The following is a 56,466-nucleotide window of genomic DNA, read 5'->3' as shown; positions in this document are numbered from 1 at the left end:
ACTGCCTCTCGCTCCCTGTCTTTCAACGTGCCGCCGTCTTCATCCGCGCCGGCACCGCATCCGCCGCCACCGGCGTACGATTCGCCAGCCCCAGCACCACCTGCCAGGCAAACGACACCGCGCCGACGATAAACACCACATCGCCGAAGGTGCGCACCCAGCGCAGGGTCTGCAGGATGGGCTGCTGCATGAAAGCCTCGCTGCGCGCATACCAGGTGCCATGCTCGACGCTGGCCAGGAACTGGATGATGCCGATCGGCAGCAGGCTGGTGCCGATCATCAGCACCAGGCCGAGGTTCAGTCCCCAGAAGGCGGTCTTCATCAGCGTTGGGCTGAGCCGGTAGGCCGGACGCACGTAGCGCAGCACCAGCAGCGTGAAGCCCAGCGCCAGGAACCCGTACACCCCGAACAGCGCGGCATGGGCGTGCACTGGCGTGGTGTTCTGCCCCTGGATGTAGTACAGCGCGATCGGCGGGTTGATCATGAAGCCGAACACCCCGGCGCCCAGCATGTTCCAGAACGCCACCGCGACAAAGCACATCAGCGGCCACTTCAGGTCTGCCATCCATGGCGCGCGCCGCTTCAGGCTCCAGTTCTCCCAGGCCTCATGGCCCAGCACGATCAGCGGCACCACTTCCAGCGCGCTGAAGGCGGCGCCCACTGCCATCACGGGCGTGGTGGTGCCGGCAAAGTACAGGTGGTGGAAGGTGCCGGGAATCCCGCCCAGCATGAACAGCGAGGCCGAGGCCAGGCTGGCGGCCGTTGCCATCGGGCGCGACACCAGGCCCAGCGTGGAGAAGATGAAGGCCAGCGCGGTGGTGGCAAAGACTTCGAAGAACCCTTCCACCCACAGGTGCACCACCCACCAGCGCCAGTACTCCATCACCGTCAGGCTGGTGCGCTCGCCGTAGGCCAGGCCCGCGCCGTAGAACAGGCCGATTGCCACTACCGACGAGGTCAGCAGCGCCAGCAGGTTGCGGTCGGTGCCGCGCGCGCGCAGCGCCGGCAGGATGCCGCGCATCATCAGCACCAGCCAGATCAGAATGCCGGCGAACTTGCCGATCTGCCACAGGCGGCCCAGGTCGACATACTCATAGCCCTGGTGGCCCAGCCAGAAGTTCAGGTGGGCCGGCAGCTTCTGCGCGATCGCCAGGTAGTTGCCGGTGAACGAGCCCACCACCACGACCACCAGTGCCCAGAACAGGATGTCCACGCCCAGGCGCTGGTACTTCGGGTCCTTGCCGCCGTTGATCAGCGGCGCGAGGAACAGGCCCGCGGCCAGGAAGCCGGTGGCGATCCAGAACAGCGCGCTCTGGATATGCCAGGTGCGCACCAGTGCGTACGGGAACCACTGCGACACATCGATGCCGTAGAACTTCTGGCCCTCGACGGTGTAGTGCGCGGTAAAGCCGCCCAGCAACACCTGGAATACGAACAGCGCGACCACCAGGAACAGGTACTTGCCGAGCGCGCGCTGCGACGGCGTCAGCGCCACGGCCAGCAGCGGGTCGCGCGCCGGCGCCTGCGGCGGCGCTTCTTCCTTGCCGCGCAGGAAGGCCCACGCCCACACCAGGAAGCCGACACCAGCCAGCAGCACCACCACGCTGATCACCGACCACACCACATTCTCGCTGGTGGGCTGGTTGCCGATCAGCGGCTCGTGCGGCCAGTTGTTGGTATAGGTGGCCTCATGCCCCGGGCGCGCGGTCGAAGCGGCCCACGCGGTCCAGAAGAAGAACTGTGTCAGTTGCTCGCGCCGTTCGGCGCTAGGCAGCGTGTTCTCCTTCATCGCATAGTGCTCGCGCGTGGTGTGCAGCGCCGGCGCGTCGGAGAAGAGCTGGTCGTAGTAGGCCGCGGTATTGGCGATGGCCTGCGCGCGGCGCTTGGACACGGTCAGCACGTTGGTGTCCGGATCCGTGGCATTGCCGCGATATTCGGTGCGCAGCTGTTCGCGCAGCGCGCCTTGCTCCGGCGCGGTGAGCTTGGCGAAAGGACGGCCGTAGGCGTCCTGTGCGGCCAGGTCCAGCCACGCAGTCAGCTCGCGGTGCAGCCAGTCGGCGGTCCAGTCCGGCGCCTGGTAGGCGCCATGGCCCCAGATCGAGCCGAGCTGCATGCCGCCCACGGACTGCCATGCGGTCTGGCCGTCGAGGATGTCGTCGCCGCTGAAGAGCGTGCGCCCGTCGCCCACGACAACCTTGGCCGGAATTGGCGGGGCCTGCCGGTACACCTCGACGCCGTAGTAGCCGAGCAGGGAGAACGTGACCGCCAGCACGGCGATCAGCAGGAACCAGAGTCTGCGGTAGGAACCCATGATGCGAAGTCGTTGGTTATGGTGGCGGGAGAGCTCAGGCGTGCGTCGAGCAACCGCAGCCAGTGGCTTGCGCGGCGGCGGGCGCCGTGGCGATCTCGAACAGCACGTTGTTTTCCAGGTGGATGTGTTCCATCAGGTCTTCGCGCAGCGTGCGCAGGCCCAGGTAGAGCGCGCGCCAGGTATTGCAGGCCGCGCGCGGCAGCGTGATGTCGTTGGTCAGCGCCGCCAGCCGCTGCAAGGCCACGCCGTGGTCGTCATGCTCGGCCCGCATCACCGTGATCGGCCGGCCCGCGGCAGCATGCAGGCCGCGCGACAACATCGGGAACAGCACCTGCTCTTCCTTCTGCATATGCGTTTCCAGCTCGCCCAGCATCTCGCTCAGGTGATCGGCCAGGCCAAGCGGGCAATCGGGCCGGTCACCGTGCACCTGCTCGACGCGCCGCGCCAGGCGGATCAGCTCGGGCAACTGCTCGCGATGGCGCGCATGGAAGCGCGTGAGGATATGGTCGATCAGCTCGGCCGGCACCGCCGTGTTCCAGTCCTGCGCCGACGGCCCTTCGTCCTGCAGCGCGCGCAGTTGGGCGTCGATGGTGCCGACGGCAACCGCATCGAGACCCTTTTGCTGCGCGGCGTCGCGCAGGGTCTGCTTGCCCCCGCAGCAGAAGTCCAGCCCGTAGTCGTGGAAGATCCGGGTGGCACCAGGGATCAGGCGGGCCAGTTGGCCAAGCGAGTGGTCCTGCAAAGTCATGATGGTTGCTCCATGTGTAAGTTATGCCTGCACGACTTACGCGAGGAGCGTGCCTGAAAAAAATCTATCCGGATCAATGGGTTGAAACAACTGACGGTAACTAATACCCTATACTTCTCGCGGTACTTATCACCCTGACGGTATTTTTAACCATGCTACCGAGCGCGATGTATCCCGAGTTGCTGGCCGACCTTGTCACCGACCTGCCGCATGCGGTGCGCCTGCAGCGGCTGGTCAGCATGCTGCGCACGCATTTCCGCTGTGGCGCGGTGGCGCTGCTGCGGCTGGAAGAAGACCACCTGCGCCCGGTTGCGGTCGATGGCCTGGTGCGCGATGCGCTGGGCCGGCGCTTTGCGGTCGGCCTGCACCCGCGCCTGGCCGCGATCCTGGCGCGGCGCGGGGTGACCTGCTTCCATCACGACAGCATGCTGCCCGACCCATACGACGGCCTGATCGACGAGCACGTCGGCGAGCCGCTGCCGGTGCACGACTGCATGGGCACCAGCCTGGCCGTGGACGGCCAGCCCTGGGGCGCGCTGACGCTGGATGCGCTGGCGATCGGCACCTTCGATGCCGCGGCCCAGGCCGAGCTGCAGCGGCTGACGGTGATCGTGGAAGCGGCCATCCGCACCACCCGGCTGGAAGGCGAGATCCGCGCACTGCAGCTGGCACGCGGCACGCCCGAGGCCGACGAAGGCACGGCCCAGCATGGCGACATCGGCGGCGAGATCATCGGCCAGAGCGAGGCCATCGCCAACCTGCTGCATGAGCTCGAAGTGGTGGCCGATACCGACCTGCCGGTGCTGCTGCTGGGCGAAACCGGCGTGGGCAAGGAGCTGTTCGCGCACCGGCTGCACCGCCAGTCGCGCCGGCGCGCGCAGCCGCTGGTGCATGTCAACTGCGCGGCGCTGCCGGAGTCGCTGGCTGAAAGCGAGCTGTTCGGCCACGCGCGCGGCGCGTTCTCGGGCGCGACCGGCGAGCGCCCGGGACGCTTCGAGGCCGCCGACGGCGGCACCCTCTTCCTCGATGAAGTCGGCGAACTGCCGCTGGCGATCCAGGCCAAGCTGCTGCGCACGCTGCAGAACGGCGAGATCCAGCGGCTGGGCTCGGACCGCCCGCGCCGCGTCAACGTGCGCGTGATTGCCGCGACCAACCGCAACCTGCGCGAGCATGTGCGCGACGGCTCCTTCCGCGCCGACCTGTACCACCGCCTGTCGGTCTACCCGATCCCGATCCCGCCGCTGCGCGAGCGCGGCAACGACGTGCTGCTGCTGGCCGGGCGCTTCCTGGAGCTGAACCGCGCGCGCCTGGGGCTGCGCAGCCTGCGGCTGTCAGGCGGTGCGCAGGCTGCGCTGCGCAGCTACCGCTGGCCCGGCAACGTGCGCGAGCTGGAACACGTGATCAGCCGCGCGGCGCTGCGTGCCGTCAGCCGCGGCGCGGGCCGCAATGACATCGTGACGCTGGAGCCTGAACTGCTCGACCTCGACGGACTGGAAGTGCCCGCGGCACACCATGCCGGCGCCGGCATGGCCAGCGCGTTCGCCGCCCCGGCGCTTGCCGCAGGCATCACCCTGCGCGACGCGGTCGAGCAAACCCAGCGCGCCTGCATCGAACAGGCATTGAAGGACCAGGGCGGCAATTGGGCGCAGGCAGCGCGCCAGCTGGGTATCGATGCCAGCAACCTGCATAAGCTGGCCAGGCGGCTGGGGTGCAAGTAATTGACACACTAGGGTGCCAGGATGCCGGCATGGCGATGCGCGCCGTTACCGCATAAGCTAGTCCGGGTGTGCCGCCGCCCGTATCGCGGTATCGCCGTGTGCAGCAACTGCCGCCCCGCTGCGCGCACGCCCCACCACCGGAGATCCCCGTGATGATGACCGCAACGCAAGTCTTCTGGCCGCTCGGCTTCTGGCCGTTTCCCACCTTCTTCTCCGGCGCGCACCAGGTCGAGGCCATGCAGGCCGACTTGGCGGACAACTGGCGCCGCATGGCCGAGCTCAACCTGGAGTTCGCCCGCACCATGTATGAAGAATTGCAGTTCGATGCCATGGGCTCGATCCTCGCGCCGCAGCCAGAGGCCTTCTACGCGCGCGAGATTGCCTGCGAGCTGCCGCTGATCGGCGGCCCGCTGCACTATGCGTCGGCCATGCTGGAACTGTACGCGCGGACCCAGCAGAAGTGGATCGATGGCTGGGGCCACCTGCTGACGCGGGGCCTGATGCCTGACTGGCAAGGCATGCAAAAGGACGTCACCGACGTCCCCTTCTGGCTGGTCCGCGAAACCCCGCGGCCGGCATGACCCGGCCGCCCCCGCCTTGCGCCGTCGCGGCGATCATCCCGATCGGTTCGCCCGGCGCCAGGTAGTGGCGCGCGCGCGCCCCTTGCCTGCCACCTGTTGCATCGGCGCACCCACTGCCAAGCCAGCCGCGCAGCCCGGTATCATGCTGGCTGACGAGATCGCGGATCGCCGGAACCAACGCCCGGGTCTCGGGACGCGCTCCGCCTTCAATGCCCTCATATTCCCTGGTTCTCCTGCTTACCGTCGCCGTGGTCGCCTGCATCGGCATGGCCATCGCCACCTGGCCGCGGCGCGACGATCCGACCGTCCAGGCGTTCCTGGTGCTGGCATTCGGCGCGGCGACCTGGAGCGGCGGCCGCCTGCTCGAGATCAGCTCCACGGACCTGGAAGGGCGCATCCTGTGGGCCAAGATCCAGTACCTCGGGATCGTCGCCGTGCCGATCGGCTGGCTGGTGGCGATGGTGCACCTGAGCCGCCCGCGCTATGTGGTGCCCTGGTCCAGGCTGTGGCTGCCCGTGCTGGTGGCGGTGGTCACTGTGGTGATGGTCTTCACCAACGAGCGCCACCGGCTGATCTGGCCGCGCATCACGCTGATGCCTCCCGGGGTATTGCCGGGCGCGGTGTTCGACCACGGCATCGGCTATGCCGCGGTGGCGGCCTGGTCGTACCTGCTGCTGGGGGTGAGCCTGTATTTCCTGGTGACGGCTGAAGTGCCCAATGGGGCCTTGTCGCGGCGGGGCCGCGCCATCCTGGCGTCGGGCCTGGCCCTGCCCCTGGTTGCCAATGTCGCCTACCTCAACCGCTGGACCGGGCCGCTGGGCGGGGACCTGACGCCGGCGACGTTCTCGCTGATGGCGGTGCTGGTCTGGTTCTGCGCGCTGCGCACGCACCTTGACGATATCGGCCACTACGCCCGCCTGCGGGTGTTCGATGCCCTCAGCGAGGGCTGCGTGATCGTCGACAGCCACGGCGTCATCGTCGAATTCAACCCGGCCGCCGCGCAGCTTTGGCCGGCCCTGCGCCGCGGCGACCCCCTGCCCTCCGGCTGGGAAGCCGCGCTGCAGCACTCGCCTGCCGACACTGCCAAGCTCGCAGCCACGCCCTTCGTGCCGCCGGGCGCGCCCTTCGAGCTCACTGTGGAAGGGGTTGCCCGCCTGGACGGCAGGCAGATCGGCAGCCTGCTGTTTTTGCGCGACATCAGCCGCTTCCAGTCGCGCGAGCTGGCCCTGACCGCACGGCTCGGCCAGACCGAGGAACAGTTGTGGCAGGTGCAGGCCGACCTGGACATCGACGCCCTGACCGGCATCCGCAACCGGCGCTACTTCCAGCGCGAGTCGATCGCGGCCGTGACCCGGGCGTGCGAGCGCAACCAGGCGCTGGGCCTGCTGATCCTGGATGTGGACCAGTTCAAGCAATACAACGACCTGCATGGCCACGTGGCCGGCGACGACTGCCTGCGGCAGATTGCCGGCGCCCTGGCCCGCACGCTGTCCGGCGAGCAGTTCTGCGCCCGTCTGGGCGGCGAGGAATTCGCGGCGGTGCTGCCCGGCGCCACGCGTGAAGAGACCCGTGACGTGGCGCGCCGCATGGTGGCCGTTGTGCGCGATCTCGGCATCGCGCACAACGGCACGCCGGTGCAGCCGGTGGTCACCATCAGCGTGGGCGCGGTCTGGACCGTGCCGGAAGCGCCGCGGCTGGAGCCGCTGCTGCACCGCGCCGACAGCGCGATGTACCGGGCCAAGCGCGCGGGACGCAACCGCTTCATGCTGGACGGCGACGCCTGAGCGGTACGGCTACGACGCCGCACCTGCCCGCCCCACGGTGGCGCCGTGCAAGGCCACCAGCCGCGCCGCCGCCTGGCTGACCCATGCGGGCCGCGGCGCGGCGTCGAGCCAGTACTTGACCTCCAGGCCCAGCGCGGTATCGCCGCTGATCACCAGCCGGCGCTGGAAGAACAGCGTGTCGGTATCGGCCTCGCCGCCCAGCAGGCGCAGGTAGTCGACCGCGCAGGCGCGCAGCGTCAGCTCAGGCTCGGCGTCCGCTGCCGCGGCACGAAAGCGCCCGCCTTCGCAGCGGAACGGCACGGCCAGCCCAAGGTCCTGCACCGTCAGCAGGAAGGCGTGTCCGTCCAGTGCGGCCGGTGGCTCCAGCCATCCCGCCCGGCGCGCCAGCTCCAGCGCCGCCACCAGCGGCAGCGCCCTGGCACGGGCGGGCATGCGCCGGTGCACGCCCGCGATCAGCTTGTGCAGCGCGCTCATGCCCGGGCCTCCCAGGCGATGCCCGCGCTGCCGTGCCAGTAGCCGTTGCAGGGCTGGGCGCCGGCCGGGGTGATGCCGCTGCCAGCGGGTGCCTGTTCACCAGCACGAATCGCCGCGAGCTGTTGCACCACCTGCAGCGTGCCGGATGAGTGCGGACTCACACGCAGCATCCCCACGCCCATGCGCGCCATCGCCAACGCCTCTGCGCACAGGTCCAGGCAGGTGGCGCTCTGCGTCTGCACGCCGTTGAGCGTGAAGAACGCCTGCCCCTCGCCGGTGGCGGCCACCAGGCCGTCGGGATAATCCATGCAGCGGAACTCGCAACTGTCCTTGCGCAGGCGATGGTGGCGCGCCGTAAAGCAGCGCGCCGAGAACGCCAGCGGCAGCCGGCCCCAGACAAAGGCTTCCAGGCGCATGCCGGTGGGACGCGCCGCTGCCAGCGCGGCCAGCGTTCCGCCATCCATCTCCACCGGCGCGACGCAGCCGGCCGCGCCCAGCCCGGCCAGCCACGCCAGCGTATCGGCGTGGTAGACATTGAGGTGGGGGCCGCCGACAAAGGGCCGCCCTGCCATGCAGCGCACCGCGCCCAGATCGTTGGCCTCGACCAGGTAGTCGTCCTGCGCGCAGGCGCGCCGCATCCAGGCGATATCGGTGTCGGACTCCACCAGCACCGGCGTCGACAGCACCACCTCCTTGCCGGCATCGCGCAGCATCTGCGCAATCTCCAGCCATTGCGCATGGCGGACTTCATGGCGGCGCGTACAGACGGTCTCGCCGAGATAGACGCGGTCGACCGGCGCATCGGCGACCGACGCATAGAACTGCATCACGGCCTCGCGCGGCCAGTAGTACAGCAGTGGGCCCAGGGCGATGCCGAAGTCGGGCATCGCTATGGTTTGCGGCATCGCGGCCGCGGCAATCTCTGGCATGGGAAGCTCCGTCATGGCCGGTTCAAGGCAGATCGATGTCATGGGTGTCACCGCCACGGCCGGTCGTAGGCGCCTTGCGTGACCTGGTCGCCTTCGGCATGGCGCCCCAGCGTGCTCTGCCACTCTTGCCGCGGCACGAAGCGCGCCGGATCGGCGCAGGCCGCGTCGATGGCCGCGCGCAGCACGCCGACCACATCGCCCACATAGCGCGGGCTGCGCTGCCGGCCTTCGATCTTGATGGCAGCGATGCCCATGTCGATCAGCGCCGGCAGCAGCGACAGCGCATTGAGGCTGGTGGGCTCTTCCAGCACGTAGCCGCGCTCGCCCTCCACCTCGAAGCGGCCCTTGCACAGCGTGGGATAGCCGGCCGGCTCGCCCGGCGCATAGCTGTCGATCAGGATGCCCGACAGCCGCGCCTGCATGGTCCCGTCCTGCTCGGTCCAGCGCACCGCGTGCGCGGGCGAGCAGACGCCCTTGTTGTTGGGCGAGTCGCCGGTGGCGTAGGAGGACAGCAGGCAGCGCCCCTCGGCCATCACGCACAGGCTGCCGAAGCCGAACACCTCCAGCTCCACGCTGGTCTGGCGCGCCAGCTTGCCGATCTGCGCCAGCGACAGCACGCGCGGCAGCACCACGCGGCGGATATGGAAGCGCTCGCGCATCAGCTCGATGGCGTCGGCATGCGTGGCCGAACCCTGCACCGACAGGTGCAGGCGCAAGCCCGGATGGCGCTCGCACGCATAGCCCATCAGGCCGGCGTCGGCCATGATGACCGCGTCGGCGCCAAGGTCCGCCGCCGCATCGACCGCGCGCTGCCATTGGGCCACCGCGCCCATCTGGGCAAAGGTGTTGATCGCGAACAGCACCTCGGCGCCGCGCGCGTGGGCTTCGGCCACGCCGGTGCGGATGTCGGCCTCGGTAAAGTTCAGGCCGCCGAAGTTGCGCGCGTTGGTGGCATCGCGCAGGCCCAGGTAGACCGCGTCGGCGCCGTGCTGCAGCGCCATGCGCAGGGCCGCCAGCGAACCGGCGGGCGCAACGAGCTGGGGCCGGCGCGGCACGTTCGCCGCGGTGGATGGGGCTGGGGAGGCAGGGGTCATCGGTGATGGCGCCGGCGGCGGCGCGAAGATGAAGACAGCGGCCGATGCTAGCCAAGCGCTTGCAGCAGGGGCTTGACCGCGCGCAAACCCACGCCAACGGCACACCGCCTGCGTTGGCCTATGCCGGTTGGCGTAGGCCGATGGCAGGCCACCACCGCGCGCTTGACCTGCGGCAAACGCCGGCCCGTGCCGCTGTGCCACGCTTGCCCGGTCATCCACGCGGCTGGCCGCACGCCGGCCCCGCGCCCATCCTCTTCCGGAGATTTTATGAATCAACCCTGGCTCAAGCTGGCCGGCCGCCGCCTGCTGCCCATCGTGCAGGGCGGCATGGGCATCGGCATCTCGGCCCACCGGCTGGCCGGCGCCGTCGCGCGCGAGAACGGCGTCGGCACCATCGCCAGCATCGACCTGCGCCACCACCACCCCGACCTGATGGAACGCACCCGCGGCAGCCGTGACAAGCCCGCCATCGAAGCCGCCAACCTCGAAGCGCTGGATCGCGAGATCCGTGCCGCGCGCACGGCGTCCGAGGGCCGCGGGCTGATCGCCGTCAACGTGATGAAGGCGGTGGGCTCGCACGCCGCGCTGGTGCGGCAATCCTGCGAAAGCGGCGCCGATGCCATCGTCATGGGCGCCGGCCTGCCGCTGGACCTGCCCGAGCTGACCGCCAGCCACCCCAGGGTGGCGCTGATCCCGATCCTGTCCGAGGCGCGCGGCATCGGCCTGGTGCTGCGCCGCTGGATGAAGAAGGGCCGCCTGCCCGATGCCATCGTGGTCGAGCATCCGGCGCATGCCGGCGGCCACCTGGGCGCGGCCACCATCCAGGACCTGTCAGAGCCGCGCTTCTCGTTTTCGCGCGTGCTGGCCGAATGCCGCGAGCTGTTTGCGCAGCTCGGGCTGGCCTGGGACAGCATTCCGCTGATCCTGGCCGGCGGCATCGACAGCCATGCCAAGGTGCGCCACTGGCTGGGCGAGGGCGCCGCCGCGGTGCAGCTGGGCACGGCCTTCGCCGTGACCGAGGAATGCGATGCCCACCCGGCCTTCAAGCAGGTGCTGGCCACGGCGCGGCCCGAGACCCTGCGCGAGTTCACCAGCGTGGCCGGGCTGCCCGCGCGCGCGGTGCTGACGCCGTGGCTGTCGCGCTACCTGTCGAGCGAGTCGCGGTTGCAGCGCCGCGCCAAGCCGCGTGAATGCCTGGAGGGCTTCGACTGCCTGCAGGCGTGCGGGCTGCGCGACGGCATTGCCCGCATCGGCCAGTTCTGCATCGACCTGAAGCTGGCGCAGGCCGTGCGCGGCGACGTGGAGCGCGGCCTGTTCTTCCGCGGCCGGGGTGCGCTGCCCTTCGGCGAGGCGATCCGGCCGGTGGCGGAGCTGATGCATTACCTGTTGACGGGGGAAAAGCCTGCGGGGCTGACCCAAGCCCCGACACCAGCCTGACGCATGCCTGTCGTGCGTGCCGTAGCCAACGCCGCGCGAACAAGGCTCCCCTCGCCCGCTTGCGGGAGAGGGGTGGGGGAGAGGGCCGGAGTGTCTACGAAGTGAGGCGCGTCGGTATGCCGGCGCCTGCCCTCTCCCCCGGCCCCTCTCCCGCAGGCGGGAGAGGGGAGCAAACCGGCGGCATGGAAACCTTGTCAGCAATGCGCGGCGGTAATCCGCCGCGCTTCCTCATCTCCCGCATGCATCGCAACGCTCCCAGCAGTTGCCACCCCAGCCACGCATTGGCACCCGCCAGCAGCACGCCGCCAGCGCGGGCCAGCGGCGCCGGCGCCAGCGGCACCGCCAGCAGCAGGACGTAGGCAGCCAGCAGCAGCCATGCCTGCCGCCGTTGCCGGCCCGGCACGATGATGGCCTGCATGGCCGGCACCCGCGCGCGCGGCGGCAGCAGCCGGCGCAGGTGCAGCCAGGCCAGGAACGGCACGATCTTGCCGAGCATGGCCGTGACCGGCAGCACGCCCACGCCGACCAGCGCCATGGTGCCGGCCCACCATGCCAGCGGCAGCCCGGCGGCGGGCAGCACCACGGCCGCCGCCCCCAGCAGCGCCGCGCCTGCCATGCTGGCGCATGCCACCGGCCAGAGCAGCCACAGCGGATCATGGCGCCGCCGCGCGCGCAGCGTGCCGGCCAGCCCGCACGCGCCCACCACCGCCACGAACGCCAGCCACACGAGCAGCACGCCATGCGCCAGCGCACGGTGATCCGGCCACAGCATTGCCGCGGCGCTGAACAGCGCCAGCGGCAACCAGTGCGCCATGGGCAGCCAGCGCCCGATCGCCGCCGGCAGGCGCGGCGACTGCCAGAACATCGGCAGCACGGTGGTGGCCACGCCGGTCACCAGCGCGGCCAGCCAGCCGCCCAGCGCCCACGCCATATGCAGGCCGAGCCAGCGCGCCACCGGCACGCGCCACCAGCCGCCGAAGGCGCCGGCCAGCACCATGCCGCACAGCACCGCGACCATCAGCGGCGCGCCGATGCCGGCAAGGGTGCGCGTGGTGGCATCCACTGCGGCCACGCGCCGGCCCGCAGCCAGCAGAATGGCGCCGGCCAGCAACAGGATCACCGCCACGGCCGCCGCCGCCTGCATCGCCACAGGTTCGCCGCCGAGCAGGCCGATGGCCAGGGCGGTGGCCACGCCCGCGCCGGCCGCGGCCATGAACGGCGCAAGCAGCCCCGCACCCGGCACGGCCACGCCGGCCACCACCGGCATCATCTGGAACAGCGCGCCCACCATGACCGGCAGCAGCATGCCCAGCGCCAGCACATGGACCGCCACCAGCGCCAGTGGCGCAAAGCGGTCCGGCAAGCCGCCGGGGGGACCGGCAGCAAGCAATACCCCGGCCGCGGCGCCAAGCCACGGCGCCGGCATCAGGCAGCCGAACACCACTGCCAGGCGCGGGGCGCGTTCATAGTCGAAACTGGCTGCCTTCACGCCTCGCCTCTCCTCATCAATGTTGACCGGATGCTAGGCCAGGGCAAGTCGTGTGGATTTGACCGCAGCCAAGTCCGACGATGTATCCCCGCGCCATGCGGTGGGAGCGATATGTCACGACGTGACAGGCCTGGTGTGTGGGCGGCATTCCCCGCAATTGACAAGCCGATGCGCCGCCGGCCGCACATGCCAGACGCCGAAGCCGGGTTTTCTTGATCTTGCGCAGGAAGCCCCGCGTGCTGCGCAGGGAAAATTGCCCTCGATGCCAGCGCGCAGCCATGCACGCGCCGGCCGCCGGGCCACCACCCGGCTTCCCCCGACTGGTAGCCCCCGATACCGCCATGTTCCGAACCGATCCTCCAGCCGCCAGCGCCGCGGCGGACTCCCGCGCTGCCGGCCTGCCGGCGCTGCGCGACCGCCTCTCCACCCGCATCATCTCGCTCTCGCTGGCCGTGCTGCTGGTGGTGCTGGGCATGATTGCCGGCACGCTGTGGCTGTCATGGAAGCTGGAAGGCGCGGGTGCCGCCATCAATGACGCCGGCAGCCTGCGCATGCGCGCCAACCGCGTGGCGATCGAACTGACGCTGGCACAGGCAGGCCAGGACAATGCACTGGCCGAGCAGGTGCAGGCGCTGGACGCCACGCTGGCCCTGCTCAGGAAAGGCGACGCGGCGCGCCCGCTGTTCCTGCCGGACGAACCCGCCATCCATGCCCAGATGACCCGCGTCACGCAGGGCTGGCAACAACGGCTGCGCCCGCTGGCGGTAGCCGGAACGGGCGACGCCGCCGCCCCGGCACGCTATATCGCCGCACTGCCCGGCTTCGTCGCGCAGGCCGATCGCCTGGTCGGCATGATCGAGCATGACAGCGCGCGCAAGACCGACTGGCTGCGCTTGTCGCAGATCGCGCTGGCGGCAATGGCCTGCGTCGGCACCGTGGCCGTGATCTACCTGCTCTACCTGTGGATCATCCTGCCGGTGCTGCGGCTGCAGGACGGCCTGCGGCGTATGGCCGCGCGCGAGTTCTCGCTGCGCCTGCCGGTGGAAAGCCGCGACGAGTTCGGCACCCTCAGCGAAGGCTTCAACCGCATGGCCGGCGAACTGCAGGGGCTGTACCACGACCTGGAGACGCGCGTGGCGCAGAAGACCGCCGAGCTGGAACGCCAGAACCGCGACCTGGAGACGCTCTACGACATGGCCGCCTTCCTGAACCAGGCCGCCGATGCCGAGGCCATGGCGCGCGGCTTCCTGGAACGCGTGATGCGCCAGTTCGATGCCGATGGCGGCAGCGTGCGCGTGCTGGACAGCCGCCACGGCAGGATGCACCTGCTGGCAGCCGCCGGCCTGCCGGCGGCGCTGGCTGAATCCGAATCCTGCGCGGCGGCCAACGCCTGCCATTGCGGCGACGCCACGCGCGAGGCCGTGGTCGCCATCGTCGACCTGCGCGCGGCGCAGCGCCAGGGCGCCGCAGGGGATGTCACGCCCTGCAGCCGCAACGGCTTCCAGTCGCTGGCGGCCTTCCGCATCGAAAGCCAGCGCGGCGCCACCGGCGTGTTCGCGCTGCACTTCCGCACGCCGCGCGCGCTGCCCCCGTCAGACCGCCAGATGCTGGAAACACTGGGCCAGCACCTTGGCACCGCGCTGGAACACCTGCGCCTGTCCGCGACCGCGCGCCAGCTGGCGGTGGTGGAAGAGCGCAACCTGGTGGCGCAGGGCCTGCACGACAGCATTGCCCAGGGCCTGAATTACCTGAACCTGCAGGTGCAGCTGCTGGACGCCGCGGTCGAGCGCGACGACCTGGCCGAGACCCGCGAGATCGTGCCGATGCTGCGCCACGGCGTGGAAGAGAGCTACCAGGATGTGCGCGAACTGCTGAACAACTTCCGCTCGCGGCTCGGCACCGGCGAGCTGCGACCGGCGGTGGAAGAGACCGTGTGCCGCTTCCGGCGCCAGTGCCGCACCGAGGCCACGCTCGCCATTGACGAGAGCGGCGGCGCCTGGCCGCTGGCGCCGGAGCAGCAGCTGCAGGTGCTGTTCATCCTGCAGGAGGCGCTCTCCAATGTGCGCAAGCACGCCATGGCGGCGCACGTGGCGGTGGCGCTCAGCCACGGCCGCGATTTCCGGCTGGTGGTGCAGGACGACGGCGAGGGCTTCGATCCGGAGGAAATCGCCACGCGCGCCGAAGCGCATATCGGCCTGAACATCATGCGCGAGCGCGCGGCGCGGCTGGGGGCGCAGCTGCACGTGCAGGCCCGCCCCGGCCACGGCGTGCGCATCGAACTGGTGCTGCCCGCCGGCCGCTCTTCCGGCGCCCGCGAGTTCGCCGACACCCGCCCCGCCCCCACGACCACCGAGACCCAGCCATGACCATCCGCATCCTGCTGATCGACGACCACACCCTGTTCCGCTCGGGCATCCGTGCGCTGCTGCAGCGGCAGGCCGACTTCGAGATCGTCGACGAAGCCGCCGACGGCGTGGAAGGCATCAAGCGCGCCAAGCAGCACCGTCCCGACGTGATCCTGCTGGACCTGAACATGCCCGGCCTGTCCGGCCTGGAAGCCCTGCAGCTGCTGGTGGAAGACCTGCCGCAGACCGCCGTGATCGTGCTGACCGTGTCCGAGGAAGCCGAGGAACTGGCCGCCGCGCTGCGCGGCGGCGCGCGCGGCTACCTGATCAAGAATATCGAGACCGAGGCGCTGATCGCCGGCATCCGCCGTGCCGCGGCCGGCGAACCGGTCATCTCCGACAGCATGACCGCCAAGCTGGTGGCCCAGTTCCGCGCTCCGGCACCGGTGGCCGCGGCGCGCCAGGACGAAGCGCCGCGGCTGACCGCGCGCGAGCGCGAGATCGTGCAGGGCCTGGCGCGCGGCGAAAGCAACAAGGAGATCGCGCGCGACCTGGGCGTGGCGGAAAGCACGGTGAAGATCCACGTGCAGAACATCCTGAAGAAGCTGAACCTGGCCAGCCGCGTGCAGGTGGCCGTCTATGCCGTCGAGCACGGGCTGAACGCAGCGTGCTGAACGCGGCGCAGTGTCCGCCACGACAGCCCTGCATGTTGCGCGCCCGACACCCCAACGTCGTCCGATTCCTACAGCGATTTCAGCCCTAGTCCGGGGGGACGCCGGCGCCCCCTGATCTAGGCTGAACTGTAAGCAGTTGGCTCTCCGAGGCCACCCCGGTCCGGAAGCCCGGCTTGCCAGATCCACAACAAGGAGCACGCCATGGGAATCGGCACCATTCTCCTGATCATCCTGATCCTGCTGCTGGTCGGCGCACTGCCGGCCTGGCCCTACAGTTCCGGCTGGGGCTACTGGCCTAGCGGCGGCCTGGGCCTGATCGTCCTGATCGTGGTGCTGCTCGTGGTGCTTGGCCGGATCTAGCGTTCCTGGCCAGCCTGCGGGCAACGCACGCCGGCTGGCGCACGCAGCGGCGCCAGCGCGGGGCTACCCTTGTCGCTGCCGCGCCGGCGCCCTATAACGAAGCGCGGGCGTGTGCCACCGCATCGCCCGGTTCCTTCCCCCATTTGCAAGGAGACCCAGATGCCAGCCAAATCCAAGGCGCAACAGCAGGCCGCGGGAGCGGCGCTCTCCGCAAAGCGCGGCGAAAAGAAGGCCGGATCGCTCAAGGGACCTTCCCGCTCGATGTATAAATCGATGAGCGAAAAGGAACTCGACAAGATGGCTTCGACCAAGACCAAGGGCATGCCGAAGCACAAGTCAGACAGTTGATCCGGGACCAGCGTCAGCGATGCTGCCGGGTTGCTCCCCTCTCCCACCTGCGGGAGAGGGGAGCAACCAAGCGGTCTGCCAGGCTGCCTGCCTATCTGGCACCGCCCTTCTTTCCCCCGACTCTCCCCCTCACCGGCCCGCCGCAATAGCCGGGCAAACGTCTTGCGCGGGCGCTGCGCGCCAGCCGGATCGACTCCGCCAGCGCCAGCCCGAATCCCGCAACGCTGCCCAGGTCCTGTTCCACCCGCTCGCGCAGGAAGGCGGCCCAGGAGAAATCGCCGGCAGCGCTGCCAGGCTTGCGGTAGGCCCCGGCCTCGCGCGCAAAGGCAGCCAGGCTGCGATAGGGATCGTCGCGCATGCCCCGCACAGTGGGCGGCAGCGCCTTCGGGCCCAGCAGCTGGCCGTGCTCGTCATAGGGATGGACATGGCCGAGACGGCGCATCCGTTTCCAGAACGCCGACGGGCTCAGGCGGCTGAAGTCATGCAGCACGAGCACGGGTGCCTGCTCGTAGCCGAGATCCAGCCACGCCCGCGCCCAGTGATGGTGATCGATGATATAGAGGCTGCCGCCCGGCCCGGCCACGGTCTTGACGCGATGGCGGCGCATGAAGCGCCGCAGCGCCGCGTGGTCGTCCGGGTTCGCGTGGCGCTGCGTGACATCCATCTTGTAGCTGACGTGGGCATAACCCAGCGTCAGCTGGGTCGGGCGCAGGCGAGCCAGTTCGGCAACGGCGTTGCCTCGCGCGCTGCGCGGCGTGCCTGGTTCAGCGCTGCCGGCTGCGGCGGCGCGGCGCTCAGTCGTTCTCGGCACGCTTCTGGTCGACGAAGTGCTCAAGCTCGCTGCCCGGGTCTTCGTTGCCGGTGCTCTCTTCGGCAACCGCCTCGCGTGCGAGCGGGCGTGGCCAGTACTCACCCTCGCCGCCGCGTATGGGCTCGCCGTGGCGGGAGGGATTGAAATCCGTCCACTGGCCGCATTCCCAGTTGCCTTGCGCGCATTCCAGCGCGCTCGCCCCGGCTTCACGCAGCACGTCCACGGCAACGGAATCGAGGCCGTTGTTGACGCATGCCGCCAGCATGACGCGGTCCACCGCGCCGCTTTCCGGCGTACTGTCCGGCCCCACCGACATGATGGATACGTCCCACACGGAGAAGCCGCGCGAGAACAGGGTACGTGCCACGTCTTCGGCGCTGGCAATCGAATCGAAACGTCCGGCTACGATCGATGACATGATGACTGACTCCCATGATGGTGGCGCTGGTCATGACTGCTGTCATCCACATTGCAAGAGCCACGCCTGCGCCTGCTGTGCGGCACGCCGCGCGCACGGCCTGCATGGCGCGCACGCCGGCGTGCAATATTTGCAAAGGCGGCCCCGGAACTACATGCCCCGCCCTGGCGCCTCAGCCGTTGACGACCTCGCCGCCGTTGATGTGCAGGATCTGCCCGGTGATATAGCTGGCCGCGTCGGACGCCAGGAAAACAAAGCCCGCCGCCACCTCGAACGGTTGTCCCGGGCGCCCCATCGGCGTCTTCTTGCCGAATTCGGCCACTTCCTCCGCGGTGAAGGTCGACGGGATCAGCGGTGTCCAGATCGGGCCCGGCGCAACGCCGTTGACACGGATGCCGCGCTCGACCACCTGCAGCGCCAGGGAGCGCGTGAAAGACACGATCGCACCCTTGGTGGCGGAATAATCCAGCAGGTGCTTGCTGCCGCGATACGCGGTCACCGATGTGGTGTTCAGTATCGACGCGCCCGACTTCAGGTGCGGCAGCACTGCGCGCGTCAGGTGGAACATCGCAAACACATTGGTGCGGAAGGTGGCCTCCACCTGGCTGGCGTCGACCTCTTCCAGCGAGGCCTTGGGGTGTTGCTCGGCGGCGTTGTTGACCAGGATGTCGAGCTTGCCGTACTGCTGCAACGCCTGTCGCGCCACGGCCTCGGCATGCGCGCGGTCAGCGAGGTCGCCGGCGATTGCCAGGCATTTGCGGCCCGCCCCCTCCACCAGCTCGACGGTCTCGCGCGCATCGGCATGCTCATCGAGATAGGCGATGGCGACATCGGCGCCTTCACGCGCAAAGGCCACCGCAATGGCCCGGCCGATGCCGCTGTCGCCGCCGGTAATCAGCGCCGCGCGCCCGCGCAGCCGGCCGCTGCCGACATAGTCGTCGGCGCCGCTGTCCGGCTGCGGCCGCATGGCGGACTCCAGGCCAGGTTGGCGCGACTGGTGCTGGGGCGGGATGCTGGTCGGTGTGGACATGGCTGGCTCCTGTCTGCGCGGCCGCATCGCGGCCCTTGCAGGTGCCGCGCAAATTCCATGCCGCAAACGGCGAGCCCGGGCCACGCCGCGGCAGCCGCGTCGCGGCCGCGGCCCGCGGCCGTGGCTGACACGCCGCCCGTAACCCTTACATCGCCCGGCAAACCTTACAGCGATCCGGGCGGCCAGCCCGCCTGGCCCCGCGCGCGCGTCGGGGCACGGATATTGCGGCCATTGCAGACATGAACATCACCGGCCCGGCGCGCCTGCGGCAGTTGCCGCACGGGCCCGCCGCACCAGGCAGTGCGGCGGAGGACGCCCGGGCCCCACAGCCAGGAGGCAACCATGTTCAACTTCCGCAACGAGCGCAGCCGCAGCGGCCCCCGCAGCGGCAGCGAAACGCAGCGCCGCGAGCGCGGCCCGGCGCAACGGACGCGCGACCAGGGCCGGGGCAGCGGCTCGGAGGACTGGGGACAGGAATGGGGCGAGGACTGGCGCGGCGACAGCGGCGGCCAATCCGCGCCTCCGGGCCGCGAACGCGAGTCCGAGCGCCATGGCGGCCCGTGGTACCAGCAGGACACGCCTGCCGGCCAGCGCCGCGGCAGTTGGGGCGAACAGGGCTATGGCGCTGCCGACACGGGCGGCACCGGCCATCCGTACAGCAGCGGCTACGGTGGCTACCGGCCGGCCCCGCAGGACAGCGGCTACCGCAGCGAAGAACGCGAATCGGGCTATGGCTACCGCGATGAAGACCGCTTCGGCCCGCGCGGACGCCGCAGCGAACTCAGCGATGAGGATGACCCGCGCCAGCCTGGCCGCGGCTGGCACGGTGGTGAAGAAGAATGGGGTGAACGCGGCGGCCGCGCCATGCACTGGCGCGAAGGCATGGAACGCGACCGCGCGCAGCGCGCCGGGCAGCCGAGCTATGGCGGCGGCTATTTTGGCGATGCCGGCAGCGGTGGCCAGTCGTACAGTGGCGGCCAGCGTGTGTACCCGGATGATCCGGGCTACCGCCGCCACGCGCCCTATACGGCGCAAGCGGGAGCGCCAGGCGGCCACCGCGCCGGGCGCCGTCCGGTCGGCCCCAAGGGCTACCGCCGCGCCGATGAGCGCGTGCGCGAGGATGTGTGCGAACGTCTGGCGATGAACCCCTATGTCGATGTCCACGACGTCAGCGTGGAAGTGGCCAACGGCGTGGTGACGCTGGACGGCAACGTGCGCGAGCGCCGCGAGAAGTACGTGATCGAGGACATTGCCGATGCCGTGTTCGGCGTCACCGAGGTGAACAATCACCTGCGCGTGCAGCGCCAGCCAGGCGCCGCGTGGGCGGCGGGCTCCGAGGTCGGCGGCGACGATGCGGCCGGCACCGATGCTTCGGGGATCTCGCCCGAGCGCACCCTGAACAAGAGTTGATGCGCCCATGCGCCGCCAGCCTCGCAAGCTGTGCCCGGGCAGCAAGCTGATGGTGCCGCTGGATGCCCTGCATCCCACCCAGATCACGGTAGGCGGCTACCATGTCGCGCAGAAGGTCCATGTCACCCGGCGCGTGCCGCCGGAGGACCGCGCCGCGTTCCTGGACCGGCACCGCGTACACTTGGTGATCGGTCCGGAACAAGCGCTGTACGTGGTCGATCACCATCACTGGGTGCGCGCCTGGCACGATCTCGGGCTCACCCATGTGCCGGGCGTGGTGCGCGCCGACCTGAGCGACATGGACGTGCCGGCGTTCTGGCGCCACATGGTGGCCGAGCACATGGTCCACCCTTACGACGAGCACGGGCGCCGCCGTCCGCTGACGGAACTGCCTGCCGGCATCCACGACATGCGCGACGACCCCTATCGCAGCCTCGAGGCCTTCGTGCAGCTGGCCGGCGGCTATCGCAAGGTCAAGACCGCCTATATGGATTTCCGCTGGGCCGACTATTTCCGCCGCCACGTGGCGGGCCCGTTCGACACCCCGCATCACTTTGCCATTGCGCTGGCGCAGGCGTTCCGGCTGGCGCACGCCGCGGGCGCGCGCGGCCTGCCCGGCTACATCGGCCCACTGGGGTGCTGAGCCGGTCAGTTGTCCTGGCCTGCTGCCATCGACATGGCGCAAGCCACGCTATTGCGCGCCGGATACCGCCGCCGGCGCGCTGGCGGACTCGGGCTGCGGCATGCCAAGCTCGTCGGTGGCCGCCTGCGGCGCGGCCCGCGCCGCGGGCGGCTCGGCGCGCTCGGCGCTGACCGGGCCGGCGCGCGCGACGGTGATCATCTCGCGCAGCCAGTTGACCAGCAGGCTGCTGTAGCCGCGCTGGCTTTCCTCTTCCGTCAGGCCGTGGTCGGCACCCTTGATCACGCGGTAGGTCATGGAGTTGGCGTGCACGCAAGCATCCACGTAGCTCATCACGGCGGCGTGCGGCACCACCTGGTCGTGCTCGGATTCGATCACCAGCACGTCGCCGGCAAATTCCGCGCAAGCGCGCAGGGCGCGGTTGCTCTCGGGCGGCACCACGCTGCGCCGGTAGGCCACCAGGTCCTGTTCGCGATGCAGCTGGCGCTTGGGCAGTTCCCAGCCCGAGTCCATGTACAGCGCCGGCGCGCGGAACGCCATCCAGCGCACCTGGCGCAGCGTGCTCAGCAGCGCAGCCAGGTAGCCGCCGTAGCTGCTGCCCACCACCGCGATGGCGTTGCGGTCCACTTCGGGCTGGCGCACCAGCACATCGTAGGCGGCCACCACGTCGGCCAGGTTGCGCATGCGGCTGACGGTCTCGTATTGCGCCTGGGTGCCGGCGTGCCCGGTCAGGTCGAAGGTCAGGCAGACGCAGCCCAGCCCCGCCACCTTGCGCGCGCGGGCCAGGTACTGCTGCTGGCTGCCGCCCCAGCCGTGGACAAACAGCACGCCCGGCAGCCTGGTTTGCGGGCTGATCAGGGTGCCGGCAATGGTGCCGCCTTCGCTTTCTATCTGCAGCAGGTCTTCATGCGTTGCCATCGGATTCAGGCTCCAGTCGTGCGTATTTGGTCAACGGACCGGCGTGCCGGTCCTCTCCCTGGAAGTAGATCTCGGCGTCGTCCGGCACGCGCACGCCCTTGCCATAGACCTCGCGCGTGGCAGCCACCACGCGGGCGCGGCGCGGATCCTCGCGCAGCGCGGCCAGCGCCGCCAGTTCGGCGCCGGTCGCGCCGCCCACCCGCCAGGACTGTTCCAGCACGCCCCCAAGCACTTGCCCGTGGCCGGCGCTGCCCGCGGGCGAGCCGAAGGCGACGTCGTAGTTGCAGCGCGACAGCACCATGTTCCCGGCATCGCCATAGCACGCGAGCGCGGCTTCGTGGTACACCATCGCGGCCCGCACCGCGGCCAGCGTGCGGGCGTCGAACGGGTGCTGCAGCAGCGCCTCGAGGCCGCCGCGCACCATTGTCAGCGTCGAGCCGCCATAGACCTTCTGCCCGTGGTTGTTGGCAGTGAGCCCTTGCGTGCCGCAATAGCTGGCCCGCAGGCCCGCCAGTTCCACCTGCCCCACGCTGTAGGTCTGCGGCGCATCCAGGTCGCGCTCCGCCACCAGGCCATGGGCTTCCACCACGTCGGGCGCCATCGCGGCAAGTGCCTCGTCCAGCGAGCGTTCGTCGTGGACCACGCGCTGGCCCAGCCCGCCGACGCCGTACGGTTCTTTCAGCCGTACCGGCCCCAGCGCCAGCAGGCGCATTGCCGCAATCCGCGCGTCGCCGAGCGTGAAGGCGGTAAAGCCCGGCAGGGTAGCGCCCACCACGCGCCGCACAAAGTCCTCGGACCAGCCCCGCGGTGCTGCCGCGCCGGGCGCCACCAGGCCGTGCGTGATCGCCTTGGTGGCCACGAAGGCGTAAGGCACCACCCCGCCAAACAGGTCGCCCGCGTCCCGCACGCCGAGATCCTGGGCCAGCATGCGCCCCACCAGCGTCTGCGCGGGCACCAGGTACGGCACAGGCAGCCCCGCATCAGGCGCGGCGTAGGCGCCTGCGAAGGTCAGACCCGCAATGTCGGCGACCTTGCGGGCAATATTGGCAAGGGTCGTGCCATGGTGGCTGTCGGCCTTGCCCAGGGTCTCGCAACCGTAGACCATCACCGCGCGGCTGCGCGCCGGCGGGTTGCCCGGGGCGGCGCGCTTTTGATTCGTTGCCTTGCTCGGTTCGGACACGGGCGGCTCCTTGCTGGTGGCTGTCCCTCGATGGGGTGGGAGGGGCCGCATGGGCTAAGAGCTGGGTACCACGGTGGGTGAGCGGCTCCCGGCGTCGCTGCCGTCCAGCCGGCGCCCGCGCGCTGCGCGCGCCTGCCGCTTGGCGGCGTGGTTCTCGCGCGCCTCGTCCAGCGAATGGCTCGACTTGATACCGTCTTCCTTGTCAGCCAGCTCGGCCAGGTGGCGATAGAAGGTCACCAGCTGGCGCAGCTCTTCCTCGTCCAGGTCTTCGATCGACACCAGCATATTGCTGGCTTCGCGGTGCGAGGCGAGCAGTTCATTGAGCTTCAGGTGGACCGCGACCGCGTCCTTGTTCTGGCTCTGCTGGATCAGGAACACCATCAGGAAGGTGACGATGGTGGTGCCGGTGTTGATGACCAGTTGCCAGGTCTCGGAATAGGAAAACAATGGGCCGGTGATGGCCCACGCGGCCACCACGCCGACGGCCAGCACGAATGCGACGGGCGATCCGGCCTGGCGCGTGGCGGCGCCGGCGAAGCGGTCAAAGGCATGCAGCACGCCGGAATGCTTGCCGGACCCGGGTCGATGGTCAATGGCTGGCGGGATTGGGCTGGAATTGTTCATTGTTGGCGCTCCCACAGAGGGTGGCTGTTTGTGATTGGCGTCATTTGGTTGGTTTATGGCGCTTGGCGGGTGTGGCTTTATTGGCTTGGCGGTATGCGGTCGCTTATCGTCCTTGGCGGGCGTGGCTGTTTCGCCGGCGTAGCCGGCGACCTACTTTCTGTCCGAGCGACAGAAAGTAGGCAAAGAGCGCGTCGCCTATGCGGCTGGCAATCAATTACGCGGCGTCGGTCATATGGGCGGCGGTGCTTGCCGTTTGGATGTGGTCGCGGTTCGACCCTGCTACCGCCATGTGAGTCAGGGACAGTGCCTGCGATAACCGGCTTTTGAACGATCCCCAAGTCGGGCGGTGGCCCGCGCTCTCAAGCGATATCGCATTAACGCCTTCGGCTGCGCTCCGCGCAAGCGCCCAATGACCGTCAGCGCATTTTGAGCCTGCGTAGCAGCCGTAGGCGTTCTCGCGATTCGGCTGGCAGCAGGCGGCCTACGCCCTGCATGGGGATCGTTCAATAGTGGGTTAACGCAGGCACTGGCACACACTCACATGGCGTAGCAGGGTCGAACGGGCACCCACGCCTAACGGCAAGCACCACCGTGCGAACCACCAACACCGTGAAATTAGATTGCCAGCCGCACAGGCGACGCGTTTTTTGGTTACTTTTTGTCGCTCGGACAAAAAGTGACTCGCCGGCTACGCCGGCGAAACAGCCACGCCCGCCAAGAACGACATGCGACCGTATGCAGTCTAGCTAAGTGCCATCACCCCAAACTCCCCATCACCTCCTCCTCTCATCCCAAGGGTCATACCGATCCGCCTCCCAATAAGGCGAAATCCCGTAATACTGGTGAATGCTGGTAGCCCACTGCGAATCCGCCATGCTGGGCCAGTGGTCCTTGTCAAACCCCGGCGCGGCCTTGAGCCGATCCCTTTCAACACCAAGCACAAAACACTTGCGCCGCGTATCGAGCGTCAGCGCCGACCACGGCAAGGCGAAGAGTTTTTCACCAATGCCAAGGAAGCCGCCCATGGCCAGCACTGCGTAGGCCACGCGCCCGCCCAGCACGTCGATCATGATGTGGTCGATGGTGCCGATATCGTCGCCGGCGGGGTCAACCACCTTGTTGCCCTCGAGCGTGTCGGCTGCCATCACGAATGGGCCAGGGCCCGGGGAATCGCGGTCGATGCCGCCGACGATGGATGCGCCGTGCGGCGGCCGTTCTTCAGGGGGTTCAGGTTGGACTCGGGTCATGGCTATCTCCGTTTGGCGGGCCGCGGCGCGGGGCCCTGGGTAGGGTCCCGCCGCGGCACCTGGACTCAGGGTTGCGGAAATGCGCTTCAGCGCTTGCTGGCCGACCCCTTGCGCTGGCCTGCCGGCTTGGCGCCCACGGGCTGCTCTTCACTGCCCCGTTTGAGCTTCCAGTCGACATCGTCGCGCGCGGTCTGCGTCTTCTTCTCGGCGTGCATGGCTGCGCTCGGCGAGATCGGGTCGCTGGCCGGGAACGTCATCTCCAGCGAGTCGTCCACGGCGGCCTGGTAGGTCTTGGCTTCCTTGCCCCGTTGCTTGTCGCCTGCGGCGGCCTTGCTGCCTGCACGGGCCTTGCCCGCGGATGGCCCGCTCATGCGGGCAGCCCGGGACTTGTCGGATTTCGCGCCGGACGGCTTGTGAGCAACCTGCGCGGCCTTGTCGGATTTGCGGCTGGCTTTGGGCATGGTTGTACCCTCCTTGGTTGGGTCATTCATCCATGCAAGGCGCGGGCCAGAAACGGGAAAAGACAGGAGCGTGGCGGGGGAGCGGTGCGGGCGCTGCCGTGACGCCGCAGGTATGGCAAGTGCAACCACGGCCGGCCGGCAAGCGCTACGCGTAGCGCACGCGACAGGCCGGTAAAAACTACATGGATGCGCGGCGCCGCGTCAGGCGCTCATGTGGCGCGGGAACCTGACGGCGATGCAGACCCTGATCCGGTCGTTATCGCAGCCATCGCTTTCCGCGCTCAGCGCCGCCCCGTGCATTTCGACCATGCGGCGCGTCAGCAGCAGCGCGCTGCTCTGCCGGGCCGGGGTCGCGCCGTCCGGCGCCGCCCGGCGCCCGAAGAAATCGGTCAGCGCGGCCAGCCGGCTGGCGCTGCGCTGCTGGTCCAGCGGCGGGCTCTCGGTGATGCGCAGCTTTACGTGATCCGGCTCGCTCAACACCTGCACGGCGACCGTGCCGCCGGCCGGCGCGCGCCAGATGCAATGCACCAGCAGGTGCCGCAGCAGCGGGGCCAGCCGCTCGGCGTCGCCATCGATCAGATAGGCCGATTCGGACGAGTCGGCGGCACCGTCGGTGGCGACCGGCGACAGCAGCACGCCACGGGCTTCGGCAGTGGTACGCCGGTCGGCAATGGCCTGGGCCGTGAGCGCCAGCAGGTCCAGGCGCTGCCAGCGCGGTGCGCTCTCGTCGGCCAGCAGCCGCACGGCCTCTTCCATCTCCTCGATCAGCGCCAGCTGCTGCTGCATGCCGGAGCGAATCCCGTCCAGCGCGCGCTGCGCGGGCGCCGGCGTGGCATCGAAAGCACGGTCCAGCACGTAGGCCCAGCTCTGGATGGCGTTCAGCGACGAACGCAGGTCATGCGCCGATTGCTCGATCAGCGCGCTCACCTCTTGCACGCTGCGCACGGCGCCGGCCGGCGAAGAAAGCGGAGCGTCCGGCATCGCGGATTGCGGGGGTTGCTGCGTCATGTGCGGCTCGGCATTGGCACGTCCCCGGCCGGATTGGCCGGGTTGGATGCGTTGGAGGAAGCAAGAAACGTGCTGCACAGGGCGCTGCGGCCCACTGGCACGGGCCGATCCCCGCAAACGCAGGCGCTGCCTCACGCCGTCAGCCGGTAGCCGACGAACCGGTGTCGTTGCGCGAGGCGCGTAGCCACTCGGGCAATTCGCCGCGGGCGGCATAATCTTCCAGCCGGTTGTACAAAGTCTTCAGGCTGATGCCGAGGATCTCGGCCGCGTGCTTCTTCACCCCCGCGCATTGCTCCAGCGTGGCGAAGATCAGCTGCCGGTCGGCATCGGCCAGGGACATGCCCACCGGCACCGACACCACCGCCGCGCCCGGCGCCTGCGTGGCCGCGACCTGCAGCGGCACCTGCACTTCGGTGATGAGGTCGTCGTCGGACATGATGAAGGCGCGCTGCACGAAGTTGCGCAGCTCGCGCACATTGCCGGGCCAGGCGTGCAGGCGCAGGCTGTCCAGCACATTGGGCGCGAAGCGGCGCCGGGTGCCCTGCTCGGCATTGAGCTGGTCCAGCATCAGGTTGGCGATCTGGATCACGTCGTCGCCGCGCGCGCGCAGCGGCGGCAGTTCTACCGGGAACACGTTCAGCCGGTGGAACAGGTCCGCGCGCAGCTTGCCGTCGGCCACCGCATCTTCAGGGTTGCGGTTGGTGGCGGCCAGCACGCGCACATCGGCATGGCATTCGCGGTTGGTGCCCACGCGCATGAAGGTGCCGGTCTCCAGCACGCGCAGCAGCTTGACCTGCAGCTCGGCGGGCATCTCGGTGATCTCGTCCAGGAACAGGGTGCCGCCGTCGGCGCGCTCGAAATAGCCCTTGTGCTGGCGGTCCGCGCCGGTAAAGCTGCCGCGCTCGTGGCCGAACATCTCGCTTTCGATCAGCGTGGGCGAGATCGCGCCGCAGTTGACCGCCAGGAACGGCTGGCGCCGCCGCGACGAGAGCTCGTGCACGGTCTGCGCGGCCAGTTCCTTGCCGGTGCCGCTTTCGCCGATCAGCAGTACCGTGGCTTCAGTCGGGGCCACGCGCGCAAGCTGGTCGTAGACCACCTGCATCACTTCGGAACTGCCCATCAGCCGGCCGAAACGACCGTAGCGGCGCAACTCACCGCGCAGCGAATGGATCTCGGCGCGCAACTCGCCGGTGGTGGCCAGGCGCCTGAGCACGGTCTGCAGCCGCGCCACGTTGATGGGCTTGACCAGGTAATCGGTGGCACCGGCGCGCAGCGCTTCGACCGCGCTTTCCACGCTGGCATAGCCGGTCGTGAGGATCACTTCGACGCCCGAGGCGCCAACCTCGTCGAACAGCTCCATGCCGTTGCCGTCCGGCAGGCGCAGGTCCGCCACAATCGCCTCCGGCATGCGCCAGCCGATCTGCAGCCGTGCCTCGCGCAGGGTGCCCGCCGTGGCGGAGCTGAAGCCTTCCATGGCCACGATCTCGGCTAGCGCGGCACATGCGTTTTCGTCGTCATCGACAATCAGGATGTGGGGCATACGATCCGTCAGTGAGACCTATTGGAAACTTGGGCGAAATCCGCTGGCGCCTCCGTTCGCGGGCCACGGCGGTCATGCTGCCGGGCTCGGGCACGCCTGCCGCCACGCTCCATGCAAGGCGTGGCGCGACAGGCACAGGGGCGGCACGGGTTTCGACTGCGACATTGTCAGTCGGTTGCACAAGTCCACTGCGTAATGCCAGTCTAAGCGCGGGCAGGCACGGTCGTTGCCGGTGTCCGTCTGACACAGCTGTCGGATGTTTCCGCGCGGGCTCAGACACCTATGGCAAGCCCCTGCGCCAAAGGCTAGCATAGGAACTTCTCACGACAAGCCCGCCCCCGACCGAGGCCTTCATTGTGCCCGTGACCGCCAGCACATCGCGGCGCACCAACGCCGCTCTCTCTGGCCAGCCCGCCAGCCACGCCGCCAGCACATCCGAGCCGGCGCGCGAGCCAGCGCCGCGCCGTGCCATACCCTCGCAGGTCTCGCTGCTGTGGGAAAGCGCGTCGCCCGCCATGCAACGCCTGCTGGCCCAGATCGAGCGCGTGGCGCCCACCGATGTCACCATGCTTGCGGTAGGCGAAAGCGGCTCCGGCAAGGAAGTGGTGGCGCGCGCGGTGCATGAGCGCAGCGCGCGCCGCAAGGGCCCCTTCATTGCGGTCAACTGCGGCGCAATCCAGCCCACGTTGATCGAGTCAGAACTGTTCGGACACGAGAAAGGCGGCTTTACCGGCGCGATCGAGCAGAAGGCAGGCTACTTCGAGCAGGCTCATGGGGGCACGCTGTTTCTCGACGAAGTCACTGAAATGCCGCTCGATATGCAGATCAAGTTGTTGCGGGTGCTGGAAGGCCGCACCTTCCACCGCGTCGGCGGCGACACGCCCATCGCCACCGACGTGCGCATCCTGGCAGCCACCAACCGCGACCCGGTCGAGGCAGCACGTGCCGGCCAGTTGCGCGAAGACCTGCTGTACCGGCTGGCCGTGTTCCCGCTGCATATCCCGCCGCTGCGCGAGCGGCCCGACGATATCGTGCCGCTGGCACGCCACTTCCTGGCCGAGTACAACGCCATGGAGCGCACCGACAAGGCCTTCTCGGCCGCCTCGCTGGAGCGGCTGGTGCGCTATGACTGGCCGGGCAATGTGCGCGAGCTGAAGAACGCCGTCTACCGCGCCTTTATCCTGGCCGACAAGGTCGTGGAGATCGGCAACCCCAACCTGGCCACGCAGCCGCCGCGGCCCACCACGGTGGACGGCGTGGTCAGCGTGCGCGTCGGCACCACGCTGGCCGACACCCAGCGCGAAATCATCATGGCCACGCTGGCGCGCTTTGACGGCGACAAGCGCCAGGCCGCGCGCGCGCTCGGCATCAGCCTGAAGACGCTGTACAACCGGCTGGACGCCTACCGCTCCTTGTAAGGCCGCGGCGCAGCCAGCGCGCGCGACAGGGCCTCGATCGCCAGCGGCTTGGTCAGGTAGGCATGGAAGCCGGCCAGTTCGCTGCGCCGCTGGTCTTCGGCAGTGCAGCGCCCGGTCAGCGCCAGGAACTGCACCGCGTGCGGGGCGCACGCCTGGCGCAATGCCGGCAGGACTTCAAAGCCCGACATGTCGGGCATTTCCAGGTCGAGCAGCACGCAATCCGGGCGGAATTCGGCAACCAGGTCCAGTGCCTGCTGGCCGCCATGGGCCGCGCGCGCCTCATGGCCGAGCAGGCCCAGCAGTTCGGCCATGCTGTCGGCCGAATCGGCATTGTCATCCACCACCAGCACGCGGCGCCGCGGCACCGGCCCCGGCGGCGGCGTGCCGGCCTCGCGCCGGCGCGCGCTGACGCGCGGCAGGATCACGGTGAAGGTGCTGCCCGTGCCCGCGCCACCGCTGTCGGCCTGGATCGCGCCGCCGTGCGCTTCCACCACGGCCTTGGCCAGTGCCAGCCCGATGCCCAGGCCGCTGCGGCTGCCGGCGTCGGCCTCCTGCGCGAACAGGTTGAAGATGCGGTCCAGCGCCGCCGGCGCGAGACCCCGGCCAGTATCCGACACGGCGGTGATCACGCGCGCTGACTCCACGCTCACATGCACGCTGACGGTACCGCCGCGCGGGGTGTACTTGACCGCATTGCTGAGCAGGTTCAGCAGCACCTGCCCCAGCCGCGCGGCGTCGGCGCGCACATAGGGCGAGCTTGCCGGGAGCGCCAACACGAGCCGCTGGCCGGCGGCTTCCAGCACCGGGCGGATTGCCTCGATGCTGGTGGTTACCACGTCGTTGTACGAGGTGGGCGTCAGCTCCATCTTCAGCTTGCCGGCGGTCACGCGGCCTACGTCGAGCAGGTCGTTCACCAGCCGCTCCAGCTGGTGCAGCTGGCGGTCGATGATCCCGGCGCAGCGGCGCACGCGCGTGTCGGCATCCGGGGTCAGCTCGATCACTTCGACCGCGTTGCGCACCGCCGCCAGCGGATTGCGCAGTTCATGCGCCAGGATGGCCAGGAACGATTGCAGCCGGCGGCTGCCGGCTTCCAGCATTTCCAGCCGCAGCGCATCGCTCAGGTCGCGCACGGTCCACAGCAGGCTGGTCGGGCAGCCGGCGGCGTCGCGCACCAGCACCATGCGCGTATGGCAACGCACCACCGAGCCGTCCTTGCGTGCCACGCGCTCTTCGCCGGCCCACTGGCCGCAGGCGCGCGCGGCTTCCAGCGCCGCGCGGTCGCGCCCCGCGGCGGCATCCTGGCGGGAATAGAGCAGTGCCAGCGGCTGGCCGACGGCTTCGGCCTCGACGTAGCCGGCCAGCGCCTGCGCGCCGACGTTCCAGCTGCGGATGGTGCCGTCCAGGTCAAGTTCGCACACCGCGGTGCCGGGCAGGTTTTCAGCCAGCAGCCGCATCCGGGTATCGGCCAGCCGGACATGCTCAGATGCGGCCTGCTGCACGGTAATGTCGCGGCACGACACGATAAAGCCAGCGGCCCGGCCTGCCGCGGACTCCACGGGCGAGGCATCGCCATGCCTGGCCGCCACGTCCGGCCCGTCGGCAGCGCCAATGGCCCGCATGAGGCAGGACGCCTGCAGCAGGCTGCCGTCGCGCCGCACGCGCCAGCCCTGGTCGCGCGCGCTGCCTCCGAGTGCGGCCGCCTGCAGCCATTGCTGCGGCAGGCCGGCAGCGACATCGTCAGGACGATGCAGGCAGGAAAGGTGACAACCGGTGATTTCCTCGGCGCTGTAGCCGAACACGCGCCGCGCGGCATCCGGCCACATCGCAATGCGCCCGTGCGCATCGGTCTCGAACACGGCGCAGTCTTCCACCGCGTCGAGCAGGCGCCGGTACTGTGCCGCCAGCAGGAGGCCGGCATCGTCCGCCAGGGTGCCGTCCGGATCGCCGACGGGTGACGTACGGACGCCTTTTGCCGCATGCGGCTCGGACATGTGCACACCTTCCTTGTAATGGGGTGAAGACAGCAGGCCCCGTGCGCGCGCGGCCTGGCGCCGCCGTGCGGCGGAGGGCCGAATGCCCGCAACTGCGGGCATTCGAGTCAATGATAGGTGTTCTCGGCGCATGCGCCACCCATGTGCGCGGCACCGGACACTAGCGCCTGTGCCGCAACTGGTACACCGCGGCAACCGCGGCGGAGGCACCCACCACCAGCGCAGTGGCCAGCATCGGGTGCCGCGCCGTGGTGGTGTAGGGACAGGAGTGCAGCGCGTTGTGGCTGCCGCTGCGTTCCTGCAGGCCGCTGCCGCTGCCATACAGCGCGTTGTCCTCGAGCGGGCCCGCGGGGTGGGCCGTCTGTTGCGCGCGGCCCATGAAGCGGCGCATGAAGCGGTCGAAGGTGTGCGGCGCGTGGTACGCCGCGGCCGAGAACGCCTTGGCGGCCGCACCAACGAAAAGCTCGCGGCGCGGGTTCGCGGCGGCAAACAGGATCGCGTCGGCCGCCAGCGCCGGGTCATACAGCGGCGGCGGCATGCGCGGCTCGACATCGAGGAAGTTCTTGGCGTGCATCGCCAGCGGCGTTTCCAGTCCGGCAGGCTTGATCAGCGTCACGCTGACCGGCGCCTGCTCCTGCTCCAGTTCCAGCCGCAGCGAATCGGTAAAACCCTTGATCGCGTGCTGCGAGGCCGCGTAGGCGCTCTGCAAGGGCAGCGGGCCGTCCGCCGCCTCGCTGCCCATGTTGATGATGGCGCCGCCGTGCTCGCGCAGGTGCGCGGCCGCCGCCAGCGAGCCATGCACGGTGCCCCAGTAGTTGGTATCGAACAGCCGCCGCTGGTCTTCCAGCGGCACGTCGCAATGGCGGCCGAAGATGGTCACGCCGGCGTTGTTGATCCAGGTATCGAAGCCACCGAAACGCTCGATCGCAGCCTGCGCCACCTTGCCAACCTCTTCATGCTTGCCGACATCGGCCACCACGGTGATGACTTCATTGCCATGCTCGCGCAGCTCTTCGGCCAACTGGTGCAGCGAGCCCTCGCTGCGCGCCACCAACACCAGCCGCGCGCCCTGCTGCGCCGCCTTGCGCGCCGTCACCAGGCCCACGCCGCTGCTGGCACCGGTCAGGACGATGACCTGCGAGCCAATGTTCTTCAGGGTTGGTTTCATCGCCGCTTCTCCTCGGGGAGGCCCGGCACGGTGCCGGGCATGCCGCTGGGGAGTCGCAAGGAGCGTTCCCGTCCGGCGCGGCCCTGGGTGGCGGCGCCACGCCATGCGGGCCGCCGCAGATTTACAACACCCGGTAAGAACCACATGGCGCGGCGCGCGCATGGGGCTGCCGCAGGGCGCTGTAGGACGGGCGCCGATTTCAGCGGCGGCATGTGCTGCCTAAGCTGGATACATCCCACCTAACCGGCGACAGCCATGGCCAAGACCACGCGACCGACAGCGCCAAAGGATCCAGGCAAACGCCGCGCCGCGGCAAAAGGCGCCGGCAAGCCCAGCGGCAAGCGCGCCAGCACGGCCCGCCCGGCGGCACGCGGCGCGCCAGCCGCCAAGGCCGCTCCCGCCGCGCTCGATAAATACCGCCGCATGCGCGACTTCGGCGCCACGCCTGAGCCCAGCGGCGCCGCGCGCACCCGCGGCAAACCGCGCAAGCGCGCCGGCGAGCTGTCCTTCGTGATCCAGAAGCATGCGGCGCGTCGGCTGCACTACGACTTTCGCCTCGAACTCGGCGGCGCCCTGAAAAGCTGGGCCGTGCCCAAGGGCCCGAGCCTGGACCCGGCCGACAAGCGCATGGCCATCCATGTCGAGGATCACCCGCTGGACTATGCCGGCTTCGAGGGCGTGATCCCCGCCGGCCACTATGGCGCCGGCACGGTCATCGTCTGGGACCGCGGCACCTGGTTGCCGGTGGGCGATGCCGAGGCCGGCTACCGCGCCGGCAAGCTGAAGTTCGAGCTGCGCGGTGAAAAGCTGCACGGTCACTGGACCCTGGTGCGCATGCACGGCAGCCGGCAGAAGGAGCAGGACGCCTGGCTGCTGATCAAGGAGCGCGACGAGACCGCCGTGCCGGCATCGGAGTTCGATGTGGTCGAGGCCTTGCCGGACAGCGTGCTGGGCGGCACGCAGCGCAAACCCGCGGCAAAGCGCGCCAAGTCCGCGCAGCCGCCTGACGAAGCCGCACCAGATGCACACGGCACGGCGAAGTCCCTGAAGCCGCCGCGCGGCGCGCCGCGCGCGGCCTTGCCGCTGGCGCTGGCGCCGCAGCTGGCCACGCTGGTGGAGCAGCCTCCGTCCGACGCGCAGGCGTGGCGCTACGAGATCAAGTTCGACGGCTACCGGCTGCTGGCCCGCATCGACGGCAAGGATGTGCGCCTGTTCACGCGCCAGGGCAACGACTGGACCAGCAAGCTGCGTGTGCTGGCGCGCGACGTCGGCACACTCGGCCTGCCCGACGGCTGGCTCGATGGCGAGATCGTGGTGCTCGGCAAGCATGGCGCAACCGACTTCCAGGCGCTGCAGAATGCCTTCGATACCGCGCGCGTCGAGGGCATCCAGTATTTCGTGTTCGACCTGCCCTACTTTGCCGGCCATGACCTGCGCAAGCTGCCGCTGGTGGAGCGGCGCGCCCTGCTGCGCCGGATCTTCGCGCACAACACCTCGCCGCGCCTGCAGTTCAGCGAGGACTTCGAGGCCGGCCCTGCCGACATGCTTGAGGCAGCCTGCCGCATGAAGCTTGAAGGCGTGATCGGCAAGCGCGCCGACGCCGCCTATGTCAGCGCGCGCACCAGTACCTGGATCAAGCTGAAATGCACCTTGCGCCAGGAGTTCGTGGTGGCGGGCTTCACCGACCCGAAAGGCAGCCGCGCCGGCATCGGCTCGCTGCTGCTTGGCGTGCACGACAGCGGCGGGCGGCTGCGCTACGCGGGCAATGTCGGCACCGGCTTCGACACACGCACGCTGGGCGCGCTGCGCACGCAACTGGACGCGTTGCGCGCCGATTCCGCGCCCTTTGAGAGCGTGCCGGCAGGCGTGAAAGGGCACTGGGTGCGGCCAAAGCTGGTGGCCGAGGTCTCGTTCGGCAGCTGGACCCGCGAGGGCCGCGTGCGCCATTCCGTCTTCCACGGCCTGCGCACCGACAAGCCCGCGCGCGCGGTGTCGGTGGAGCGGCCGGCAACGCCGGCGGCCAAAGGCAAGCCCGCGGCAACCACGGCAAAGCATGCCGGCACACGGCCGAAGGCCGCGGCAAAGCGCACCACCGCCGCCGGCGGCAAGGTCGCGATCAGCCATGCCGAGCGCGTCATCGACACGGCATCCGGCCTGACCAAGGGCGACCTGGTGCGCTACTACGAACGCGCCGCGCCGCTGATCCTGCCGCACCTGCGCGGGCGACCGATCGCGATGGTGCGCGCGCCGTCGGGCGTGGGCGGCGAGCAGTTCTTCCAGCGGCATAGCGACACGCTGCGGGTCGACGGCCTCAACGTGCTCGATCCGGGCCTGTGGCCGGGGCATCCCGCGCTGCTGGAAATCGCGTCAGCCGAAGCCCTGGTGGCCGCGGCACAGCTCAACGTGGTGGAGTTCCACACCTGGAACGCCAGCAAGCGCAGCATCGACCGCCCCAACCGCATCATCTTCGACCTGGACCCGGGCGAAGGCGTGCCCTGGGCACAAATGCAGGAAGCCGCCGCGCTGATGAAGGCGCTGCTCGATGAACTCGGCCTCGCCAGCTTCCTGAAGACCAGCGGCGGCAAGGGGCTGCACGTGGTGGTGCCGATCACGCCGCGTGCCGGCTGGGACGAGGTGAAGGCGTTCGCGCATGACGCGGTGCGCCATGTCGCCGCCACCGTGCCGCAGCGCTTCGTGGCCAAGAGCGGTCCAAGCAACCGCGTTGGCAAGATTTTCATCGATTACCTGCGCAATGGCATAGGCGCCACCACGGTGGCGGCATTCTCGGCGCGGGCACGCCCGGGGCTGGGGGTATCGATGCCGGTGTGGTGGGAGGAACTCGATAGCCTGCAAGGCGCCGCGCAGTGGACCGTGGCCAATGCCGGCCCGAGGCTCGACGCCGTTGCGGCCGACGACCCATGGGCGGACTACGCCGAAACCCGGCAGGCGATCACGCGCGCCGCGGCGCGACTGGCACGCGCCCGATAGCCTCCCGTTCCCGCCGGAAATCCGCAGCAGAAGCCAAGCGGCACATTTCTTGCCGCATCCCGGTCATGGCACACGGCCCGGCACACCCGCCGCGTGTGCCTCGTTGCACTGCTGCCAGTGCAGCAACGACATGGAGACGTGATGATGAGCCAACTCAGGATCGCCGCGAAGATTCGAGCCGCCGCTGCCGCGCCACGCAACCGGCGCGCCTTGCGCCACCTGCTGGTTTCCTGCGCGATGCTGTCCTTCGCCGCCAGCCCGGTGCAGGCACGCCTGCCGGCACCGACGCCCGAGCAGCAGCAGGCCGCCGAAGCCAAGAAGACCAAGGAAGCCGAAGCGGCCAAACAGCAGGCCGAGGCATTAAGCCGGGTCCAGGACCGGATCGCTGCGCGCTTTGGCAAGGGCGCCACCGGCGGCGGCACTACCGAGCCCGGCAAGATCCCGCAGAAAGCTGCCGAAGCGGCCGGCTCGGCCGGACCGCACGGCGGCACCTCCCCCAGCGCCGAAGCGCATGGCGGCGAGGCGGCCCGCCGCTGAAGCGCGCGACGCATGCCACGCGCGGTTGCCGCGCTGCGTGCCGGGCGACGCCTGCCCGGCACGCCTCTTGCCACTCTGCCAGCGCAACAGCCTGGCAAAGACCGCAGGCGTGCTGATGCATAAGGGGGAATGGCGATGGACGACTTCTGTGCGCATGTAATAACTACAACCGGCAGCCGCGCCGGCGCGGCAAAGCTTGCAAGCGGTGCGGCGCGGCCGGCGCGGTTTTACACGGCGCCGCCGCGGACCATCCCGGGCCCTGAGCAGACCTCCGCGCGGGCGCGCAAGCGCCTGTCAGCGTGATGCCATGACGCCGCATGCCGCCAACCCGGCCCCGCTGATCCTGAATGTCGATGACCGCGAGGGGCCGCGCTACGTCAAGAGCCGCATCCTCCATCGCGGCGAGTATTCCGTGATCGAGGCCGCCACCGGCCATTCGGCGCTGTCGCTGGTGCGACAGCATGCGCCGGTGCTGGTCCTGCTGGCCTCACGCCTGCCCGATATCAGCGGGCTGGAAGTCTGCCGGCTGCTCAAGGCCGATCCACAGACCGCGCACACGCTGGTGCTGCTGACCTCGCCAGGGCTGGCGCAATCGCGCCAGCGCGTAGAGGCGCTGAACTGCGGCGCCGACGGCTACCTGGTCGAGCCTGCCGAGCCGGAAGAGGTGTTGTCGAGCATCCAGGCGCTGCTGCGGCTGCGCGGGGCAGAGGACGCCTATCACCGCACCTCGCGGGCACTGCATGAGCATGAAGACATGTTCCGCCAGCTGGCTGAATCGCTGGCCGACGTGGTCTGGATCCTCGACCCGGCCGAGCCCCGCTTGCTGTTCGCCAGCCCCTCGCTCGCCACGTTGTGCGGCCATGCGCCCGAGCAGCTGACGCAAGAGCCGCGCCGCTGCCTGGAGCGCGTGGCGTCGGCCGACCGTGCGCGCGTGGAAGCGGCGTTCGCCAGCATGCTGAGCGATGGCAGGCTGGACCTCGAGTTCCGCCTTGCGCGCCCGGACGGCGAGCTGCGCGATATCCGCGCGCGCGCGTTCCCGGTACGCGGCGCGGAAGGCCCGCCGGCCGACGACCGCACGCCGCCGTTGCGCATTGCCGGCACCTGCCAGGACGTGACGCTGCAAAACCGTGCCGGCCGCGCGCTGCACGACGAGGAACGGCGCAAGGACCAGTTCCTGGCCATGCTGGCGCACGAACTGCGCAATCCGCTGGCGCCGCTGCGCAGCGCCGCGGACCTGTTGCAGCAGCTCTCGCCCTCGCGCGAGGACATGTTCCGCGCGCGCGACATCATCGGCCGGCAGCTGCACCACCTGACCCGGCTGGTGGACGAGCTGCTCGACATCTCGCGCTTCAACCAGGGCCGCATCACGCTGCGCGAGGACCTGGTGGAACTGCGCACCGCGCTCAATACCGCGGTGGAAGCCGTGCGCCCCACGATGGACGCCTGCGGCCATACGCTGCGCCTGTCGCTGCCCGAGCAGCCCCTGCCGGTACGTGGCGACCTGGTGCGCCTGACGCAGATCTTCAGCAACCTGCTGCAGAACGCCGCGGCCTACACGCCCGCCGGCGGCCAGATCTTCGTCGATGCCAGTCTTGAGGACGGCGCGGCGGACACCGCGCCCGATGCCGCGTCCGGCGCCCGCGTCACCGTGCGCGTGCGCGACAACGGCGCCGGCCTGTCCGAGGCACTGCAGCGGCAGCTGTTCGACCCGCTGGCCCCGCGCGACGACGGCACCCAGCCAGAACCGCCGCGCAGCGCGTTCCAGCAGGACGGTCCCGGCATCGGCCTGACGCTGGTGCAAAAGCTGGTGCGCCTGCATGGCGGCACCATTCGCGCCGACAGCCCCGGCCCCGGACAGGGCAGCACCTTCACGGTGACGCTGCCGGTGGAGCCGTGGCAGAAGTGGCACCCAGGCTCCGGCCGCGCCGCGCCGCGCCGCGGCATACCCCGCCGGATCATGGTGGTGGACGACAACCCTGACGCGCTCGAGGCCATGATGATGACGCTGCAGACGCTCGGCCATACGGTGGTGACCGCCGCCGACGGCCCCAGCGCGCTGGCGCGCGCCACCGATGCCCGGCCTGAGGTGGTGCTGCTGGACCTGGGCATGCCCGCCATGGACGGCTTCGAGACCGCGCGCCGCCTGCGCGCGCTGCCCGAGATGCGCGGCGCCACGCTGGTGGCGCTGACCGGCTTCGGCCAGCCCGAGGACCGCCGCCGCGCGCTGGAAGCCGGCTTCGACCAGCACCTGGTCAAGCCGGCCGACCTGGACGCGCTGACACGGCTGCTGGACGCACTCAGCGCGGACCATCCCTAGCGCGATGCCGATGCCAGCCGCCGCTCCCATCCACCCTTGAACAAGGAAGCTCCGTGCATACCACGCCCGATCCCGACATCCCGCCGCGCAAGCCTGAAACCCCGCCGCCGGAACCTCCGCCGGGCCCGCCCGAACCGGTGGCAGACCCGCCTCCGGGCGATCTGCCGCCCCCGCCGCCGCAACGTGCCCGTGCGGCTGGCAAAGGAGCCCTCACGTGTCACGCATCATCTGGAAAGGCGCCATAACCTTTGGCCTGGTCAATATCCCGGTGGTATTGCGGCCCGCGTCGCGCAGCCAGACGCTGGACCTTGACCTGCTCGACGTGCGCGACATGGCGCCGGTGGGCTACCAGCGCATCAACAAGAGCACCGGCAAGCCGGTCGACAAGGAGCATATCGTCAAGGGCTACCAGTATGCCAAGGACGAATACGTGCTGCTGAACGAGGAAGACTTCCGCCAGGCTAATGTCGAGGCCACGCAGACGGTGGATATCGTCAGCTTTGTCGACGCGCAGAGCATCCCGCCGTACTACTTCGACACGCCCTATTACCTCGAGCCCGACAAGCGCGGCGAGCGCGGCTACGCGCTGCTGCACGAAACCATGCGCCGCACCGGGCGTGCCGCGCTGGCGCTGGTGGTGCTGCGCGCCCGCCAGCACCTGGCCGCGATGCTGGTGCACGGCGACGCGCTGGTGCTCAACACCATGCGCTTTGCCGACGAGGTGCTGCCCATCTCCGAACTGCGCCTGCCCAAGGCGGCCACCGGCAAACCGACTGGCGCGCATGCGCGCGAGATCGAGATGGCCACCAAGCTGGTCGAGGACATGAGCGAAGACTGGGAGCCGGAACAGTACCGCGACAGCTATCGTGACGACCTGATGGCGCGCATCGAAGAAAAGATCGACTCCGGCAAGACCCACCAGCTGACCCCGCCTGCGGAAGAGGAAGAAGCGCCGCGCCAGGGCGCCAAGGTCATCGACATGGTGGCGCTGCTGCGCCAGAGCCTGGGCCAGCGCGGCAAGGAAGACAAGGAAGACGCCACGCCCGCGCGCCGCAAGGCCCCTGCGCGGCATGCCGCCGCCAGGAAGCAGCCGGCTGCCAAGCGGGCTGCGACCCCGCCTGCCAAGCGCGCCAGCACCGCCGCCAAGACCAAGCGTGCACCGGCCAAGCGCGAGTCGCACGCGCCGGCCGCGCGCAAGAGCGCAAGCACTACGCGCAGGAAGCACGCGGCTTAGGCAGGCGCTAGGCCAGCACAGCGGCTCGCCAATGATGTCGGCCAAATCCCGATTGTGTTCCCCCTCTCCCGCTTGCGGGAGAGGGGAGCAAACCCTCAGCGCTGGACAACGGGACAAGCCCCTTACCGCGACGACACCTTCAGGTTGTCATTGACCGACGTCACGCCCTCGACGCTGCGGATCGCGTCGAGCGCCACGTCGTGCTGCTGCTGGCTCGGCACCGTGCCGCTCACGTCGACCGTGCCCTGCCTGGTCTTCACATGGATGCCGGTGGACTTGAGGTCCTTGGTCGTGAGCAGCTTGGTCTTGATCCTGGTGGTGATGGCGCCGTCCTCGACGGCCCGCTTGGCCTTGTCGGCGCTCACGTCCGGAGCGGCGCCCCGGTCAGGGTCGGCACGGCCGGGCATGCCCGGCGCGGAATTGACGGGGGCCACAGGGGTATCGTCGGCCGCAACCAGGATCAGGCCGCTTTTGTCGAGCGCCATGGCGCTGCCGGCCACCGCCAGCGCCGCAGCAACACAGGCCATCCGCACGGTGCGCGCGGGAATTCGGGAAAAACGCATGGCTGCCTCCTTTTTCGGGTCACCAGCGCATCCGTTGCCGGGCTTGCCTGGCACGCGGAACCACTGGTAAGGCATATTCAGCAAGCTCCATACCTGCCGGCCAGGCCGCACCAGGCGTCCGCGACCGTATCCAGGGTGTGTAAATCGGGCCGCCCGTTGTAAAAGCGCCCGCCGCGTGATGTGCTGCATCCCCCGCTACAGGCCATTGCTGGCGGCACCCCGGTCCTTCCATGCTTGGCATGGCGATTGCGAAACAGGGGATGCGGCAGTTCGCCGCGTCAAGGAGCTAGCAATGGGACAGCAGCAACAGCCGGGTCAATCGCAGTCGGGCCAGAAGCCGCAGGAACAGAAGCAGCAGGAACAATCTGGCCAGCGCGGCAGCCAGCAGCAGCCGGGACAACAACAAGGCGGCGGTCAGATGGGTAACCAGGACCGCAAGCAGGACCAACAACAGCAGCAGGATCGCGGCAGCTCGCAACCGGGCCAGCAAAGCGGCCAACGCAGCGGCCAGCAAAGCGGCCAGGGCGGGCAACAGGGTGGGCAACAAGGCGGACAACGCCAGCCGTAAGTCAGCCGCGCCAGCCACGATAACAGGCAACTTTCCGGGTATGTGCGGCCGCAACATGCGGTGCGGCCGCAGGGGCATACGCCGGAGATTGACAGGCCGGGACTCCCGCAAGGGGGCTCCGGCCCTTTTTGTGGCAACCGCCGCGGCATGACCCCGCGCACATCGCCCCGCATCCCGTGTATGCTGGCCCTGACTTCCCGATTCAGGCACCGGCCTTGTCCAGCTTTACCGACCCCGCCGCCGGCCGCTCTGCGCAGCCACGACGCGGCCCGCTGAACCATCTCTCCACCAGGCTGCGCGAGCGCGCCGGCGTGCACGTGCGCGCGCTGACCCGCAGCAATTCCGGCCTGACCCTCGACTACGACAACCCGCCGGGCGATGCCGGCCTGTTCGGGCCCGATGCGGTCTGCTGGCGCGTGCATGCCGACTTTCCGGCAATGCTCGCGGGCGGCGTCAGTGCGCTGCTGCTGCAGACGCTGCATCCGCTGGCGCTGGCCGGGGTCTGGGACCACTCCAGCTTTCGCACCGACATGCAGGGGCGCCTGGGGCGCACCGCACAGTTCATCGCCGGCACCACCTACGGCAGCCGTGCCGATGCCATGGCGCTGATCGGGCGCGTACGGCGCATCCATGCCGGCGTGGTTGGCGTGGCCCCGGACGGGCGGCACTACGCGGCCTCCGATCCGGCGTTGCTGACCTGGGTGCACGTGGCCGAGGTCTCGAGCTTCCTGGCCGGCTACCTGCGCTATGTCGGGCCACTGAGCAGCGCGGAGCAGGATCGCTACTACGACGAGGTTGCGCGCATCGCCCTGATGCTGGGTGCGGCCGACGTGCCGCGCTCGCGTGCCGAAGTCACGGCCTACCTGGAGGCCATGCGGCCTGCGCTGCTGGCCAGCGAACGCACCAGCGAAGTGGTGCGGCTGGTGCGGAAGATGCCGGTGGCCAACCCGCTGCTGCAGCCGGCGGTGCGGATCATGGCCGACGCGGGCATCGCACTGCTGCCGCCGTGGGCACGGCAACAGCTCGACCTGGACGGCCCTTCGATACGGCGCCCGGCAGCACTCGCGGGCATGCATGTGCTGGCACCGGCGCTGCGCTGGGTGCTGGGCGCCGGCCTGGCAGCGCGCGCACGGCGGCGCGTGGCCCGCGGCACCGCCACGACGGCTGGCTGAGGCTCGCGCCGGCTATCGGCGTTCAGCCGAACTTCTTGAACGGAAATGAGAATTGGTGGCAAAAACCCTCGCATTTCGGAGGATTGCGCAGCGCGAAAGTGGCGTTAAATCTGCCTGGGCATTCCGAACGGCCGGTCGGTTTTTACTAACCGCACCAGCCACAGCGCCATAGAGCGCGACTCAAACGACGCAGGCAAAAAAAGAAGCCTACGCGCGGGGTGCTCGTAGGCTTTCCAGGACTGCTCGAGCCGAAAAGCTCTTGCCAAGAATATAAACGCGCTTACATGAGGTGTAAATCCCGTTTCTATCAGGGGATTCCCTTATGACGATATGAGATTATTTGCGCACTTTTGATGATTTTAGCCCTGACGCTACATCAGGGCATTTTTCGTATGGGCTGGCAATTTCCTCGCGAGCGCAGTCCACATCGAGCCTGCCTGGCTCGCCGCTCTGGCCGCATGCGGCATTGCACAATCGGCTACAATATCACAACCTCGAGAGCAACAACTTTTATAGAGCAACGCCTCTATTCCAGGAACGGCGTGCGGTTCGTCAACGCTGGAAAAAACTTTGTTACTCTCGGCGCTGAAGTACTCCCCTTCTCTTCTGGCAGCGCCAACCGCCGGCACCTGCGCCGTTACCGAGAGCGGATGTTTCTCGTGCCGCCCTGGCCGTGGCGCACCCCAAGCCATTAGCCGCCAGAACCCTTGCGGGCTCTTCCGGAGTCGTTGTGAAGAAGAAGGAAACCCGGCCCAAGTCACGCAGCCGGAAACAACTGCAGCACCAGCAATTTGCGGCATACAGCACCAGCCAGGCCCCGGTGATCGTCCACCTGTCCACCGGCGCCCGGCTGCAGGGTCTCATCCTGGCGTCAGACGACTATGTGGTGCTGCTTGGCCGGCAGCCGGACGACATCCGGCCCACGGTGGTCTACAAGCGGGCCATCTGCCTGGTCACGCTGGCCAATGCGCCGGACACGCCGGCGGTGACACCGGCTCCGGCCCCGGAGCCGGACTTCCTGCCGATCTACATCCCCCGCACCAGCAAGCGCCGCTAGGCCAACGCCTGCCCCACACGCCTTCCAGCCCTGCCGCGCGGCGCCTCAGCCCGCCCTGCCGGCACCCCGCGAAACTATCGCGGAGATCACTCTAAACCTTTCCCTTGCCCGGTCGATAACCCAAGCAACGGAGGCACTCTACGCCCTGCAAAGCAGGCCGCCAACGTTACGGCACTAGCCGGAATGCCCAAAACTTTGCATATAGGAGTCGTACCATGGCGCAAGTCATTAACACCAACTCGTTGTCTCTGATGACTCAGAACAACCTGAATGCTTCGCAATCGTCACTGAACACGGCGATCCAGCGCCTGTCGTCGGGCCTGCGCATCAACAGCGCCAAGGACGACGCCGCAGGTCAGGCAATTGCGAACCGTTTCACCTCGAACATCCGCGGCCTGACGCAAGCCCAGCGCAATGCCAACGACGGCATCTCGCTGGCGCAGACGACTGAAGGCGCGCTGACCGAAGTCAACAACAACCTGCAGCGTATCCGTGAACTGAGCGTGCAGGCTGCCACGGGTTCGAACTCGGCTTCCGACCTGAAGTCGATCCAGGACGAAATCAAGCAGCGCCTGGACGAAATCGACCGCACTTCGGCCCAGACCGACTTCAACGGCGTGAAGGTGCTGTCCGGCAACGCCAAGCCGCTGACCGTGCAAGTGGGCGCCAATGACGGCGAAACGATCACCATCAACCTGAAGGAAATCAGCTCGAAGACCCTGGGCCTGTCTGGTTTCTCGGTGGCACGTGCACAGCCGAAGGTGGGCGATGCCGTGGAAGAAGTCGGTGCATCCGGCGCCCTGAAGGCGGTCAATCTGTCGGCCGTGGAAGGCGCAGGCGGCCTGAATGTCGCTGCTGGTTCGACGAGCCTGCACCGCGTGCTGGACCCGACGACTGGGGCAGCTACCGCCCAGTACGTAGTCAAGTCCGGCGACGACATGTACGCCGCGAACGTCGATGACGCAACGGGCAACGTAACGCTGACCAAGACGGACAACACAGTTACGTACCAAGACGGCACGCTGCAGGCCGCCGCCGCCGCGTACAACATCAAGGTGGCAGCGGACGCCAACGGCGCCGCCGTCGGTTACATCACGATCCAGGGCCACAACTTCGAGACGAACGGCCTGGTCGACGGTACCTCGACGCTGACAGACGTCAGCGGCACAGGCACCGACGGGTTCGCCATCGTTCTGGGCACCTCCACCGAGTACAAGGGCACGGCTTCGAACAACCCGAAGGCGATGCTCGACTCCGCCCTGAAGGTCGTGGACGACCTGCGTAGCGCGCTGGGTGCCGTGCAGAACCGTTTTGACTCGGTGATCTCGAACCTGGGCACGACCATCACCAACCTGTCGTCCTCGCGCTCGCGCATCCAAGACGCAGACTACGCCACGGAAGTGTCGAACATGACCCGCGGCAACATCCTGCAACAGGCTGGTACCTCGGTGCTGGCGCAAGCCAACCAGACCACGCAAGGCGTGCTGTCGCTGCTGCGTTAATCGCGCCGCAACCCTCCGCAGAAAGCCGGGCCACTTCGGCCCGGCTTTTTGCCGGAGTGCTAAGCAAGCGGATCACCACTTGCTTAGCACTTCCCCGTGTCGACTACGACGACTGACGAGACCCGACCATGGCCATACCCTCCGCTGCTTCCGCAGTCTCCTCTGCTCAGCCTCGCACCTTCGCGGGCACGGCGCCGCAGGCACCAGTCCGCAACGCCGCTGGTACTGCGAGCGCGGCTGGCGGCTTCCCGGCCAACAGCGTGGAAACCCTGCCGGAAGACATGTCGGCAGCGATCCGCGAACTGAGCGATGCGTTACGCACCACCACCATCGGCCTGCAGTTCGAGATCGACGAGACCACGCACAAGGTCATCACCAAGGTGATCGACCGCGACACCGGCGAGCTGATCCGCCAGTTGCCGTCCGAAGAGGTCATGCGGATCGCGCGCGCCATGAACAAGCTCCAAGGCCTGCTGGTCCACCAGTCAGCCTGAAGCCAGGAAGACAAGAAGGTCTCTCCGATCTCCCTGAAGACGTTAATAAGAAACGAGGTACAGCCATGGCATCCATCTCCTCCCTGGGCAGCGCTTCCGGCCTGGATCTGCAAGGTCTGCTCGACAAGCTGACCACCGCGGAAAGCGCGCCGCTGACGATGCTGAAGAACCAGCAGACCGCCTACCAGGCCAAGTTGTCCGCCTATGGCACGCTGCAAAGCGTCCTGTCCGCCTTTCAGGCATCCGCCGCCAAACTGTCCGAAACCGCGACGTTCAGCTCAGTCAAGGCCACGACCAGCAATACCGAAGTGCTTGGCGTCGCAACGAGCACATCGGCCGTGGCCGGCAGCTATTCGGTCAATGTGACGAGCCTGGCCCAGGCGCAGTCATTGGTCAGCGGCGGCCAGGCGAGCCAGACCGGCGCAGTTGTCACCGGCACGCTGCCCGCCACGTTGTCGTTCGAGTTCGGCCAGGTGACCGGCTACGACAGCGCGACCGGCAGCTATGGCACGCCCGGCTTCACGCCCACCGCGGGATCGACCAAGACCGTCACCATCGACAGCAGCAACAACTCGCTGCAAGGCATCCGCGACGCCATCAACAAGGCGAACATCGGCGTCACCGCCAGCATCGTGAACGATGGCAGCGGCACGCCCTACCGTCTGGTAATGACCTCCAGCAACACCGGCGAGTCCAACAGCATGAAGATCTCCAGCAGCGACGGCGATCTCCAGAACCTGATCGGCTTCGACCCTGCGGCCATGAACGCATCGGGCACCACGGCCAACGGGGTGCGAGAAACGGTACGCGGCACCAATGCCAACCTGACGGTCAACGGCATCGCCGTCACCAGCGCCAAGAACGCCGTCACCGACGCCGTGCAGGGTGTCACGCTGACGCTGAACAAGACAGGCACCAGCACCGTCTCGGTCACCCGTGACACGGATTCCATGAAGGCGGCGGTCACTGCGTTCGCCACGGCCTACAACAATCTGCAGTCCACAGCTGCCAAGCTGACGGCATTTGATGCCAGCGAGGGCACCAGCTCCGCGCTGACCGGGGACGCTGTGCTGCGCAACATCCAGATCCGTCTGCGCGGTGTCCTGAACACGCCGCAAACCGGAGGCGCAACGCTCAACAGCCTCTCTCAGATCGGCGTGTCGTTCCAGAAGGACGGCACCATCTCCGTGGACGACAGCAAGCTGACGAAGGCGCTGAACGAGAACCTTCCCGGCGTGACGCAGCTGTTTGGCGGCGACGGCAAGACCGGTGGCTATGGCCGCCAGATCTCCGACACGATCAAGAGCTTCAGCGCCACCGACGGCGCGCTGAAGTCGGCACAGGACGGCATCAACAAGACGCTGAAGGACATCGCCGCCGACTACGCCAAGCAGCAGGACCGCATCACCGACACAATGGAGCGCTACCGCAAGCAGTTCACGCAACTGGACCTGGTGGTATCGCAGATGAACCAGACCAGCAGCTACCTGACACAGCAGTTCAACGCGCTCAACAACGCGGGCAAGAAGTAAGCTGCCGCAGGGCGCCCGTGACCGGGCGCAGTGCCTTTCCCATAGCGAGGTCCATTCATGTACGCACGTCACGCCATCAATGCCTACGCCCAGGTCGGCGTCCAGACCGGTGCCATGAGCGCCAGCCCGCACAAGCTGATCACCATGCTGTACGACGGCGCGCGCGCCGCCATAGCGCGGGCGAAGTTCCACCTGGAAGGCGGCAACATTGCCGAACGCGGCAACGCCATCTCCAAAGCCATCGACATCATCGACAACGGCCTGCGCGCCGTGCTCGACCATGAGGCTGGCGGCGAGATCTCCGCCAACCTCGAATCCCTGTACGAGTACATGGTGCGCCGGCTGATGCTGGCCAACCTGCGCAGCGACGCGGCCCTGCTGGCCGAGGTCGACACGCTGCTCGAAAGCCTGGCTTCGGCCTGGGCGCAGATCGACGACACGGCCGCGGCCGCAAATCAGCAACCCGCCTTGCAGGACAACTGACATGGCTTCCCTTCCCGAGTTTTCCCCGATCGTGGACTGCTACGAGGAAATCCTCGCGCTGTCCGCACGCATGCACGAAGCCGCCCAGGCAGCTGACTGGGACACCGTCACCGCGCTGCAGCAGGGCTACCTGGCCCTGGTGGACCGCCTGCGCCAGATGGACCACGAGGCACCGTTCTCCGATGCGGAGCGCATGCGCCGCTACCAGTTGCTGGACCGCATCCTCACTTACGATGCCCGCATCCGCGACCTGGCCATGCCGCAGCTGAAGAAGCTAGGCGACATGCTGACCAGCTCGCGCCGCCAGATCGAACTGTCCGCCGCCTACGGCGCCACCGCCTGACGCAGCCTGACCGCTGCGCTACTCACCGCGGCGGGCCGGAAAGCCCGCCGTCTGCATTCACACGGCCCGTATGACCGGCATCCATCTGCCTCCAGGCCTGACACCCGGTCAGGCCCCGGACCCGCAACCGCTGCGCACCGCGCTTGCCATCGACAAGCTGGCGGCGCTGCAGCCCGTGCCCGAGGCCACCGAGTCGAATGTCCAGAACTCCACCGGCCAGGCGATCCGCCACAGCCAGCAGGCCACCGGTCCCAACGCCTTGGCAGGCCAGGCTACCTTGCTGCCGGGCACTTCGACGCAGGAATCGCTGAGCGCGGCGGCGCGCGCCATCCTGGCGGTGATGGACGGTACCGAGGCCCAGCCGGTGCGCAGCGCCGGCCCGCTGCTGGCCGCCGCGCCCACGCCAGCGTCCGCGCAGGCCGCCGCGGCGGCCCTTGCCAACACGGTCGGGCAGAGCGGCCTGTTCTACGAATCGCACCTGGCGCAGTGGGTTGCCGGCGCGCGCGCGTTGCCCGGCATCCGCCAGGAGCCGCAGGCGCAAGTGCCGGTGCCGGCCCGAGCGGCTGCCCCAGGCGGCACTGCGCAAGCCGCGGCAACACCGCCGCCGTCTTCGCTGCTGACCTATGCCGGCGGTGCCGTAGCGGCAGAGCCGGCGCGGCCCTCGGCGCCGCCGCTGATTCCGGCCTCGCAGGTGCTGGCTGAAGCGCTGGCCTCGGCCGGCAATCCGCGCGTGGCCCATAGCCATGCGGCGGCGGAACAGGCGCTGCGGCAAGGCGCCGCCACCACGGCGGCCTACAGCCGCGAAGCCGCTGCCGAACCGGGGGCCCAACGCCAGTCCGCCGCGGCGCTGGCCACGCAGGCCTACCAGACCACCGCGGAGGCTGGTGCGCGCGCTGCCGCGCCGGACAGCCTCATCCCCCACGCGGCGCGCGCCGCCGCTGGCCTGCCGGACACCGCCTCGGCGGACGCCGGCCGGCAGGCCGCGGCAGCCGGCCCGGCCATCCATCCGGCAACCGAAGCCGTGGTCCGCCAGCAGCTGGAATTGCTCGCCACGCAGCAGTTCCGCTTTGCCGGCGAAGCCTGGCCCGGCGTGCCGATGGAGTGGGAGTTGCTGCGCCCCGACGCGGATGGCGCCGCTCAGGCCCATGACGACAGCGCCCGGCCATGGTCCAGCCGCCTGCGGCTGCAATTGCCGAGCCTCGGCATCGTCGAAGCGGTGCTGACACTGGGGCCGGCAGGGCTCGACGCCCGCGTGGCAACGCCCGAGACCGATGTCGCGGCGCGTTTGATCGCGGCACGGCCGCTGCTGCGCAACCAGCTGGAGGCGCAGGGCATCGTGCTGCAGCGCCTGAGCGTGCAGACCCAGGACAACATGACGGAAGGAGCGGCGCGATGAGCGAAGCGGCGCAAGACCGCGGCGCGGCGATCGCGCTGTCCTACCAGCACAGCGACAGGGCCCCGCGCGTGGTCGCCAAGGGCTATGGCGTGGTGGCCGAAGCCATCATCGCGCGCGCGCGCGAAGCGGGCGTCTATATCCACGATTCACCCACCCTGGTGAACCTGCTGATGCAGGTCGACCTGGACAGCCACGTGCCGCCGCAGCTCTATGTGGCCGTGGCGGAACTGCTGGCGTGGATCTACCACCTTGAAGCGGGCAGGGACGCAGGCGCTGAAGCGCAGGCCTGACCCGGCAGGCCTCCCTGACGACAAGAGCCCCTGGCCGCTTGCGCGCCCAGGGGCTTTTTGCTTTAGAGGCAGGCCGGTAGGCTTACACCGCCATATTCATCATTTCCTGGTAAGCCGCCACCAGCCGGTTCCGCACCTGCACCCCGGTCTGGAACGACACATTGGCCTTCTGCAGGTCGATCATCACGTCATTGAGCGCCACGCCGGGCTTGCCCAGCTCGAACGCCTCGGCCTGGCCGTAGGCGCGTTCCTGCGCGGCGTTGATGCGCCCCAGCGAGCGCTGCAGCTCGCCGGCAAAGCCGCCGCCGACCGGCGCGGCGGACTGGCTGGCACTGTTGCCCGAGGCAACCTGGGACATCCCGCGCAGTTGCTGCAGCATGCCCTCGATGGAAGAGATAGTGGTCATTTGGCTCGTCGTATGCCGGTCCACCGGCAGAGTTCGTCTTGTGGCGCGCCCCTGGCATCGCAGAGCAGCCTGCCGGCAGGAGGGCCTCAGGCGCTTCGCACCCAGTTTCAGCCCCCGCAGAGTACCCGCCGTCTCCGTCCTCCCATGGGCCGAAATCGGACAAAAAACAGCGTCTGTTCGCCGGATTGTCGCGCTCAAGTCTGGCCGATCATTGCCATCGTGCCGGAAGAGCGCGGGCGGCCGTCCTGTGCTGGCTCCGGAAATCACCAGACAACCATCGATTCGGGAGTACGCGTGTTTTCTCTGCAGCGTAATGTGAGCCGTGCCGTGAGCCGCGCCGACGACCAAGGCGGTCAGCATCGCCCGTGCCGTCGCCAGCATCGCGGCGCCGGATCCGGAGCACGCGCATGACCGCGACCGTGGCACTGCCCGGGCGCCCGGCAGAAGTGATCGAGCGCCTGAAGGCCAACCCGAAGCTGCCGCTGATGCTGGCCGGCGCCGCCCTGGCCGCGGCCATCGCGGTGGGCGTGCTGTGGTCGCGCAGCCCGGACTACAAGGTGCTATACAGCAACCTGTCCGAGCGCGATGGCGGCGCGGTGCTGCAGTCGCTGCAGCAGATGAACGTGCCGTACAAGTTCGCCGAAGGCGGCGGCGCGGTCATGGTGCCGGCCGAGAAGGTGCATGAGACGCGCCTGCGCCTGGCATCGCAGGGCCTGCCCAAGAGCGGCACGGCCGGCATGGAGCTGATGGACAACCAGAAGTTCGGCATCAGCCAGTTTGCCGAGCAGGTCAATTACCAGCGCGGGCTGGAAGGCGAACTGGCGCGCTCGATCGAATCCATCGCCGCGGTGCAGTCCGCCCGCGTGCACCTGGCCATCCCCAAGCCTACGCTGTTCGTGCGCGAGCGCCAGAAGCCGACCGCGTCGATCGTGCTGCAGCTGTACCCGGGCCGCGCCATCGATGAAGGCCAGGTCGCTGCGATCAGCCACCTGGTGTCGTCGAGCGTGCCGGAGCTGACGCCCAAGTCGATCTCGATCGTCGACCAGCACGGCAACCTGCTGTCGAACAGCGGCAACGAGCGCATGCTCGACGCGACCCAGCTCAAGTACGTCCAGGCGCTGGAGCAGAACTACCTGAAGCGCATCGAAGCGATCCTGACGCCGATCGTCGGCAAGGACAACGTGCGCGCGCAGGTGACCGCCGACGTGGACTTTTCCATCGTCGAGCACACCGACGAGAGCTACAAGCCCAACCAGGACCCGACCCGCTCGGCGATCCGCAGCCAGCAGACCAGCGAGTCGACCCAGCAGGGTGTCACGCCGCCGGGCGGCGTGCCCGGCGCGCTGTCGAACCAGCCGCCGGCTGCCGCCGCCGCGCCCGTGACCACGCCGCAGACGCCGCGTGCGGGCCAGGCGCCGGGACAGGCCGGCGCTCCGGCTGCCGCGCAACCGGGACAGCCGGGGCAGGCTGCCCAGCCAGGCCAGGGGGCCCAGGGCGCCAGTTCCACGGCTTCCGGCGGCCCCAGCAGCAATCGCCGCGACTCCACCGTCAACTACGAACTGGACCGCTCCGTGCGCCACGTGCAGCAGGCACCGGGCGGCGTGCGCCGCCTGTCGGTGGCGGTGGTGGTCAACTACCGCCAGCAGGCCGATGCCAAGGGCAAGCTCGTGGCCGAACCGCTGCCGCCGGCACTGCTGGCGCAGATCCAGAACCTGACCAAGGAGGCGATGGGGTTCTCGGCCGACCGCGGCGACTCCATCAACGTAGTCAACAGCCCGTTCACCGCCGAGCGCGACAAGGCCGCGCCCGAGGTGCCGCTGTGGAAGCAGCCCGACATGATCGAGCTGGGCAAGACCCTTGCTGGCTACCTGCTGCTGGCAGTGCTGGCGCTGTTCGTGTGGTTCAAGGTGGCGCGCCCGATCCTGCGCCGCTACACCTCGCCGCCGCTGCCGGCACCGGAAGCCAAGGACGAGACCGAGGCAGTGCTGCTGCCGCCGGACGAGCCCGCCAACCCGGAGATCCTGCGGCTTGCCGCCAAGTATGAAAGCGACCTCGCGCTGGTGCGCGACGCCGCACAGCGCGACCCGCGCCTGGTCGCCAGCGTGATCAAGAACTGGATTGCCAATGACAACCGCTAAGGGCATCTCCGAATCTGGCCTGCAAAAGAGCGCCGTCCTGATGATGGCGATCGGCGAGGATGCCGCGGCCGAGGTGTTCAAGCACCTGTCGCAGCGCGAAGTGCAGGAACTGGGCTCGGCCATGGCCACACTCAGCTCGGTCACCCGCGAGGAAATGGCCGAGGTGCTTGGCGAGTTCCGCGCCGAGACCGAGCAGTACCTGGCCCTGAACGTCGATTCCAACGCCTTTATCCGCAGCGTGCTGAACAAGGCGCTGGGCGAGGAACGCGCCCAGTCGGTGATCGAAGACATCCTGGAGTCGCGCGATCCGGGCGGCGGGATCGATTCGCTGAACTGGATGGACGCCACGGCCATTGCCGAGCTGATCCGCGACGAGCACCCGCAGATCATCGCCACCATCCTGATCCACCTGGACCGCCAGAAGTCGTCAGAAGTGCTGGCACTGTTCACCGACCGCCTGCGCAACGACGTGATCCTGCGTATCGCCACCTTCGGCGGCGTGCAGCCGGGCGCGCTGCAGGAACTGACCGACGTGCTGACCAAGCTGCTGGCGGGCCAGAGCCTGAAGCGCAGCCGCATGGGCGGCGTGCGCACCGCGGCCGAGATCATCAACCTGATGAGCACCGCGCACGAAGAGGCCGTCATCGACGGCGTGCGCCTGCACGACGGCGACCTGGCGCAGAAAATCATCGACGAGATGTTCCTGTTCGAGAACCTGCTGGAGGTCGACGACCGCGGCATCCAGCGCGTGCTCAAGGAAATCGCCACCGAGTCGCTCATCGTCGCGCTCAAGGGCGCGCCGCAGGAACTGCGCGACAAGTTCATCCGCAATATGTCCACCCGCGCCGGCGAGATGCTGCGCGAGGACCTGGACGCGCTGGGCCCGGTGCGCGTGTCGCAGGTCGAGGCCGAGCAGAAGGCCATCCTGCAGGTGGTAAGACGCCTGGCGGATGCGGGCGAAGTGCAGATCGGCGGAGGCGACGATGCCTATGTCTGAGGCAAACCCTGAGCGCGGCCAGGCCGCACGCCACGCGCCGCGCGGCGACCCGCTCTCTTCCCTTGCCGGCAACGGCGCGGCCGCCGAACCCGGCGGCTTTGCGCCGTTCGAGCCTCCGCGGCGCGCCCGTGGCGGCGCGGCCGGCTGGCAGCGCTGGCAGATGGGCTCGCTCGATCCGCGCGACAGCGAGCCGCCCGAAGCCCTGGCCGCCATGCCCTCCGAGCCCGCACCGCCGCCGATCGACTTCGAGGCGCTCGACGCGATGCGCGAAGGCGCGCGCAAGGAAGGCTATGCTCAGGGCTACACCCAGGGGCAGACCCAGGGCAACGGCGACGGCCACCGCGAGGGCTACGCCCGCGGCCTGGAAGCCGCACGCAACGAGGCCACGCAACTGCAGGCGCTGGCCACCAACTTCCGCAGCGCGCTCAGCGGCGTGGACGACCAGGTCTCGCGCGCGCTGGTGTCGCTGGCGCTGGACGTGGCGCGCCAGCTGGTGCGCACTGCGCTTGCCGACGACCCCGCGGTGCTGCTGCCGGCCGTGCGCGAGCTGCTGGCCAGCGAACCCGCGCTGTGCGGATCGCCCAGCCTGCTGCTGCATCCCGACGACGTGGCGCTGGTGGAAACCCATCTGCATGGCGAACTGGCGGCGGCGGGCTGGGCCGTGCGCGCCGATCCGTCGGTGGCGCGCGGCGGCTGCATCGCCAGCGCCGCCAGCGGCGAGCGCGATGCCACGCTGCCCACGCGCTGGACGCGCGTGGTCAAGGCGCTGGGCCGCGACGATCCATGGGAGCCGCCACATGCCTGACACCGCCGCGCAAGCCACGCCCGCACCGGATCAGGGACTGCCTCATGCGCAACGCTGGATCGGCGCGCTGGACAGCGCCGCGGCCGGCATCGCCGGGCTCGACAGCAAGCGCAGCTGCGGCCGCCTGACGCGCGCCGCGGGCCTGGTGCTGGAAGCCGTGGGCCTGCGCCTGCCGGTGGGCAGCGACTGCCTGATCGAGCTGCCCGCCGGGCAGTTCACCACCGACAGCAATGCCCCGCGCACCGCGGAGGCGGAGGTGGTGGGCTTTGGCGCCGACCGGCTCTACCTGATGCCGCAATCGGATGTGGTGGGCTTGCTGCCGGGCGCGCGCGTCTATCCGCTGGAACCATCGCCGCAGCCGGCCGGCACCGCCACGCCGCGCGAGCCGGGCTCCAAGCGCCTGCCGGTTGGCGCCGGCCTGCTGGGCCGCGTGCTGGACGCCGCGGGCCGTCCGCTCGACGGGCTGGGCCCGATCACCGCCGCCATGGAAGTGCCGCTGGCCGGCGAGCAGATCAACCCGCTGATGCGCGCACCGATCGAGACTGTGCTCGATACCGGCGTGCGCGCCATCAACGGCATGCTGACCGTCGGACGCGGCCAGCGCATGGGCCTGTTCGCGGGCTCGGGCGTGGGCAAGAGCGTGCTGCTCGGCATGATGGCGCGCTATACCAGCGCCGACGTGATCGTGGTCGGCCTGATCGGCGAACGCGGCCGCGAAGTGAAGGAGTTCATCGAGAACATCCTTGGCCCCGAAGGCCGCGCACGATCAGTCGTGGTGGCCGCGCCGGCCGATACCTCGCCGCTGCTGCGCATGCAGGGCGCCGCCTATGCAACGCGGCTGGCCGAGTATTTCCGCGACCAGGGCCAGCATGTGCTGCTGATCATGGATTCGCTGACGCGCTACGCCATGGCGCAGCGCGAGATCGCGCTGGCCATCGGCGAGCCGCCGGCGACCAAGGGCTATCCGCCCTCGGTCTTTGCCAAGCTGCCGACGCTGGTCGAGCGCACCGGCAATGGCCCCGAAGGGGGCGGCTCGATCACCGCGTTCTACACGGTGCTGACCGAAGGCGACGACCAGCAGGACCCGATCGCCGATTCCGCGCGCGCCATCCTGGACGGCCATATCGTGCTGTCGCGCAGCCTGGCCGAATCCGGCCACTACCCGGCCATCGACGTGGAAGCATCGATCAGCCGCGCCATGACCGCGCTGATCCCGCAGGAGCAGTTCGGCTCGGTGCGGCGCTTCAAGCAGCTGATGTCGCGCTACCAGCGCAACCGCGACCTGATCAGCGTGGGTGCCTATGTGCCGGGCAACGACCCGGAGCTGGACCTGGCGATGCGCCTGCACCCGCGCATGGAAGCCTTCCTGCAGCAGGACATCCACGAGCGCGCCGGCTACGACGACGCCATCGCCCAGCTTCACAGCCTCTTCGACAGGAGTGAACATGCTCAAGCATTCACCGCTTAATACGCTGGCTGACCTCGCCCAGAACGATACGGACGCCGCCGCGCGCGAGCTGGGCAGGCTGCAGGGACTGCGCACGCAGGCTGAGCAGCAGCTCAACCAGCTCACCGAGTACCGCCATGAGTACCGCGCGCGCATGCAGATGGTGGCCGCCGAAGGCATGACCTCCAGCCGCTGGCAGGATTTCTCGCGCTTTCTCGATTCGCTCGACCATGCCATCCGCCAGCAGGGCGCGGCGCTGGCCAAGGCCGAAGCCGACCTGCTGGCAGGGCGCAACCACTGGCAGCACCAGAAGCGCCGCCTGAACTCGTTCGACACACTGATCGCGCGCGCCGAAGCGAAGGAAGAACAGGTTGCCGCGCGCCGCGAGCAGCGCGCCAACGACGAATACGCCGCCCGCCTGGCCCGCACCACGGCCAGCCGTCTCAGCGAAGCCTGACCCGGGCCACCCCCGTAGCCAACTCCATGATCGATATCAGCCAGATTGTCAGCAGCGCCGCCAATGCGGTCGAGGGCGCCAGGCGCGCCAGCGCCGATGCAACCGCGAGCGGATTCGGCGACGCGCTGTCGCGCGCCCGCGAAAGCAGCAAGGCGCCCGCGCCGCCGGCCAGGGAAGCCGCCGCGCGCGACCAGCCCGCATCGCGCCAGCCCGCGGCGCAGGCCGACGCCGGCAAGCCGCAGCCAGCCGCCGCGGCCGGCAAGAAGCCCGCGGCCGGCCACAAGGATGAAGACCAGGACCAGGATGACACCGCGGCGGCCACGCCGACGGATGCCGCAGCCGCTGCCGCAGCGGCCCTGGCCCTGATGCTTCCCGCCGCAGCCCCGGCCAGCCCCGCTGCCGCGCCGGCCGGCGCGGAGGGTTCCGCCATCGCCGGCGTTGCCGACACCGGCGCCGCCGCACTACAGGCGGCACTGGCAAATGCCGCGCAGCCGGCCACGGCAGATGCCCAGGCCGATGCCATGCCGGCGGCCGCCACGCCACTGCCGGAAACGCTGCAGGTCGTCACCACCGAAGCCCGGCCAGCACAGCCTTCGGTAGCCGACACGCTGGCCACCATCGCATCCCAGCGCGCCGCGATGCAGGCCAGCATCAGCGCAGGCACCGACGGCAAGACCGGCACGGCCCAGGCCATCCCGGGCGACGTGCTCGCGGTCCAGCAGGACGCCAGCGGCCAGTCTGCCGGCGGATCGGGCAATCGCCCGGACAGCGGCATCGCCCAGCACCGCGCCGATCCGCTCGCCGCCAGCCCCGGCACGGCCGATGCCAGGCCCGCGGCAACGCCGTTCGCCGTCGCACAGGCTGCCGCCCGCACCGGCGAGGCTGGCGCGGCCAGCCCCGACAACACACCAGCCGTGGCCGCCGCGCTGGCCGGCCAGGCCACCCCGTCGGCTACTGCAGCCGCTGCCGCCGCCTCCGCCCGTCCGGTGGTCACCCCGCAGCTGTACGACAGCCAGTGGCCGCAGGCCCTTGGCCAGCAGATGATCCGCATGAGCACGCAAGGCCAGCAACGCGCCGAACTGCAGCTGAACCCGCCCGATCTCGGGCCGCTCAAGGTCGTGCTCAACGTGGTCAACGACCAGGCCCAGGCCCAGTTCGTCTCGCCCCACCAGGCCGTGCGCGCCGCGGTGGAAGCGGCGCTGCCGCACCTGCGCACCGCGCTGTCGGAGAATGGCATCCAGCTTGGCCAGACCTCGGTGGGCGCAGACGCCTTTGCCAGCCAGGCGGGCAATGGGAACGGGCAGCAACAGCAAGCGCCGGGGAATGGGCGCGGGCAAACCGGCTTTGGTAGCGGCACGCTGGCGGCTGTTGAGCCGGCGGCAGGGGCCAGTACGACGGTGCGTCCCGCGCGTGTGCTTGGGCGTGGCGAGATCGATACGTTTGCCTGATCAATCACTGTGTAACGGGGTCCCTTGAAGGGATAGCAGGAGCAACCGGTGTTGGATAACCGCCTGGGTGCTCCCTCTCCCGCAAGCGGGAGAGGGGAGCAAACCACCGGCAAGCTGATTCTGCAGCAGCAAAGGC

Annotated in this window: 51 protein-coding genes; 30 read left to right on the top strand and 21 right to left on the bottom strand. The window is 69.2% G+C overall.

Features of this window, described 5'->3' with window-relative positions:
• Positions 1-22: 22 nt before the first annotated feature.
• On the bottom strand, positions 23-2,311 hold the full coding sequence (locus AC3WVS_RS09205) for a nitric-oxide reductase large subunit (protein WP_492318350.1): 2,289 nt from the start codon (positions 2,309-2,311) through the stop codon (positions 23-25).
• Between the two features lie 34 nt (positions 2,312-2,345).
• Complete coding sequence (gene ytfE, locus AC3WVS_RS09200) at positions 2,346-3,059, bottom strand: iron-sulfur cluster repair protein YtfE (protein ID WP_492318349.1); 714 nt, start codon at positions 3,057-3,059, stop codon at positions 2,346-2,348.
• 152 nt (positions 3,060-3,211) lie between these two features.
• Here ytfE and norR point away from each other — a divergent pair, with 152 nt between their 5' ends.
• From norR to AC3WVS_RS09185, 3 genes are all read left to right on the top strand, one after another.
• The gene (gene norR / locus AC3WVS_RS09195) at positions 3,212-4,777 is read left to right on the top strand and encodes a nitric oxide reductase transcriptional regulator NorR (RefSeq protein ID WP_492318348.1); all 1,566 of its coding nucleotides are present in this window, start codon (positions 3,212-3,214) and stop codon (positions 4,775-4,777) included.
• A gap of 152 nt (positions 4,778-4,929) precedes the next feature.
• Positions 4,930-5,358, top strand: a complete 429-nt coding sequence (locus AC3WVS_RS09190) for a polyhydroxyalkanoate granule-associated phasin (RefSeq protein WP_492318454.1) — start codon at positions 4,930-4,932, stop codon at positions 5,356-5,358.
• A 209-nt stretch (positions 5,359-5,567) separates the two neighbouring features.
• Positions 5,568-7,142, top strand: a complete 1,575-nt coding sequence (locus AC3WVS_RS09185) for a histidine kinase N-terminal 7TM domain-containing protein (RefSeq protein WP_492318347.1) — start codon at positions 5,568-5,570, stop codon at positions 7,140-7,142.
• Between the two features lie 9 nt (positions 7,143-7,151).
• On the opposite strand, the gene ubiT is transcribed toward AC3WVS_RS09185, so the two are convergent.
• Genes ubiT through ubiU form a run of 3 tightly spaced genes read right to left on the bottom strand, consistent with a single transcriptional unit; the run spans position 7,152 to position 9,639 of the window.
• Complete coding sequence (gene ubiT / locus AC3WVS_RS09180; RefSeq protein WP_010810646.1) at positions 7,152-7,616, bottom strand: ubiquinone anaerobic biosynthesis accessory factor UbiT; 465 nt, start codon at positions 7,614-7,616, stop codon at positions 7,152-7,154.
• Positions 7,613-8,545 carry a U32 family peptidase gene (locus AC3WVS_RS09175; RefSeq protein ID WP_492318346.1) on the bottom strand — a complete coding sequence of 311 codons (933 nt, stop codon included), beginning with the start codon at positions 8,543-8,545 and terminating at the stop codon, positions 7,613-7,615. Before AC3WVS_RS09175 ends, ubiT begins: the two co-directional genes overlap by 4 nt.
• Before the next feature lie 47 nt (positions 8,546-8,592).
• Positions 8,593-9,639 (bottom strand): ubiquinone anaerobic biosynthesis protein UbiU, encoded by a 1,047-nt coding sequence (gene ubiU / locus AC3WVS_RS09170; RefSeq protein WP_492318345.1) that lies wholly within the window; start codon positions 9,637-9,639, stop codon positions 8,593-8,595.
• Between the two features lie 267 nt (positions 9,640-9,906).
• Here ubiU and AC3WVS_RS09165 point away from each other — a divergent pair, with 267 nt between their 5' ends.
• Positions 9,907-11,076 carry an NAD(P)H-dependent flavin oxidoreductase gene (locus tag AC3WVS_RS09165; protein WP_492318344.1) on the top strand — a complete coding sequence of 390 codons (1,170 nt, stop codon included), beginning with the start codon at positions 9,907-9,909 and terminating at the stop codon, positions 11,074-11,076.
• Between the two features lie 94 nt (positions 11,077-11,170).
• Here the strand turns inward: AC3WVS_RS09165 and AC3WVS_RS09160 are convergent, their stop codons facing one another.
• Positions 11,171-12,565 carry a hypothetical protein gene (locus AC3WVS_RS09160; RefSeq protein WP_492318343.1) on the bottom strand — a complete coding sequence of 465 codons (1,395 nt, stop codon included), beginning with the start codon at positions 12,563-12,565 and terminating at the stop codon, positions 11,171-11,173.
• A gap of 341 nt (positions 12,566-12,906) precedes the next feature.
• Here AC3WVS_RS09160 and AC3WVS_RS09155 point away from each other — a divergent pair, with 341 nt between their 5' ends.
• From AC3WVS_RS09155 to AC3WVS_RS09140, 4 genes are all read left to right on the top strand, one after another.
• Positions 12,907-14,931 carry a type IV pili methyl-accepting chemotaxis transducer N-terminal domain-containing protein gene (locus AC3WVS_RS09155; protein WP_492318342.1) on the top strand — a complete coding sequence of 675 codons (2,025 nt, stop codon included), beginning with the start codon at positions 12,907-12,909 and terminating at the stop codon, positions 14,929-14,931.
• A complete protein-coding gene (locus AC3WVS_RS09150; RefSeq protein ID WP_114134071.1) occupies positions 14,928-15,584 on the top strand; it encodes a response regulator in 657 nt (218 codons plus the stop codon). The genes AC3WVS_RS09155 and AC3WVS_RS09150 overlap by 4 nt, the downstream gene beginning before the upstream one ends.
• Before the next feature lie 201 nt (positions 15,585-15,785).
• Positions 15,786-15,944 (top strand): DUF3309 family protein, encoded by a 159-nt coding sequence (locus tag AC3WVS_RS09145; RefSeq protein WP_022539625.1) that lies wholly within the window; start codon positions 15,786-15,788, stop codon positions 15,942-15,944.
• Positions 15,945-16,103: 159 nt separating this feature from the next.
• Positions 16,104-16,292, top strand: a complete 189-nt coding sequence (locus tag AC3WVS_RS09140) for a DUF3008 family protein (protein WP_010810654.1) — start codon at positions 16,104-16,106, stop codon at positions 16,290-16,292.
• Positions 16,293-16,383: 91 nt separating this feature from the next.
• On the opposite strand, the gene AC3WVS_RS09135 is transcribed toward AC3WVS_RS09140, so the two are convergent.
• The 3 genes from AC3WVS_RS09135 to AC3WVS_RS09125 all read right to left on the bottom strand — a co-directional run bounded on the left by AC3WVS_RS09135 (position 16,384) and on the right by AC3WVS_RS09125 (position 18,551).
• Positions 16,384-17,103 carry a ParB-like protein gene (locus tag AC3WVS_RS09135; protein WP_492318341.1) on the bottom strand — a complete coding sequence of 240 codons (720 nt, stop codon included), beginning with the start codon at positions 17,101-17,103 and terminating at the stop codon, positions 16,384-16,386.
• Positions 17,087-17,521: a hypothetical protein gene (locus AC3WVS_RS09130; protein WP_492318340.1), complete on the bottom strand. Its 435-nt coding sequence runs from the start codon at positions 17,519-17,521 to the stop codon at positions 17,087-17,089. Before AC3WVS_RS09130 ends, AC3WVS_RS09135 begins: the two co-directional genes overlap by 17 nt.
• A 172-nt stretch (positions 17,522-17,693) precedes the next feature.
• On the bottom strand, positions 17,694-18,551 hold the full coding sequence (locus tag AC3WVS_RS09125; protein WP_058697358.1) for an SDR family oxidoreductase: 858 nt from the start codon (positions 18,549-18,551) through the stop codon (positions 17,694-17,696).
• Between the two features lie 342 nt (positions 18,552-18,893).
• Here AC3WVS_RS09125 and AC3WVS_RS09120 point away from each other — a divergent pair, with 342 nt between their 5' ends.
• Both AC3WVS_RS09120 and AC3WVS_RS09115 read left to right on the top strand, forming a co-directional pair.
• Positions 18,894-19,961 (top strand): BON domain-containing protein, encoded by a 1,068-nt coding sequence (locus tag AC3WVS_RS09120; protein WP_492318339.1) that lies wholly within the window; start codon positions 18,894-18,896, stop codon positions 19,959-19,961.
• Between the two features lie 7 nt (positions 19,962-19,968).
• Positions 19,969-20,604, top strand: coding sequence for a ParB-like protein (locus AC3WVS_RS09115; protein ID WP_492318338.1), 636 nt, complete (start codon positions 19,969-19,971; stop codon positions 20,602-20,604).
• Between the two features lie 48 nt (positions 20,605-20,652).
• Here AC3WVS_RS09115 and AC3WVS_RS09110 read toward each other — a convergent pair whose 3' ends face one another.
• The 7 genes from AC3WVS_RS09110 to AC3WVS_RS09080 form a co-directional block, all read right to left on the bottom strand.
• The gene (locus tag AC3WVS_RS09110; protein WP_492318337.1) at positions 20,653-21,519 is read right to left on the bottom strand and encodes an alpha/beta hydrolase family protein; all 867 of its coding nucleotides are present in this window, start codon (positions 21,517-21,519) and stop codon (positions 20,653-20,655) included.
• A complete protein-coding gene (locus AC3WVS_RS09105; RefSeq protein ID WP_492318336.1) occupies positions 21,506-22,699 on the bottom strand; it encodes a DUF3182 family protein in 1,194 nt (397 codons plus the stop codon). Before AC3WVS_RS09105 ends, AC3WVS_RS09110 begins: the two co-directional genes overlap by 14 nt.
• Positions 22,700-22,753: 54 nt before the next feature.
• Positions 22,754-23,323, bottom strand: coding sequence for a low affinity iron permease family protein (locus AC3WVS_RS09100; protein WP_492318335.1), 570 nt, complete (start codon positions 23,321-23,323; stop codon positions 22,754-22,756).
• Between the two features lie 773 nt (positions 23,324-24,096).
• Positions 24,097-24,570 carry a PRC-barrel domain-containing protein gene (locus tag AC3WVS_RS09095; protein WP_010810663.1) on the bottom strand — a complete coding sequence of 158 codons (474 nt, stop codon included), beginning with the start codon at positions 24,568-24,570 and terminating at the stop codon, positions 24,097-24,099.
• Positions 24,571-24,656: 86 nt separating this feature from the next.
• Entirely contained in the window at positions 24,657-25,031 is a 375-nt protein-coding gene (locus AC3WVS_RS09090) for a hypothetical protein (RefSeq protein ID WP_492318334.1), read from the bottom strand.
• Between the two features lie 201 nt (positions 25,032-25,232).
• On the bottom strand, positions 25,233-26,039 hold the full coding sequence (locus AC3WVS_RS09085) for a sensor histidine kinase (RefSeq protein WP_492318333.1): 807 nt from the start codon (positions 26,037-26,039) through the stop codon (positions 25,233-25,235).
• A gap of 139 nt (positions 26,040-26,178) precedes the next feature.
• The gene (locus AC3WVS_RS09080; protein WP_492318332.1) at positions 26,179-27,579 is read right to left on the bottom strand and encodes a sigma-54-dependent transcriptional regulator; all 1,401 of its coding nucleotides are present in this window, start codon (positions 27,577-27,579) and stop codon (positions 26,179-26,181) included.
• Between the two features lie 356 nt (positions 27,580-27,935).
• Here AC3WVS_RS09080 and AC3WVS_RS09075 point away from each other — a divergent pair, with 356 nt between their 5' ends.
• A complete protein-coding gene (locus AC3WVS_RS09075) occupies positions 27,936-28,997 on the top strand; it encodes a sigma-54 interaction domain-containing protein (RefSeq protein WP_492318331.1) in 1,062 nt (353 codons plus the stop codon).
• Here AC3WVS_RS09075 and AC3WVS_RS09070 read toward each other — a convergent pair.
• Both AC3WVS_RS09070 and AC3WVS_RS09065 read right to left on the bottom strand, forming a co-directional pair.
• The gene (locus tag AC3WVS_RS09070) at positions 28,982-30,988 is read right to left on the bottom strand and encodes a hybrid sensor histidine kinase/response regulator (RefSeq protein ID WP_492318330.1); all 2,007 of its coding nucleotides are present in this window, start codon (positions 30,986-30,988) and stop codon (positions 28,982-28,984) included. The two genes, AC3WVS_RS09075 and AC3WVS_RS09070, sit on opposite strands and share 16 nt — an antisense overlap.
• A gap of 160 nt (positions 30,989-31,148) precedes the next feature.
• Positions 31,149-32,156 carry an SDR family oxidoreductase gene (locus AC3WVS_RS09065; RefSeq protein WP_492318329.1) on the bottom strand — a complete coding sequence of 336 codons (1,008 nt, stop codon included), beginning with the start codon at positions 32,154-32,156 and terminating at the stop codon, positions 31,149-31,151.
• Positions 32,157-32,411: 255 nt separating this feature from the next.
• Between AC3WVS_RS09065 and ligD the strand changes: the two genes are divergently transcribed.
• From ligD to ku, 4 genes are all read left to right on the top strand, one after another.
• On the top strand, positions 32,412-35,144 hold the full coding sequence (gene ligD / locus AC3WVS_RS09060) for a DNA ligase D (RefSeq protein ID WP_492318328.1): 2,733 nt from the start codon (positions 32,412-32,414) through the stop codon (positions 35,142-35,144).
• Between the two features lie 141 nt (positions 35,145-35,285).
• Positions 35,286-35,681: a hypothetical protein gene (locus AC3WVS_RS09055; RefSeq protein WP_492318327.1), complete on the top strand. Its 396-nt coding sequence runs from the start codon at positions 35,286-35,288 to the stop codon at positions 35,679-35,681.
• 307 nt (positions 35,682-35,988) lie between these two features.
• Positions 35,989-37,998, top strand: a complete 2,010-nt coding sequence (locus tag AC3WVS_RS09050; protein WP_492318326.1) for a response regulator — start codon at positions 35,989-35,991, stop codon at positions 37,996-37,998.
• 214 nt (positions 37,999-38,212) lie between these two features.
• On the top strand, positions 38,213-39,232 hold the full coding sequence (gene ku, locus AC3WVS_RS09045) for a non-homologous end joining protein Ku (RefSeq protein WP_492318325.1): 1,020 nt from the start codon (positions 38,213-38,215) through the stop codon (positions 39,230-39,232).
• A gap of 122 nt (positions 39,233-39,354) precedes the next feature.
• Here the strand turns inward: ku and AC3WVS_RS09040 are convergent, their stop codons facing one another.
• Together AC3WVS_RS09040 and AC3WVS_RS09035 are read right to left on the bottom strand one after the other, a co-directional pair.
• Positions 39,355-39,795, bottom strand: a complete 441-nt coding sequence (locus tag AC3WVS_RS09040) for a BON domain-containing protein (RefSeq protein WP_492318324.1) — start codon at positions 39,793-39,795, stop codon at positions 39,355-39,357.
• A gap of 286 nt (positions 39,796-40,081) precedes the next feature.
• Entirely contained in the window at positions 40,082-40,342 is a 261-nt protein-coding gene (locus AC3WVS_RS09035; RefSeq protein ID WP_037024800.1) for a hypothetical protein, read from the bottom strand.
• Positions 40,343-40,578: 236 nt separating this feature from the next.
• On the opposite strand from AC3WVS_RS09035, the gene AC3WVS_RS09030 reads away from it, so the two are divergent.
• The 9 genes from AC3WVS_RS09030 (at position 40,579) to AC3WVS_RS08990 (ending at position 48,632) form a co-directional block, all read left to right on the top strand.
• Positions 40,579-41,535: an oxygenase MpaB family protein gene (locus AC3WVS_RS09030; protein WP_492318323.1), complete on the top strand. Its 957-nt coding sequence runs from the start codon at positions 40,579-40,581 to the stop codon at positions 41,533-41,535.
• Positions 41,536-42,265: 730 nt separating this feature from the next.
• Positions 42,266-42,592: an RNA chaperone Hfq gene (locus AC3WVS_RS09025; protein ID WP_492318322.1), complete on the top strand. Its 327-nt coding sequence runs from the start codon at positions 42,266-42,268 to the stop codon at positions 42,590-42,592.
• Between the two features lie 215 nt (positions 42,593-42,807).
• On the top strand, positions 42,808-44,094 hold the full coding sequence (locus AC3WVS_RS09020) for a FliC/FljB family flagellin (RefSeq protein ID WP_492318321.1): 1,287 nt from the start codon (positions 42,808-42,810) through the stop codon (positions 44,092-44,094).
• Between the two features lie 128 nt (positions 44,095-44,222).
• Positions 44,223-44,588, top strand: coding sequence for a flagellar protein FlaG (locus AC3WVS_RS09015; RefSeq protein WP_492318320.1), 366 nt, complete (start codon positions 44,223-44,225; stop codon positions 44,586-44,588).
• A gap of 65 nt (positions 44,589-44,653) precedes the next feature.
• A complete protein-coding gene (gene fliD, locus AC3WVS_RS09010; protein ID WP_492318319.1) occupies positions 44,654-46,120 on the top strand; it encodes a flagellar filament capping protein FliD in 1,467 nt (488 codons plus the stop codon).
• A 57-nt stretch (positions 46,121-46,177) separates the two neighbouring features.
• Positions 46,178-46,603, top strand: coding sequence for a flagellar export chaperone FliS (gene fliS, locus AC3WVS_RS09005; RefSeq protein ID WP_492318318.1), 426 nt, complete (start codon positions 46,178-46,180; stop codon positions 46,601-46,603).
• 1 nt (position 46,604) lies between these two features.
• Entirely contained in the window at positions 46,605-46,946 is a 342-nt protein-coding gene (locus AC3WVS_RS09000) for a flagellar protein FliT (RefSeq protein WP_492318317.1), read from the top strand.
• Between the two features lie 70 nt (positions 46,947-47,016).
• Positions 47,017-48,342, top strand: a complete 1,326-nt coding sequence (gene fliK / locus AC3WVS_RS08995) for a flagellar hook-length control protein FliK (RefSeq protein WP_492318316.1) — start codon at positions 47,017-47,019, stop codon at positions 48,340-48,342.
• Positions 48,339-48,632 (top strand): EscU/YscU/HrcU family type III secretion system export apparatus switch protein, encoded by a 294-nt coding sequence (locus AC3WVS_RS08990; protein WP_492318315.1) that lies wholly within the window; start codon positions 48,339-48,341, stop codon positions 48,630-48,632. Before fliK ends, AC3WVS_RS08990 begins: the two co-directional genes overlap by 4 nt.
• An 82-nt stretch (positions 48,633-48,714) precedes the next feature.
• Here AC3WVS_RS08990 and fliE read toward each other — a convergent pair whose 3' ends face one another.
• On the bottom strand, positions 48,715-49,038 hold the full coding sequence (gene fliE / locus AC3WVS_RS08985; protein ID WP_041688225.1) for a flagellar hook-basal body complex protein FliE: 324 nt from the start codon (positions 49,036-49,038) through the stop codon (positions 48,715-48,717).
• Between the two features lie 407 nt (positions 49,039-49,445).
• Between fliE and fliF the strand changes: the two genes are divergently transcribed.
• The 6 genes from fliF to AC3WVS_RS08955 are packed head-to-tail and all read left to right on the top strand — an operon-like array spanning position 49,446 to position 56,330.
• Complete coding sequence (gene fliF / locus AC3WVS_RS08980) at positions 49,446-51,176, top strand: flagellar basal-body MS-ring/collar protein FliF (protein ID WP_492318314.1); 1,731 nt, start codon at positions 49,446-49,448, stop codon at positions 51,174-51,176.
• Positions 51,163-52,173 carry a flagellar motor switch protein FliG gene (fliG, locus tag AC3WVS_RS08975; RefSeq protein ID WP_492318313.1) on the top strand — a complete coding sequence of 337 codons (1,011 nt, stop codon included), beginning with the start codon at positions 51,163-51,165 and terminating at the stop codon, positions 52,171-52,173. The genes fliF and fliG overlap by 14 nt, the downstream gene beginning before the upstream one ends.
• Positions 52,160-52,978 (top strand): flagellar assembly protein FliH, encoded by an 819-nt coding sequence (fliH, locus tag AC3WVS_RS08970; protein ID WP_492318312.1) that lies wholly within the window; start codon positions 52,160-52,162, stop codon positions 52,976-52,978. Before fliG ends, fliH begins: the two co-directional genes overlap by 14 nt.
• Positions 52,971-54,446 carry a flagellar protein export ATPase FliI gene (gene fliI / locus AC3WVS_RS08965; protein ID WP_492318311.1) on the top strand — a complete coding sequence of 492 codons (1,476 nt, stop codon included), beginning with the start codon at positions 52,971-52,973 and terminating at the stop codon, positions 54,444-54,446. Before fliH ends, fliI begins: the two co-directional genes overlap by 8 nt.
• A complete protein-coding gene (gene fliJ / locus AC3WVS_RS08960; RefSeq protein WP_492318310.1) occupies positions 54,424-54,882 on the top strand; it encodes a flagellar export protein FliJ in 459 nt (152 codons plus the stop codon). The genes fliI and fliJ overlap by 23 nt, the downstream gene beginning before the upstream one ends.
• Positions 54,883-54,908: 26 nt before the next feature.
• A complete protein-coding gene (locus tag AC3WVS_RS08955; RefSeq protein ID WP_492318309.1) occupies positions 54,909-56,330 on the top strand; it encodes a flagellar hook-length control protein FliK in 1,422 nt (473 codons plus the stop codon).
• Positions 56,331-56,466: the final 136 nt, after the last annotated feature.

The sequence above is a fragment of the Cupriavidus sp. CPT47-8839-RL05A genome, from assembly GCF_058792255.1.
Note: the sequence above shows the minus strand (reverse complement) of the source record. Positions and strands in the feature narration are given on the sequence as shown.

Excerpts from the sequence above, each read along its gene's own strand:
- AC3WVS_RS09165 (WP_492318344.1), top strand. The coding sequence starts at position 9,907 with ATGAATCAACCCTGGCTCAAGCTGGCCGGCCGCCGCCTGCTGCCCATC.
- fliJ (WP_492318310.1), top strand. The coding sequence starts at position 54,424 with ATGCTCAAGCATTCACCGCTTAATACGCTGGCTGACCTCGCCCAGAAC.
- AC3WVS_RS09120 (WP_492318339.1), top strand. The coding sequence starts at position 18,894 with ATGTTCAACTTCCGCAACGAGCGCAGCCGCAGCGGCCCCCGCAGCGGC.
- AC3WVS_RS09140 (WP_010810654.1), top strand. The coding sequence starts at position 16,104 with ATGCCAGCCAAATCCAAGGCGCAACAGCAGGCCGCGGGAGCGGCGCTC.
- AC3WVS_RS09015 (WP_492318320.1), top strand. The coding sequence starts at position 44,223 with ATGGCCATACCCTCCGCTGCTTCCGCAGTCTCCTCTGCTCAGCCTCGC.
- AC3WVS_RS09070 (WP_492318330.1), bottom strand. The coding sequence starts at position 30,988 with ATGTCCGAGCCGCATGCGGCAAAAGGCGTCCGTACGTCACCCGTCGGC.
- AC3WVS_RS09175 (WP_492318346.1), bottom strand. The coding sequence starts at position 8,545 with ATGCCAGAGATTGCCGCGGCCGCGATGCCGCAAACCATAGCGATGCCC.
- ubiU (WP_492318345.1), bottom strand. The coding sequence starts at position 9,639 with ATGACCCCTGCCTCCCCAGCCCCATCCACCGCGGCGAACGTGCCGCGC.
- ligD (WP_492318328.1), top strand. The coding sequence starts at position 32,412 with ATGGCCAAGACCACGCGACCGACAGCGCCAAAGGATCCAGGCAAACGC.
- AC3WVS_RS09130 (WP_492318340.1), bottom strand. The coding sequence starts at position 17,521 with ATGTCATCGATCGTAGCCGGACGTTTCGATTCGATTGCCAGCGCCGAA.
- fliH (WP_492318312.1), top strand. The coding sequence starts at position 52,160 with ATGCCTATGTCTGAGGCAAACCCTGAGCGCGGCCAGGCCGCACGCCAC.
- fliE (WP_041688225.1), bottom strand. The coding sequence starts at position 49,038 with ATGACCACTATCTCTTCCATCGAGGGCATGCTGCAGCAACTGCGCGGG.
- AC3WVS_RS09000 (WP_492318317.1), top strand. The coding sequence starts at position 46,605 with ATGGCTTCCCTTCCCGAGTTTTCCCCGATCGTGGACTGCTACGAGGAA.
- AC3WVS_RS09155 (WP_492318342.1), top strand. The coding sequence starts at position 12,907 with ATGTTCCGAACCGATCCTCCAGCCGCCAGCGCCGCGGCGGACTCCCGC.
- AC3WVS_RS09065 (WP_492318329.1), bottom strand. The coding sequence starts at position 32,156 with ATGAAACCAACCCTGAAGAACATTGGCTCGCAGGTCATCGTCCTGACC.
- fliK (WP_492318316.1), top strand. The coding sequence starts at position 47,017 with ATGACCGGCATCCATCTGCCTCCAGGCCTGACACCCGGTCAGGCCCCG.
- AC3WVS_RS08955 (WP_492318309.1), top strand. The coding sequence starts at position 54,909 with ATGATCGATATCAGCCAGATTGTCAGCAGCGCCGCCAATGCGGTCGAG.
- AC3WVS_RS09150 (WP_114134071.1), top strand. The coding sequence starts at position 14,928 with ATGACCATCCGCATCCTGCTGATCGACGACCACACCCTGTTCCGCTCG.
- AC3WVS_RS09115 (WP_492318338.1), top strand. The coding sequence starts at position 19,969 with ATGCGCCGCCAGCCTCGCAAGCTGTGCCCGGGCAGCAAGCTGATGGTG.
- AC3WVS_RS09125 (WP_058697358.1), bottom strand. The coding sequence starts at position 18,551 with ATGTCCACACCGACCAGCATCCCGCCCCAGCACCAGTCGCGCCAACCT.
- AC3WVS_RS09110 (WP_492318337.1), bottom strand. The coding sequence starts at position 21,519 with ATGGCAACGCATGAAGACCTGCTGCAGATAGAAAGCGAAGGCGGCACC.
- AC3WVS_RS08990 (WP_492318315.1), top strand. The coding sequence starts at position 48,339 with ATGAGCGAAGCGGCGCAAGACCGCGGCGCGGCGATCGCGCTGTCCTAC.
- fliG (WP_492318313.1), top strand. The coding sequence starts at position 51,163 with ATGACAACCGCTAAGGGCATCTCCGAATCTGGCCTGCAAAAGAGCGCC.
- AC3WVS_RS09055 (WP_492318327.1), top strand. The coding sequence starts at position 35,286 with ATGATGAGCCAACTCAGGATCGCCGCGAAGATTCGAGCCGCCGCTGCC.
- AC3WVS_RS09205 (WP_492318350.1), bottom strand. The coding sequence starts at position 2,311 with ATGGGTTCCTACCGCAGACTCTGGTTCCTGCTGATCGCCGTGCTGGCG.
- AC3WVS_RS09145 (WP_022539625.1), top strand. The coding sequence starts at position 15,786 with ATGGGAATCGGCACCATTCTCCTGATCATCCTGATCCTGCTGCTGGTC.
- AC3WVS_RS09090 (WP_492318334.1), bottom strand. The coding sequence starts at position 25,031 with ATGCCCAAAGCCAGCCGCAAATCCGACAAGGCCGCGCAGGTTGCTCAC.
- AC3WVS_RS09100 (WP_492318335.1), bottom strand. The coding sequence starts at position 23,323 with ATGAACAATTCCAGCCCAATCCCGCCAGCCATTGACCATCGACCCGGG.
- AC3WVS_RS09050 (WP_492318326.1), top strand. The coding sequence starts at position 35,989 with ATGACGCCGCATGCCGCCAACCCGGCCCCGCTGATCCTGAATGTCGAT.
- fliS (WP_492318318.1), top strand. The coding sequence starts at position 46,178 with ATGTACGCACGTCACGCCATCAATGCCTACGCCCAGGTCGGCGTCCAG.
- fliF (WP_492318314.1), top strand. The coding sequence starts at position 49,446 with ATGACCGCGACCGTGGCACTGCCCGGGCGCCCGGCAGAAGTGATCGAG.
- ubiT (WP_010810646.1), bottom strand. The coding sequence starts at position 7,616 with ATGAGCGCGCTGCACAAGCTGATCGCGGGCGTGCACCGGCGCATGCCC.
- AC3WVS_RS09185 (WP_492318347.1), top strand. The coding sequence starts at position 5,568 with ATGCCCTCATATTCCCTGGTTCTCCTGCTTACCGTCGCCGTGGTCGCC.
- AC3WVS_RS09190 (WP_492318454.1), top strand. The coding sequence starts at position 4,930 with ATGATGACCGCAACGCAAGTCTTCTGGCCGCTCGGCTTCTGGCCGTTT.
- AC3WVS_RS09080 (WP_492318332.1), bottom strand. The coding sequence starts at position 27,579 with ATGCCCCACATCCTGATTGTCGATGACGACGAAAACGCATGTGCCGCG.
- fliD (WP_492318319.1), top strand. The coding sequence starts at position 44,654 with ATGGCATCCATCTCCTCCCTGGGCAGCGCTTCCGGCCTGGATCTGCAA.
- AC3WVS_RS09085 (WP_492318333.1), bottom strand. The coding sequence starts at position 26,039 with ATGACGCAGCAACCCCCGCAATCCGCGATGCCGGACGCTCCGCTTTCT.
- norR (WP_492318348.1), top strand. The coding sequence starts at position 3,212 with ATGCTACCGAGCGCGATGTATCCCGAGTTGCTGGCCGACCTTGTCACC.
- AC3WVS_RS09020 (WP_492318321.1), top strand. The coding sequence starts at position 42,808 with ATGGCGCAAGTCATTAACACCAACTCGTTGTCTCTGATGACTCAGAAC.
- fliI (WP_492318311.1), top strand. The coding sequence starts at position 52,971 with ATGCCTGACACCGCCGCGCAAGCCACGCCCGCACCGGATCAGGGACTG.
- AC3WVS_RS09095 (WP_010810663.1), bottom strand. The coding sequence starts at position 24,570 with ATGACCCGAGTCCAACCTGAACCCCCTGAAGAACGGCCGCCGCACGGC.
- ytfE (WP_492318349.1), bottom strand. The coding sequence starts at position 3,059 with ATGACTTTGCAGGACCACTCGCTTGGCCAACTGGCCCGCCTGATCCCT.
- AC3WVS_RS09040 (WP_492318324.1), bottom strand. The coding sequence starts at position 39,795 with ATGCGTTTTTCCCGAATTCCCGCGCGCACCGTGCGGATGGCCTGTGTT.